Source organism: Roseomonas sp. BN140053 (genome assembly GCF_047690175.1).
In the GTDB taxonomy this organism is placed as follows: domain Bacteria; phylum Pseudomonadota; class Alphaproteobacteria; order Acetobacterales; family Acetobacteraceae; genus Roseomonas.
Genome location: NZ_JBLLEB010000002.1, coordinates 1 through 55,353, shown reverse-complemented (window position 1 = coordinate 55,353; position 55,353 = coordinate 1). Strand labels below are relative to the sequence as shown.

General features: G+C 73.5%; 50 protein-coding genes and 1 rRNA gene (1 of these 51 only partly in view). 10 read left to right on the top strand and 41 right to left on the bottom strand.

Features of this window, described 5'->3' with window-relative positions; all coding sequences use genetic code 11:
• From ACLIBK_RS02400 to ACLIBK_RS02390, 3 genes are all read right to left on the bottom strand, one after another.
• Positions 1–442: the 5' end (the start) of a 2-aminoethylphosphonate--pyruvate transaminase gene (locus ACLIBK_RS02400; protein ID WP_415385616.1), read on the bottom strand. The gene continues 674 nt to the left of window position 1, outside the view; 442 of the gene's 1,116 nt are visible here — the first part of the coding sequence; the start codon lies at positions 440–442; its stop codon lies off the left edge, out of view.
• 199 nt (positions 443–641) lie between these two features.
• A complete protein-coding gene (locus ACLIBK_RS02395) occupies positions 642–1,262 on the bottom strand; it encodes a DUF1194 domain-containing protein (protein ID WP_415385615.1) in 621 nt (206 codons plus the stop codon).
• Positions 1,263–1,300: 38 nt separating this feature from the next.
• Positions 1,301–1,516 carry a DUF1289 domain-containing protein gene (locus tag ACLIBK_RS02390; RefSeq protein ID WP_415385614.1) on the bottom strand — a complete coding sequence of 72 codons (216 nt, stop codon included), beginning with the start codon at positions 1,514–1,516 and terminating at the stop codon, positions 1,301–1,303.
• A gap of 109 nt (positions 1,517–1,625) precedes the next feature.
• Here ACLIBK_RS02390 and ACLIBK_RS02385 point away from each other — a divergent pair, with 109 nt between their 5' ends.
• The gene (locus ACLIBK_RS02385) at positions 1,626–3,326 is read left to right on the top strand and encodes a formate--tetrahydrofolate ligase (protein WP_415385613.1); all 1,701 of its coding nucleotides are present in this window, start codon (positions 1,626–1,628) and stop codon (positions 3,324–3,326) included.
• Positions 3,326–4,522, top strand: coding sequence for a methyltransferase domain-containing protein (locus tag ACLIBK_RS02380; protein ID WP_415385612.1), 1,197 nt, complete (start codon positions 3,326–3,328; stop codon positions 4,520–4,522). Before ACLIBK_RS02385 ends, ACLIBK_RS02380 begins: the two co-directional genes overlap by 1 nt.
• A 49-nt stretch (positions 4,523–4,571) precedes the next feature.
• On the opposite strand, the gene ACLIBK_RS02375 is transcribed toward ACLIBK_RS02380, so the two are convergent.
• The 12 genes from ACLIBK_RS02375 to ACLIBK_RS02320 all read right to left on the bottom strand — a co-directional run bounded on the left by ACLIBK_RS02375 (position 4,572) and on the right by ACLIBK_RS02320 (position 17,997).
• Complete coding sequence (locus ACLIBK_RS02375; protein ID WP_415385611.1) at positions 4,572–5,339, bottom strand: cellulose synthase operon protein YhjQ/BcsQ; 768 nt, start codon at positions 5,337–5,339, stop codon at positions 4,572–4,574.
• Positions 5,336–6,238 carry a GTP-binding protein gene (locus ACLIBK_RS02370; RefSeq protein WP_415385610.1) on the bottom strand — a complete coding sequence of 301 codons (903 nt, stop codon included), beginning with the start codon at positions 6,236–6,238 and terminating at the stop codon, positions 5,336–5,338. The genes ACLIBK_RS02375 and ACLIBK_RS02370 overlap by 4 nt, the downstream gene beginning before the upstream one ends.
• A gap of 42 nt (positions 6,239–6,280) precedes the next feature.
• Positions 6,281–8,350, bottom strand: a complete 2,070-nt coding sequence (gene flhA / locus ACLIBK_RS02365) for a flagellar biosynthesis protein FlhA (protein WP_415385609.1) — start codon at positions 8,348–8,350, stop codon at positions 6,281–6,283.
• Positions 8,351–8,416: 66 nt separating this feature from the next.
• The gene (locus tag ACLIBK_RS02360) at positions 8,417–9,826 is read right to left on the bottom strand and encodes a sigma-54 dependent transcriptional regulator (protein ID WP_415385608.1); all 1,410 of its coding nucleotides are present in this window, start codon (positions 9,824–9,826) and stop codon (positions 8,417–8,419) included.
• A 2-nt stretch (positions 9,827–9,828) separates the two neighbouring features.
• Positions 9,829–10,149, bottom strand: a complete 321-nt coding sequence (gene fliN, locus ACLIBK_RS02355; RefSeq protein WP_415385607.1) for a flagellar motor switch protein FliN — start codon at positions 10,147–10,149, stop codon at positions 9,829–9,831.
• A complete protein-coding gene (locus tag ACLIBK_RS02350; RefSeq protein WP_415385606.1) occupies positions 10,146–10,823 on the bottom strand; it encodes a hypothetical protein in 678 nt (225 codons plus the stop codon). The genes fliN and ACLIBK_RS02350 overlap by 4 nt, the downstream gene beginning before the upstream one ends.
• Complete coding sequence (gene fliG / locus ACLIBK_RS02345) at positions 10,823–11,812, bottom strand: flagellar motor switch protein FliG (protein WP_415385605.1); 990 nt, start codon at positions 11,810–11,812, stop codon at positions 10,823–10,825. The genes ACLIBK_RS02350 and fliG overlap by 1 nt, the downstream gene beginning before the upstream one ends.
• 2 nt (positions 11,813–11,814) lie before the next feature.
• Positions 11,815–13,464, bottom strand: a complete 1,650-nt coding sequence (gene fliF, locus ACLIBK_RS02340; RefSeq protein WP_415385604.1) for a flagellar basal-body MS-ring/collar protein FliF — start codon at positions 13,462–13,464, stop codon at positions 11,815–11,817.
• 263 nt (positions 13,465–13,727) lie between these two features.
• Positions 13,728–14,690, bottom strand: coding sequence for a GDP-mannose 4,6-dehydratase (locus tag ACLIBK_RS02335; protein ID WP_415385603.1), 963 nt, complete (start codon positions 14,688–14,690; stop codon positions 13,728–13,730).
• Positions 14,690–15,670 (bottom strand): GDP-mannose 4,6-dehydratase, encoded by a 981-nt coding sequence (gene gmd / locus ACLIBK_RS02330; RefSeq protein ID WP_415385602.1) that lies wholly within the window; start codon positions 15,668–15,670, stop codon positions 14,690–14,692. The genes ACLIBK_RS02335 and gmd overlap by 1 nt, the downstream gene beginning before the upstream one ends.
• A gap of 39 nt (positions 15,671–15,709) precedes the next feature.
• Positions 15,710–16,897: a glycosyltransferase gene (locus ACLIBK_RS02325; RefSeq protein ID WP_415385601.1), complete on the bottom strand. Its 1,188-nt coding sequence runs from the start codon at positions 16,895–16,897 to the stop codon at positions 15,710–15,712.
• Entirely contained in the window at positions 16,894–17,997 is a 1,104-nt protein-coding gene (locus tag ACLIBK_RS02320) for a glycosyltransferase family 4 protein (RefSeq protein ID WP_415385600.1), read from the bottom strand. Before ACLIBK_RS02320 ends, ACLIBK_RS02325 begins: the two co-directional genes overlap by 4 nt.
• Before the next feature lie 271 nt (positions 17,998–18,268).
• Here ACLIBK_RS02320 and ACLIBK_RS02315 point away from each other — a divergent pair, with 271 nt between their 5' ends.
• On the top strand, positions 18,269–18,616 hold the full coding sequence (locus tag ACLIBK_RS02315; protein ID WP_415385599.1) for an MmcQ/YjbR family DNA-binding protein: 348 nt from the start codon (positions 18,269–18,271) through the stop codon (positions 18,614–18,616).
• A gap of 21 nt (positions 18,617–18,637) precedes the next feature.
• On the opposite strand, the gene ACLIBK_RS02310 is transcribed toward ACLIBK_RS02315, so the two are convergent.
• Together ACLIBK_RS02310 and ACLIBK_RS02305 are read right to left on the bottom strand one after the other, a co-directional pair.
• Positions 18,638–19,057 (bottom strand): PaaI family thioesterase, encoded by a 420-nt coding sequence (locus ACLIBK_RS02310; RefSeq protein ID WP_415385598.1) that lies wholly within the window; start codon positions 19,055–19,057, stop codon positions 18,638–18,640.
• On the bottom strand, positions 19,054–20,460 hold the full coding sequence (locus ACLIBK_RS02305; RefSeq protein ID WP_415385597.1) for an MATE family efflux transporter: 1,407 nt from the start codon (positions 20,458–20,460) through the stop codon (positions 19,054–19,056). The genes ACLIBK_RS02310 and ACLIBK_RS02305 overlap by 4 nt, the downstream gene beginning before the upstream one ends.
• An 83-nt stretch (positions 20,461–20,543) precedes the next feature.
• On the opposite strand from ACLIBK_RS02305, the gene ACLIBK_RS02300 reads away from it, so the two are divergent.
• On the top strand, positions 20,544–21,737 hold the full coding sequence (locus ACLIBK_RS02300; protein ID WP_415385596.1) for an alpha/beta hydrolase: 1,194 nt from the start codon (positions 20,544–20,546) through the stop codon (positions 21,735–21,737).
• Positions 21,738–21,756: 19 nt separating this feature from the next.
• Here ACLIBK_RS02300 and ACLIBK_RS02295 read toward each other — a convergent pair whose 3' ends face one another.
• Positions 21,757–22,263 (bottom strand): cupin domain-containing protein, encoded by a 507-nt coding sequence (locus ACLIBK_RS02295; RefSeq protein ID WP_415385595.1) that lies wholly within the window; start codon positions 22,261–22,263, stop codon positions 21,757–21,759.
• A gap of 90 nt (positions 22,264–22,353) precedes the next feature.
• Between ACLIBK_RS02295 and ACLIBK_RS02290 the strand changes: the two genes are divergently transcribed.
• Both ACLIBK_RS02290 and lhgO read left to right on the top strand, forming a co-directional pair.
• Entirely contained in the window at positions 22,354–23,289 is a 936-nt protein-coding gene (locus tag ACLIBK_RS02290) for a LysR family transcriptional regulator (RefSeq protein ID WP_415385594.1), read from the top strand.
• 65 nt (positions 23,290–23,354) lie between these two features.
• Positions 23,355–24,551: an L-2-hydroxyglutarate oxidase gene (gene lhgO / locus ACLIBK_RS02285; protein WP_415385593.1), complete on the top strand. Its 1,197-nt coding sequence runs from the start codon at positions 23,355–23,357 to the stop codon at positions 24,549–24,551.
• 300 nt (positions 24,552–24,851) lie between these two features.
• Here the strand turns inward: lhgO and ACLIBK_RS02280 are convergent, their stop codons facing one another.
• The 15 genes from ACLIBK_RS02280 to ACLIBK_RS02210 all read right to left on the bottom strand — a co-directional run bounded on the left by ACLIBK_RS02280 (position 24,852) and on the right by ACLIBK_RS02210 (position 42,678).
• Entirely contained in the window at positions 24,852–26,768 is a 1,917-nt protein-coding gene (locus ACLIBK_RS02280) for an AMP-binding protein (protein WP_415385592.1), read from the bottom strand.
• Positions 26,769–27,023: 255 nt separating this feature from the next.
• Positions 27,024–28,769, bottom strand: a complete 1,746-nt coding sequence (locus tag ACLIBK_RS02275; RefSeq protein ID WP_415385591.1) for an MFS transporter — start codon at positions 28,767–28,769, stop codon at positions 27,024–27,026.
• 144 nt (positions 28,770–28,913) lie between these two features.
• Positions 28,914–29,615, bottom strand: coding sequence for a flavin reductase family protein (locus tag ACLIBK_RS02270; RefSeq protein WP_415385590.1), 702 nt, complete (start codon positions 29,613–29,615; stop codon positions 28,914–28,916).
• A gap of 10 nt (positions 29,616–29,625) precedes the next feature.
• Positions 29,626–30,591: a Bug family tripartite tricarboxylate transporter substrate binding protein gene (locus ACLIBK_RS02265; RefSeq protein ID WP_415385589.1), complete on the bottom strand. Its 966-nt coding sequence runs from the start codon at positions 30,589–30,591 to the stop codon at positions 29,626–29,628.
• Positions 30,592–30,605: 14 nt separating this feature from the next.
• The gene (locus tag ACLIBK_RS02260; protein WP_415385588.1) at positions 30,606–31,598 is read right to left on the bottom strand and encodes a Bug family tripartite tricarboxylate transporter substrate binding protein; all 993 of its coding nucleotides are present in this window, start codon (positions 31,596–31,598) and stop codon (positions 30,606–30,608) included.
• Positions 31,599–31,660: 62 nt separating this feature from the next.
• The gene (locus tag ACLIBK_RS02255; RefSeq protein WP_415385587.1) at positions 31,661–32,095 is read right to left on the bottom strand and encodes an aconitase X swivel domain-containing protein; all 435 of its coding nucleotides are present in this window, start codon (positions 32,093–32,095) and stop codon (positions 31,661–31,663) included.
• On the bottom strand, positions 32,092–33,372 hold the full coding sequence (locus ACLIBK_RS02250; protein ID WP_415385586.1) for an aconitase X: 1,281 nt from the start codon (positions 33,370–33,372) through the stop codon (positions 32,092–32,094). The genes ACLIBK_RS02255 and ACLIBK_RS02250 overlap by 4 nt, the downstream gene beginning before the upstream one ends.
• Positions 33,373–33,407: 35 nt before the next feature.
• The gene (locus ACLIBK_RS02245) at positions 33,408–34,739 is read right to left on the bottom strand and encodes an FAD-dependent oxidoreductase (RefSeq protein WP_415385585.1); all 1,332 of its coding nucleotides are present in this window, start codon (positions 34,737–34,739) and stop codon (positions 33,408–33,410) included.
• Between the two features lie 191 nt (positions 34,740–34,930).
• Positions 34,931–35,689, bottom strand: coding sequence for an SDR family NAD(P)-dependent oxidoreductase (locus tag ACLIBK_RS02240; RefSeq protein WP_415385584.1), 759 nt, complete (start codon positions 35,687–35,689; stop codon positions 34,931–34,933).
• Between the two features lie 23 nt (positions 35,690–35,712).
• Positions 35,713–37,398: an acyl-CoA dehydrogenase family protein gene (locus tag ACLIBK_RS02235; protein ID WP_415385583.1), complete on the bottom strand. Its 1,686-nt coding sequence runs from the start codon at positions 37,396–37,398 to the stop codon at positions 35,713–35,715.
• Between the two features lie 175 nt (positions 37,399–37,573).
• Positions 37,574–38,350 carry a crotonase/enoyl-CoA hydratase family protein gene (locus ACLIBK_RS02230; RefSeq protein WP_415385582.1) on the bottom strand — a complete coding sequence of 259 codons (777 nt, stop codon included), beginning with the start codon at positions 38,348–38,350 and terminating at the stop codon, positions 37,574–37,576.
• Between the two features lie 109 nt (positions 38,351–38,459).
• Positions 38,460–38,939, bottom strand: a complete 480-nt coding sequence (locus ACLIBK_RS02225) for a MarR family winged helix-turn-helix transcriptional regulator (RefSeq protein WP_415385581.1) — start codon at positions 38,937–38,939, stop codon at positions 38,460–38,462.
• Positions 38,940–39,094: 155 nt separating this feature from the next.
• Positions 39,095–40,315: an ABC transporter substrate-binding protein gene (locus tag ACLIBK_RS02220; protein WP_415385580.1), complete on the bottom strand. Its 1,221-nt coding sequence runs from the start codon at positions 40,313–40,315 to the stop codon at positions 39,095–39,097.
• A 63-nt stretch (positions 40,316–40,378) separates the two neighbouring features.
• Entirely contained in the window at positions 40,379–40,843 is a 465-nt protein-coding gene (locus ACLIBK_RS02215; RefSeq protein WP_415385579.1) for an acyl-CoA thioesterase, read from the bottom strand.
• Positions 40,840–42,678 carry a feruloyl-CoA synthase gene (locus ACLIBK_RS02210; protein ID WP_415385578.1) on the bottom strand — a complete coding sequence of 613 codons (1,839 nt, stop codon included), beginning with the start codon at positions 42,676–42,678 and terminating at the stop codon, positions 40,840–40,842. Before ACLIBK_RS02210 ends, ACLIBK_RS02215 begins: the two co-directional genes overlap by 4 nt.
• A 223-nt stretch (positions 42,679–42,901) precedes the next feature.
• On the opposite strand from ACLIBK_RS02210, the gene ACLIBK_RS02205 reads away from it, so the two are divergent.
• The gene (locus ACLIBK_RS02205; RefSeq protein WP_415385577.1) at positions 42,902–43,780 is read left to right on the top strand and encodes a TauD/TfdA dioxygenase family protein; all 879 of its coding nucleotides are present in this window, start codon (positions 42,902–42,904) and stop codon (positions 43,778–43,780) included.
• A gap of 113 nt (positions 43,781–43,893) precedes the next feature.
• Positions 43,894–44,412 (top strand): MarR family winged helix-turn-helix transcriptional regulator, encoded by a 519-nt coding sequence (locus ACLIBK_RS02200; RefSeq protein ID WP_415385576.1) that lies wholly within the window; start codon positions 43,894–43,896, stop codon positions 44,410–44,412.
• A 36-nt stretch (positions 44,413–44,448) separates the two neighbouring features.
• Here the strand turns inward: ACLIBK_RS02200 and ACLIBK_RS02195 are convergent, their stop codons facing one another.
• Positions 44,449–45,420 carry a Bug family tripartite tricarboxylate transporter substrate binding protein gene (locus ACLIBK_RS02195; protein ID WP_415385575.1) on the bottom strand — a complete coding sequence of 324 codons (972 nt, stop codon included), beginning with the start codon at positions 45,418–45,420 and terminating at the stop codon, positions 44,449–44,451.
• 198 nt (positions 45,421–45,618) lie between these two features.
• Here ACLIBK_RS02195 and ACLIBK_RS02190 point away from each other — a divergent pair, with 198 nt between their 5' ends.
• On the top strand, positions 45,619–45,996 hold the full coding sequence (locus ACLIBK_RS02190) for a thioredoxin family protein (protein ID WP_415385574.1): 378 nt from the start codon (positions 45,619–45,621) through the stop codon (positions 45,994–45,996).
• A 48-nt stretch (positions 45,997–46,044) separates the two neighbouring features.
• Here ACLIBK_RS02190 and ACLIBK_RS02185 read toward each other — a convergent pair whose 3' ends face one another.
• From ACLIBK_RS02185 to ACLIBK_RS02155, 7 genes are all read right to left on the bottom strand, one after another.
• Positions 46,045–46,569: a hypothetical protein gene (locus tag ACLIBK_RS02185; protein WP_415385573.1), complete on the bottom strand. Its 525-nt coding sequence runs from the start codon at positions 46,567–46,569 to the stop codon at positions 46,045–46,047.
• 84 nt (positions 46,570–46,653) lie between these two features.
• Positions 46,654–47,274, bottom strand: coding sequence for a M23 family metallopeptidase (locus ACLIBK_RS02180; RefSeq protein ID WP_415385572.1), 621 nt, complete (start codon positions 47,272–47,274; stop codon positions 46,654–46,656).
• A gap of 180 nt (positions 47,275–47,454) precedes the next feature.
• Positions 47,455–48,894 carry a SidA/IucD/PvdA family monooxygenase gene (locus ACLIBK_RS02175; RefSeq protein ID WP_415385571.1) on the bottom strand — a complete coding sequence of 480 codons (1,440 nt, stop codon included), beginning with the start codon at positions 48,892–48,894 and terminating at the stop codon, positions 47,455–47,457.
• Positions 48,891–51,293: a xanthine dehydrogenase molybdopterin binding subunit gene (gene xdhB / locus ACLIBK_RS02170; protein ID WP_415385570.1), complete on the bottom strand. Its 2,403-nt coding sequence runs from the start codon at positions 51,291–51,293 to the stop codon at positions 48,891–48,893. The genes ACLIBK_RS02175 and xdhB overlap by 4 nt, the downstream gene beginning before the upstream one ends.
• The gene (locus tag ACLIBK_RS02165) at positions 51,293–52,669 is read right to left on the bottom strand and encodes a xanthine dehydrogenase small subunit (RefSeq protein WP_415385569.1); all 1,377 of its coding nucleotides are present in this window, start codon (positions 52,667–52,669) and stop codon (positions 51,293–51,295) included. The genes xdhB and ACLIBK_RS02165 overlap by 1 nt, the downstream gene beginning before the upstream one ends.
• A 113-nt stretch (positions 52,670–52,782) precedes the next feature.
• Entirely contained in the window at positions 52,783–53,157 is a 375-nt protein-coding gene (locus ACLIBK_RS02160) for a response regulator (RefSeq protein WP_415385568.1), read from the bottom strand.
• 135 nt (positions 53,158–53,292) lie between these two features.
• Complete coding sequence (locus tag ACLIBK_RS02155) at positions 53,293–54,273, bottom strand: tripartite tricarboxylate transporter substrate-binding protein (RefSeq protein ID WP_415385567.1); 981 nt, start codon at positions 54,271–54,273, stop codon at positions 53,293–53,295.
• A gap of 960 nt (positions 54,274–55,233) precedes the next feature.
• Between ACLIBK_RS02155 and ACLIBK_RS02150 the strand changes: the two genes are divergently transcribed.
• Positions 55,234–55,353 (top strand): 16S ribosomal RNA (locus ACLIBK_RS02150); the annotation flags it as partial.

Here is a 55,353-nt window from a genome sequence, read left to right as displayed (position 1 = left end):
CGGCGGGGTCGTTGACGATGCCGCTGCCGGTTTCGCTGTGCACGGCGACGAGGTGCGTGGCGTCCGGGTGCGCCGCCAGGGCTTCGGCCACCTCGGCCGCGGTCGCCGGGCGGGTGTCGGGCACGGGGATGGGGATGGCGATCCGCCCGGCCTCGCGCGCCAGCCGTTCCACCCGGGCGGCATAGGTGCCGTTCATGGGCACCACGAAGCGGCCGCCGGCAGGGATCAGGGAGCGGATCGCGGCTTCCACGATGAAGTGCCCCGCCCCCTGCAGCGGCAGGGTGACGTGTTCCCCGGGCAGGCCGCCGGCCACCGCCCGCACCCGGTCGCGCAGCCGGGCGTATTCCGGCCGGAAATCCTCGTCCCAGGGCGCGATGTCCACGGCGGCGGCGGCGCGCACGCGCGGGTCGGTCTGCACGGGGCCGGGGGTGAGCAGCAGCATACGCGATCCTTCGGGCGGAGCCCCGCAACCTGCCCCTGGCGCGCGGGGCTGGGAAGCGCCGAAGCCGCGCGTCCGGCCCGCGCCGGTCGCGGCGGGTGGCCCGGCCCGCGCCTGCCGCGGCGCGATGCCCGGCCCGTACCGGTCGCGGCGCAAAACTTGGCCCGTGCCGGTACGGGCACCGATGCCGGTCTGGGCCGGGTCAGACGGCGAGGCTGCCCTGGATTTCCCGCGCCAGCTTGCGGGCGATGGCCTCGGCGAAGTCGTTGTAGTCGGCGCAGGACAGGGCGAAGGCGCCGGGGCCGCCGATCACCTCCGCCTCGTAGTGGGCGAGGAGGTCCGGCTCCTCGTTCAGCACGGCCAGGCCGTTGATGGTGACCCCGGCGCCCACACCCAGGTCGCGCACCGGGCCGGACGGGCGGCCGGTGTTGCCGGCGCCGTCGCCCGACACGTCCAGCACCAGCCGCGACGCCTCGGCCGGGAAGCGCCCGAGGATCGCCAGCCCGGCCACCAGTCCTTCCCCCAGGGCGGTGGCGCCGGGCGGCAGCAGCCGGGGGCAGTTGTCCACCGCCTCCGCCAGGGCATTCGCGGCGGCGGCGCCGTTCACCACCTGCCAGTCCACCCCCACTGCCTGGGCGCCGGGGCCGGACCATTGCAGCAGCGCCACCGCCACCGCGCCGCGCGGGCCGGCAGTGGCGGCGGCCAGGATGCCCGGGTCGCGCCAGGCGGCGGCGAGCCCGCCCATCATCAAGCCGAATTCCCCGAAATCCACGGAAGCGGACACGTCCACCGCGAGGCACAGGGCGAGATCGACGGGCTGCATCGGGTTCCCTCGCGGCTGGCAGGCCGGTGTGGCGCGCTTCAGCGCGTCGCGTCGCGCCCGACCCGCAGACCCGCCTGCCGCATCGCCCGCAGCCGCGCGCGCAGGCGGCCCAGGATGCCCGGCCGCGTGTCCGGCCGTCGCTTCCAGTTCCGGCAATCGGCGCGGGAGCGGGCGCAGCCCCGGCACCACCCGGTGGCCGGGTCGAAGCGGCAATACCCCGTGCAGGGGTTCTCGAGGGTCCGGGGTTCCGCCATGCCCGGCCATATGGGGCGGCCCCTGCCCGGGGAAAGCGTCGCCTCGGCTTGCCCGGCGCGGTCGGGCGTCGTAACCGCGGAACACCCCCGGGGAGCGCGCAAACACCGCATGGCCACCGACCTGGAGATCGCGCGCGCCGCCACCCTGCGCCCCATCGCCGACATTGCCGCCCGGGCGGGCATCCCGGAGGCGGCGGTGGAACCCTTCGGCCGGTTCAAGGCCAAGCTGGACCCGGCCCGCATCCCCGGGCGCGGCAGCGACCCCGGGCGCGGCAGCGACCCCGGGCGCGGCGGGAGCGGCGCGCTGGTGCTGGTCACCGGCATCAGCCCCACCGCCGCCGGCGAGGGCAAGACCACCACCACCATCGGCCTGGGCGACGCGCTGAACGCGGGGGGCACGCGGACGATGATCTGCCTGCGCGAGCCCTCGCTGGGGCCGTGCTTCGGCGTAAAGGGCGGCGCGACGGGAGGCGGGCGGGCGCAGGTCGCGCCGATGGAGGAGATCAACCTCCACTTCACCGGCGACTTCCACGCCATCACCAGCGCCAACAACCTGCTCTCCGCCATGGTGGACAACCATCTGCACTGGGGCAACGCGCTGGGGCTGGACCCGCGCCGGGTGAGCTGGCGCCGCGCGGTGGACATGAACGACCGCGTGCTGCGCGACGTGCTGGTGGGGCTGGGCGGCGTCGGCAACGGCATCCCGCGCGAGGACGGCTTCGACATCACCGTGGCCAGCGAGGTGATGGCGATCCTGTGCCTGGCCGAGGACCTCGCCGACCTGCAGGCGCGGCTGGGGCGGATCATCGTCGGCCATCGCCGCGACGGCACGGCGGTCACCGCCGCCGACCTCAAGGCGCACGGCGCCATGGCGGCGCTGCTGCGCGAGGCGATGCTGCCCAACCTCGTACAGACCCTGGAAGGCAGCCCGGCGCTGGTGCATGGCGGGCCCTTCGCCAACATCGCGCATGGCTGCAACTCGGTCGCCGCGACGCGGCTGGGGCTGCGCCTGGCCGATGTGGTGGTGACGGAGGCCGGCTTCGGCGCCGACCTCGGCGGCGAGAAGTTCTGCGACATCAAGTGCCGCCTGGCCGGGCTGTCGCCCGCCGCCTGCGTGGTGGTGGCCACGGTGCGCGCGCTGAAGATGCATGGCGGCGTGGCGCGCGCCGAGCTGGACCGCGAGGACGTGGCCGCGGTGCGGCGCGGCGTCGTGAACCTGCAGCGCCACGTCGAGAACATGCGCCGCTTCGGCCTGCCGGTGGTGGTGGCGCTGAATCGCTTCACCACCGACACCGAGGCCGAGTTCGCCGCCGTGCGCGAGGCCATGGCGCCGCTGGGCACGGAGGTCGTGCTCTGCACCCATTGGGCCGACGGCGCGGCGGGGGCGGCGGAGCTGGCCCGCGCCGTGACCGGGCTGATCGCCGCGGGGGAGGCGCGGTTCGCGCCGATCTACGGCGACGATCTGTCGCTGGAGGAGAAGATCCGCACCGTGGCGCGCAGGATCTACCGCGCCGCGGAGGTGTCCTTTCCGCCTTCCGTCTCGGCCCGGCTGCGGCGCTTCGAGGAAGCGGGGTTCGGCCACGTCCCCGTCTGCATCGCCAAGACGCAGTATTCCTTTTCCGCCGATCCCGCGCTGCTCGGCGCGCCCAGCGGCCACGTGCTGCCGGTGCGGGAGGTGCGGCTTTCCGCCGGCGCCGGCTTCGTGGTGGCGGTGTGCGGCGAGGTGATGACCATGCCCGGCCTGCCGCGCTCGCCCGCCGCCGAGCGCATCGGGCTGGACGCGGAAGGACGGATCGAGGGGCTGTTCTGATGGCCGACGTCCTGGCGCTGCTGCGCGCCGGGGCGGCGCGGCATGCCGCCGGGGCGCTGGAGGAAGCGGCGGCGCTGTACGACCAGGTGCTGGCGCTGGACCCGGCGCAGCCGGACGCGCTGAACCTGTGCGGCGTGCTGGCGCGCCAGCGCGGCGAGGTGGAGGAAGCGGCGCGGCTGACCGGGCAGGCCCTGGCGCTGCGGCCCGAGGCGGCGGTGTTCCTGGCCTCGCACGGCGCCTCGCTGGCCGAGCTGGGCTGCCCGGCGGAGGCGGCGCCGCTGCTGCGGCGCGCCGTGGCGGCACGACCGGCGGACGCGGTGTCGCAGCGCAATCTCGGGCAGGTGTTCTCCACACTCGGCCGGCCGGACCAAGCCCTGCCGCACCTGCGAGCGGCGCTGGACCTCGCCCCCACGGCGGAAGGCTGGCTAGCGCTGGCGCATGCGCTGCGGCAGCTCGGCCAAGCCGGCGACGCGGTGGCGGCAGCTCGGAGGGCGCTGGACGGGGCGGAACCGGCGGTGGCGGCGCAGGCGCGGTTCCTGCTGGCCTCGCTGGGGGAGGAGGCGGTGCCGGAGCGTGCCCCCGCCGGCTACGTGCGCGACCTGTTCGACCGCTATGCCGGGCATTTCGACACGCATCTGGTGGACGTGCTGGGCTACCGCACCCCGGCGCTGCTGGCGGCGCTGGTGGACCGGGCCGGGGTCGTGCCGGAGGGGTCCCTGGAGGTGCTGGACCTCGGCTGCGGCACCGGCCTGTCCGGCCGCGCGCTGCGGCCCTTTGCCCGGCGGCTGGAAGGGGTGGACCTGTCGCCGCGCATGCTGGCGGAAGCGCGCCGCACCGGGCTCTACGAGGCGCTGCACGAGGCGGACCTGCTGGAGTTCCTGCCCGGCCGTCCCGCGGGTTTCGGGCTGGTGGCGGCGGCGGACGTGCTGAACTACCTCGGCGATCTCGCACCGGCCCTGGCCGGTATCGCTGCGGCCCTGCACCCCGGCGGGGTGGCCGCCTTCAGCCTGGAGGTGGGCGGGGTCGCGCCCTTCGAACTCGGCGGCGGGATGCGCTTCAGGCATCACCCCGAACACGTCGCGGGGCTGGTCGAGGCCGCCGGTCTGGTGTCCCTGGCGCGGGAGGAGGCCGTGCTGCGACGGGAACACGAGGCGGAGGTGCCGGGCCTGCTGCTGGTGCTCCGCAAGCCCGGCTAGACCCGCCGCCGCGGCCGCGCGGTGCCCAGGCGCACCGGCACCGGGCGCTTCACCCCAGTAGGCCGCGGCACAGGGTTTCCACATCCTCCGCCGCCGGGGCGTTGGGGTGGCGGGTCAGCAGCGGGGTTTGCCGGCGGATGGCGTCGCGCACCTTGGCGTCGCGCCGGATCACCCCGGCCAGCGGCACTTCGCGTCCCAGGAAGTTGGTGCAGGCCCGCGCCAGCGTGGCGTGGGTGCGGGCGCCCGCCGCGGGGTCGGCGGCCATGTTCACCACCACCCGCGCGTCGCGACCCGGCGCGTCGCGGCCGTGCAGCTTCAGCACGGCATAGGCGTCGGTCAGGCTGGTGGGCTCGTCCGTGGCCACCACCAGCAGCGTGTCGCAGGCCGCGGCCAGGCCGCGCGCGGCGGGGTCCAGCCCGGCACCGATATCCAGCAGCACGTCGTCCCATTCCGCCGTGGCGCCGCGCAGCAGGGCGGTGAGCCGCTCGCTCCAGGCCAGGGCGGCGTGCGCCATGGCGCCGGAACCGGAACGGCCGGGCAGCACGTGGAAGCCGGCCGGGTGGCGCTGCGCCGCCTGCGCCAGGGTTGCCCGCCCCACCAGCACGGCGTCCAGGTCGCAGCTGGCGCTGAGGCCGATCTGCACGTCCACGTTGGCCAGGCCGAGGTCGCCGTCGGCCAGCAGCACGCGGCGCCCGGTGCGGGCCAGGGCATGCGCCAGCGTCACCGCGAACCAGGTCTTGCCGACGCCGCCCTTGCCGGACGCGATGCCGAGCAGCCGCCCGCGCGGCACCGGGGAATGCGAGAGGGCTGCGCTCATGCGGCGACGTCCTGCGAGACGGGAGGGCAGAGCCGCGCGGCCAGCCAGTCCGGGGTCAGGGGGGTGAGGCCGTCCGCGGCGCCGGGGCCGGTGCCGGCCTCGCTCAGCGCCAGCGGCCCGGCCTCGGCCGCCGCCAGCACGGAGCCGAGGCGGCGGGCGGAGTCGAGGCGGGTCGGGATCATGCAGCGCGCGCCCAGGGCGGCGAAGGCGCGGGCCAGCTCCGCCGCCTCGGCCGCGTCCAGCCCGGCGGGCAGCACCAGCACGGGGGCGGCATCGGCGGCGCGCAGCAGCGCCAGCAGCGCTTCCGCCTGCTTGCCGTCGAAGGGGTCGCAGCCCGCGGTGTCCAGCAGCACGGGCTGCCCGGGCTGCCGCCGGTGCAGCGCCCGCGCCACCTGCGCGGGAGAAGCGGCCACGGCCAGGGTCAGCCCCAGCAGCCGGGTGAAGGCCGCCAGCTGTTCCGCCGCCCCGGCGCGGGCGGCATCGGCGGTGACCACCACGGGGGACTTGCCCGCCAGCACCAGCCGGGTGGCCAACTTGGCGCAGGTCAGCGTCTTGCCGGCCCCGGGCGGGCCCACCAGCGCGATGCCGCGCGCCCCCGCATCGGGCAACGGCGCGAAGGGCAGGGCGGCGGCCAGCGCCGGCGCCAGCGGCCCGCGCAGCCGCCCCGCCAGGGCAGGGGGCAGGTTGTGGCGCGCCAGGGCGGCATCGGGCACCGCGAAGGGTGCGGCGAGCGGCTCGGGCGGGATCAGCAGCGGCTCGTCGCCTTCCAGCGCCGCCGTCACCTCCACGCCGGTGGCGGTGCGGCGGTTGGACAGGATCACGGCGTCCGGGCCCAGCTCGATGCGGACCAGCGCCATGGCCTCGGTCATGCCGGAAGCGTGGAAGATGCGGAGCCGCATGCCCGCGACCCTAAGCCCGCACCGCTTGCCGTCCGGTGAAGATCACAGCACGCCCACCGTGCGGATGCGCACGCGGGGGTGGATTTCCGCCTGCGCCAGCACGCAGGTGGAAGGGCGGAAGCGTTCCACGATGGCGCGCACGTGCGCCCGCACGCCGCCGGAACACACCAGCACCGGCGACTCGCCGGCCGCGGCGGCCTTGTCGAAACTGTCGCGCACCCGCTGCATGAATTCCTGCAGACGCGACGGCATCATGGCGAGCTGCCGTTCCTCGCCCGGGCCGATCAGCGCCTCGGCGAAGGCCTGCTCCCACTCGGCCGAGAGCGCGATCATCGGCACGTACCCGCCGGGGCCGCGCGCGGCATCGCTGATCTGCCGCGACAGCCGCGCCCGCACCACGCCCACCATGCCGGGGATCGAGCGCAGGCCGGAGGCCAAGGCTTCCTGCATGCCTTCCAGGATGGTGGGCAGGTCGCGCACGGAAACCCGCTCCGTGAGCAGCGCCTGGAGGACGCGCTGCACGGTGCCGGTGGTGGCCTGGGCGGGGATCAGGTCGGCCACCAGCTTGCCGTGCTCGCGCGGCAGCTCGTCCAGCAGCTTCTGCGTTTCGGCGTGGCTCAGCAGCTCCGCCACGTTCTCGCGCACCAGCTCAGTCAGGTGGGTGGCCAGCACGCCGGCGGCGTCCACCACCGTGCAGCCCAGGGCCAGGGCGTGCTCGCGGTGCATCTCCTCGATCCACAGGGCGGGCAGGCCGAAGGTGGGTTCCTGGCAGGTCTCGCCGGGGATGTTGGGCGTGTTGCCGGAAGGGTCGATCGCCAGGTGCAGCGGCGGCCGCAGCTGGCCGCGCCCGGCCTCGATCTCCTTGACGCGGATCACGTAGTGGTCGGGCGGCAGTTCCAGGTTGTCCTGCAGCCGCACGGAGGGCAGCACGAAGCCCAGTTCCTGCGCCACGGTGCGGCGGAGGTTGCGGATCTGCTCGGTCAGCCGCGGCGCCTCGCCCGCCGCCAGCGGCAGCAGCCCGTAGCCGAGTTCGAGGCGCAGCTGGTCGATGCGCAGGGTTTCCGCCACCGGCGGCTCCGCTGGGGCGGGCGGCGGCGCGGCGGCGATGGCGGCCTGCTGCACCTGATCCTTGCGGCGGAACCAGGCCAGCGCGCCGGCGCCGCCGGCCAGGGCCAGGAAGGGCAGCATCGGCATCCCCGGCAGCAGCGCCAGGCTGGCCGCGGCGCCGGCCACCAGCGCCAGCGGCTTGGCCCCGCCGCCGAGCTGTCCCACCAGTGCCTTGTCGGCTGTGCCTTCCGTGTTGCCCTTGGTGACCACGATGCCCGCGGCCACCGACACCAGCAGCGCCGGGATCTGGCTGACCAGCCCGTCGCCGACGGTGAGGACGGAAAAGGTCGTCACCGCCTCGCCGAAGGGCAGGCCGTGCCGGCCGACGCCGATGGCGATGCCGCCCAGCAGGTTGATCGCGGTGGTGATCAGCCCGGCGATGGCGTCGCCGCGCACGAACTTCGCGGCACCGTCCATGGCGCCGTAGAAGCCGCTCTCGGCTTCCAGATCCTTGCGGCGGATCTTGGCCTCGTTCTCGTCGATGATGCCGGCGCTGAGGTCGGCGTCGATCGCCATCTGCTTGCCGGGCATGGCGTCGAGCGAGAAGCGCGCCGCGACCTCGGCGATGCGGCCGGACCCCTTGGTGACCACCATGAAGTTCACCACCAGCAGGATTGCGAACACGATCATGCCCACCAGCACGTCGCCGCCCATCAGGAAGGACCCGAAGGCGGACACCACGGCGCCGGCGGCGTGATGCCCCTCATGGCCGTGCGTCAGGATGCCGCGGGTGGTGGCGACGTTGAGCGCGAGCCGCAGCAGCGTGGTCAGCAGCAGCAGCGTCGGGAAGGAGGTGAAGTCCAGCGGGCGCTGCAGGAACAGCGCCGTCATCAGCACCAGCACGGACAGTGTGATGGAGATGGCCAGCCCCGCGTCCAGCAGCACCGGCGGCAGCGGCACCACCATCACCGCGATCAGCGCGACGACGCCCAGGGCCAGCCCGACATCGCTGCCCAGCCGCAGCGAGGCCAGCGGCGCCGGCAGGCGTCCGATCAGCGCGTTCATGCGGGATCCCTCATGCCGGAACCTTCACCCAGGGGCTGCCGCGCCGCGCGTCCCATGCGGGCGCGATCAGTCCGCGAAGGCCGGAAAGGCGGCCAGGGGCTGCTGGTTGGGGGCGAGCGGCACTTCCGCCCCGGCCGCGCGGTATTCGTGCAGCTTGTTGCGCAGCGTGCGGATGGAGATGCCCAGGATCTCCGCCGCGCGGGTGCGGTTGCCCAGGCAGTGGCCCAGGGTTTCCAGGATCAGCGCGCGCTCCACCTCCTCCATGCGGCGTCCCACCAGGGCGGCGACGCCACCGCCGGCGGGGCGGGCGGCGGGCGGCGGGGGCGCGCCGTCAGCGGCGCCGGGGCCCGCGACGGCTTCGGCCGGCGCGAACAGGCTGGGGGCGTCCAGCTCGATCGCCTCGGCGCCGATCTCGTCGCCCGCGGCCAGCAGCACGGCGCGGTGCACGGCGTTCTCCAGCTCCCGTACGTTGCCGGGCCAGGCATGCCCCAGCAGCATCGCGCGGGCCTGGGGCGAGAAGTCGCGGCGGTCGAAGCCGTTGGCGTCGGCGTAGCGGCGGGCGTAGTGCTCGGCGATCGGCAGGATGTCGGCCGGGCGCTCGCGCAGCGCCGGGATGCGCAGCGACACCACGCGCAGGCGGAACAGCAGGTCCTCGCGGAAGCGGCCGGCGCGCACCTCGGCGCCGAGGTCGCGGTTGGTGGCGGCCAGGATGCGCACGTCCACCTTGACCGGCGCGGTGCCGCCCAGGCGGTCCACCTCGCGCTCCTGCAGGACGCGCAGGATCTTGGCCTGCAGGCGCACGTCCATCTCGCCGATCTCGTCCAGCAGCAGCGTGCCGCCCTCGGCCTGCTCGAACTTGCCGCGGCGGGAGGCGACGGCGCCGGAAAAGGCGCCCTTCTCGTGGCCGAACAGCTCGGATTCCAGCAGGGTTTCCGGCAGGGCGGCGCAGTTCAGCGCCACGAAGGGGCCGTTCGCGCGGCGGGAATGAGCGTGGATGTGGCGCGCCAGCACCTCCTTGCCGGTGCCGCTCTCGCCGGTGATCAGCACGCTCGCCTCGGCCCGTGCCACCGCCTCGGCGCGGGCCAGCAGCGCGGCCATGGCGGGGTCGCGGTGCACGGGGCCGTCGCCCTCGCCGGCGGCGGCCTGCAGCATGGCCGCGATCAGGTCGGCCTCCGGCGGCAGCGGCAGGAATTCCTTGGCGCCGGCGCGGATGGCGCGCACCGCGGCGGTGGCGTCGCTGGTGCGGCCGCAGGCAATCACCGGGCAGTGGATGCGCTCGGCGTCCAGCCCCTGCACCAGCCAGCCCACGTCGTGCTGCACGTCGCACAGGATCAGGTCGCAGCCCTCGCTGCGCGCCCGGCCCATGGCGGCGGTGACGCCGTCCGCCTGCGCCAGCCGCGCGCCGCGGGCCGCGGCGATGCGTGCCGCCTGGCCCAGCTCGCCTTCCAGGCTGCCCACGATGAGGAGGCGCGGCACGGCTAGAGCCTGTCCGCCTTGACGATCTCGGTCATGGTCACGCCCAGGCGGTTGTCGTCCACCATCACCACCTCGCCGCGCGCGACGAGGCGGTTGTTGACGTAGATGTCCACCGCCTCACCCAGGCGCCGGTCCAGCTCCACCACCGCGCCGCGGCCGAGCTTGAGCAGCTGGCTGACCTGCATGGTGGCGCGGCCCAGCACGGCGCTGACCTGCACGGGAATGTCGTAGACGGCTTCCAGCCCGGCGGCGCTGCTGCCCGTGCCGCTGCCCGGCTTGTCCGACGCGCCGCCGGGCGTGAGGGGTTCGAAGTTGCCGCTCATGGGGAATTCTCCAAAAGGTCGAGGGAAGCGAGGATGTCGTGGATCGCGGCCCGGCGCTGGGCCAGGTCGAGCGCCAGCGCACCGCCGCGCCAGGCGATGCGCGCGTCACCCGGGGCCAGGGCGGGGTCGGGCTGCACGGGCAGGCCGCTGCCGGCCAGCCGTTCTTGCGCCGCGTCCAGCAGGTCGGGCGGCACCAGCACCGTGGCGCCTTCCGGCGCTTCCAGCACCGGGCCGAGCTGTGCCACCAGCTGGTCCAGCAGCTCCGGCGCGGCCCGAGCGGCGGCGCCGGGCAGGGCGGCGTCCAGCATCCGCAGCAGCAGGCGGCCCAGCGAGAGCGCATTCTGCTCGGCGGCCGCCGCGGCCTCCGCCGCCGCCTCGTCGATGCGGTTCAGCGCCTCGGCCAGGATGTCGTTCAGCAGCGCGGCGCTGGAGGCCAGCGCGGCGGCGCGGCCTTCCGCCTCGCCCAGGGCGCGGCCCTCGGCCAGGGCGGCCTCGCGCGCCACGTCGAGCAGCAGGTCCACCTCCTCCGGCGTGGGACCTTCGGGGCGCGGCGGGGCGGCGGCGGCGTCCAGGTCGGGCAGGGCGAGGCCGGACAGCACGGGCCGGGCCATGGCCGCCGGGCGGGCGGCGCCGAGGGTGAAGGCCTGGAAGGGCAGGGGCGCGGGCTGGGGCATCAGCCGACCATCGCCTCCTGCCCGTCGGCCATCTGGATCTGGCCCTGGGCCGCGAGGTCCTTGGCCAGGGTGACGATGGCGGCCTGCGCCTCGTCCACGTCGCGCAGCCGCACGGGGCCGAGGGCGGCGATGTCGTCCTTGAGCATCTTGGAGGCGCGCTCGGACAGGTTCTTGAAGAACATGGTCTTCACGCCCTCGCTGGCGCCCTTGAGCGAGAGCGCCAGCTTGTCCTTCTCCACCGTGCGCAGCAGCATCTGCACGGACGCGCCGTCCAGCCGCTGCAGGTCCTCGAAGGTGAACATCAGCCCGCGGATCTTCTCGGCGCTGTCGCGGTTGCGCTCTTCCAGCGCGGCCATGATGCGGCCCTCGGCGGTGCGGTCGAGGTTGTTGAAGATGTCGGCCATCATCTCGTGCGCGTCGCGGCGGCTGGCGCGGGCGAGGTTGCTCATGAACTCCGCCTTCAGCGTGCGCTCGACGCCTTCCAGCGCTTCCTTCTGCACGGTTTCCATGCGCAGCATCCGCATCACCACTTCCATGGCGAAGCCCTCGGGCAGTAGCGCCAGCACGCGCGCGGCGTGGTCGGGGCGCACCTTGCTCAGCACCACCGCCACGGTCTGCGGGTATTCGTTCTTCAGGTAGTTCGCGAGCACGGCCTCGCTGACATTGCCCAGCTTGTCCCACATGGTGCGGCCGGCGGGACCGCGGATCTCCTCCATGATCTGCGCGACGCGTTCCTTGGGCAGCGTCTTGAGCAGCATGCGCTCCGTGGTTTCGAAGGAGCCGACGAGGTTGCCGGCGCTGGCCATGTTGGCCACGAACTCGCCGCACAACTCCTCGATGGCGCTGGCCTGCACCGTGCCGAGCTGCGACATCGCCGCCGACACGTCGCGGATCTCGTCCTCGTGCATGCGGGAAAACAGCCGCGACGAGGTTTCCTCGCCGATCGCCAGCATCAGGGCCGCGGCCTTCTGGGCACCGTTCAGGGCCATCGTCACTCCTCCGCCGGGGTCAGCCAGCGACGCAGCACGCCCATGGCTTCCTCGGGGTGCTTCTCGATGAGGTCGTTGATGCGGGCGATGGAGGAGGCCCGCATCTGCCCTTCGATCTTGGCGATGCTGATCATCTCCTCGGCCTCGCTGGATTCCAGCAGGCCCGCGGGCTCGGCGGGGCCGGGCAGCGCCGTGCCGCCGGCCCGCCCGGCCAGCGCCGCGGGGCCGCCCTGGCCGGGTGCGGGCAGGGTGCCCGCCGGGGCCAGCTGCAGCGTGGCGCTGAGCTGCCGCGCCAGGGGACGGGCCACCAGCAGCAGCGCCAGCAGCGCCACCAAGGCGAAGATGCCGCTCTCGGTCAGCCGGGCCAGGGTGGCCGGGCCCAGCGGCAGGCCGAAGGCGCCGGCGGGCGCCGCGGCCTCAGCCTCCGCCGCGGCGAAGCGCATCGACACCACCTCGACCTTGTCGCCGCGCCGCTCGTCGGCACCCACGGCGGAGCGCACCAGCGCGCCGAGCCGGGCCAGCTCCTCGGCGGTGCGTTCGCGGAAGCGCGGCGCGGCGCCTTCCTGCGGTTCCCAGATGCCGTCCACCAGCACGGCCACGGAGAGCCGCTTGAGCACCGGCTGGTCCCGCACCGCGGAGCGCACGGTCTTGCCGATCTCGTAGTTGGTGGTTTCCTCGTTGCGGCTTTCCTGGCTGCGCTCGCCGCCGCCCGCGGCCTCGGCGCCCGGCAGCTGGTTGGCCACCGACACGTTGCCGGCCTCGCCGGAACGCGACTGTTCCTGGTTGCTCTGGGTGCTGCGGGCGACCTGGTTCTCGGGGTCGAAGCGCTCCTCGGTGGTCTGGACGCGGTCGGCGTCCATTTCCACCGTGGTTTCCACCCGCACGCGGCCGGGGCCGAGGGTGCGCTCCAGCAGCTCCTCCACCCCACGGGACAGGCGCAGCTCCTGGGCGCGTCGCGCCTCGTCCAGCGTGGCGGCCGCGGTGGGGCCGGTCAGCGCCTGGCCGCCGCGCGCCAGCAGCTCGCCGCGGCTGTCCACCACGGAGATCGCCTGCGGCTTCAGCCCCGGCACCGCCGTGGCCACCAGGTGCAGCACCGCCTGCACGCCCTCGCGGTCCAGCCGCTGGCCGCCCTGCATGGCCAGCACCACGCTGGCCTGTGCTTCCGCGGTGCGGCGCGAGAAGGCTTCGCGCTGCGGCAGCACGAGGTGGACGCGGGCGCTGCGCACGCCGGCCAGCCCCTGGATCGTCCGGGCCAGCTCGCCTTCCATGGCGCGCACCCGGTTCACGTCCTGCTGGAAGGGGGTGGTGGTCAGGCTCTCGCCGCGGTCGAAGATTTCCCAGCCGACATTGCCGCCGGCAGGCAGGCCTTCACGGGCGAGGCTCAGCCGCAGCCGCGGCACCATCTCCTCGGGCACGCTGACCGTGGAGCCGCTGCGCGACAGCTGGAAGGGCACGCGCTGCCGTTCCAGCGACTGCACCACGGCACCGGCGTCGCGCGCGTCGAGGTCGGAATACAGCGGCGCCATGGGCGGGCTGCCGGCGCGAAAGGCCAGGAAGCCCAGGCCACCCAGCAGCAGCAGCGCCACCGCCGCCAGCGCGCCGAGCCGCAGCGGCCCCAGCGCGCGCAGCTGGGCCGTTACCTGCCCGAGCAACGCGATCCCTTTCTTCGGGCGTCCTGCGACCGAGGCATCCCTAGCACTCCGCTCCGGCATTCTGCCGAGGCGGCAAGTTTTGCCGGGTCCGGGTTAAGGAAGCGTTGCTCGCGGCGGTGCGGCCTGGCCGTTCAGGGGCGGGGCCGAGGGGCGGTCCCCGGCCGGGTTTTCGCCGATCCGCGGCGTGCCGGCCTCGGTGGGGCCTGACGGCCGGCCGCGCAGGGCCGCGCCGTTCGGGCGCGGTGTGCGGGGAAGGCGCCGCGTCAGCCCGCGGCGACGCGCCCGCGCCAGTCCTGCAGCACGTCGTCCAGGGTCTGCGCCCAGGGAGTCGAGGGTTCCCAGCCCAGCGCTTCCCGCGCCGCGCGGGCATCGCCGGCGGTGCGTTCCACATCCGTGGGGCGCAGGCGGCCGGCATCCTGCTCCACGCGGGCGGCGATGCCGGCGCGGGCCAGCAGTGCGTCCAGGATGTCGCCCACCCGCTGCGGCCGGCCGGTGGACAGGTTGAACACCGCGCCCGGCGGCAGGGACGGGGCCGCCAGCGCCAGGGCGTAGGCGGCGCACACGTCGCGCACGTCGATGAAGTCGCGCCAGCGGTCCAGGGCGCCGGTGCGCAGCAGCGGTTCCTGCTTGCCGGCCTCGATCAGCGCCACCTGCTTGGCGAAGGCGGGCACCACGAAGCCGTCGGACTGGCCGGGGCCGGTCTGGTTGAAGGGGCGCAGCCGCACGGCGTTGAGGCCGCGCAGGCTCAGCTCGCCGATCGCCAGGTCGGCGGCCGCCTTGGACGCGGCGTAGGGATTGGCCGGGCGGGGCAGCGCGTCCTCGGCCAGCGGGGTGCCGGCCTGGAAGCTCAGCCCGTAGATCTCGGCGGAGGAGACGTGGACGAAGCGGCGGCCGGGAAGGGCGCGCAGCATCGCCTCGCCCAGGGCGAGGCTGCCGTCCAGGTTGACCCGCCAGGTCCCCGCCGGGTCGGCGAAGGACACCGGCACGGAGGCCTGCGCCGCCAGGTGCAGCACCGCGTCGGGGGCGATGCGGCGCAGGCTGTCTTCCAGCCCCGGCGCCAGCAGGTCGAAGGGCACCGTCTCGTCGGCGCCCGCCACGTCGCCGCGGCGGGACGCCGCCACCAGGGTCGCCGCCGGGAAGTGCTGCCGCAGCGCCGGCAGCAGGTGCCGGCCGACGAAGCCGCCGGCGCCGGTGACCAGGATACGCCCGGGGGCGGCGGCCGACATCAGCGCAGCTTCGAGCGGTGCCGGAACAGGTCGGCCTCGACCATCTCCCCGATCATGGCCTCCAGGCTGGTCTCGGCTTCCCAGCCCAGCTTCTGCTTGGCCTTGGTTGGGTCGCCCAGCAGCACGTCCACCTCGGCCGGGCGCAGGAAGGCGGGGTCCACCTTCACGAACTCCTCGTAGTGGAGGCCGACATGGTCGAAGGCCGCCTTGCACATGTCGCGCACCGTGGTGGTGCGGCCGGTGGCCACGACGTAGTCGTCCGGCACCTCCTGCTGCAGCATCAGCCACATCGCCTTGACGTAGTCGCGGGCGTGGCCCCAGTCGCGCTTGGCGTCCAGGTTGCCCATCTTCAGCTCGGTGGCGAGGCCGAGCTTGATGCGCGCCGCGCCGTCCGTGACCTTGCGGGTGACGAACTCGATGCCGCGCAGCGGGCTCTCGTGGTTGAACAGGATGCCCGAGGACGCGTGCAGCCCGAAGGATTCGCGGTAGTTCACCGTCATCCAGTGGGCGTAGAGCTTGGCCACCGCGTAAGGGCTGCGCGGGTAGAAGGGCGTGGTCTCGCTCTGCACGGGCTCCTGGATCAGACCGTACATCTCGCTCGAGGAGGCTTGGTAGAAGCGCGCCTGCGGATGCGCGATGCGCACGGCTTCCAGCATGTTGCCGGCGCCCATGGCCGTCACCGTGCCGGTCAGCAGCGGCTGGTTCCAGGAGGTCTTCACGAAGCTCTGGGCGCCGAGATTGTAGATCTCGTCCGGCTTGATCTCCTGGCAGGCCCGGATGAGCGAGCTCAGGTCAATCAGGTTGCCGTCCACCACCGTGATCTGCCCGGCGATGCCCAGCCAGCGCAGGCGCTCGTCCACCACGTCGGCGGAGGACGAGCGGCGGACGAGGCCGAACACCTCGTAGCCCTTCTCCAGCAGCAGCTGCGACAGGTAGGCCCCGTCCTGTCCCATCACCCCGGTGATCAGCGCTTTCGGCATCAAGGCATCCCGTTTTCGGCAGAAGTTTCGGGGTGCCGTTTACCCGCGCTCGCCGCCCCTGGCCAGCACGGAGGCACCGAGGGCGGCGGGATAATCCGGCGGCGGCAGCCGCTGCGGCGGGGGATGGCGCAGCCCCGGGTCGGCCGCCAGGCGGCGCAGGATGGCGGCGGCGGCGGCGATGTCGGGCTCGGCCCAGCAGGTGTCCGGGTGGTGGTAGGTGCTCTGCGGGTCGCGGGCGGGGACGAGGGTCCAGGGCACGGGGAAGCAGCCGGGCCCGGCCATGAAGTCCGTGTTGCCCGACCAGCCCGTGGCCACGGCGGGCCGGCCGAGCGCCATGGCCTCGGCGATGGCCAGGCCGTAGCCCTCGGCGCGGTGCAGGCTGACCAGGGCATCGCAGTTCCGCATCAGCGCCCAAAGGTCGCGCCGGGGCAGGGCGGCGTCTAGCACGCGGACGTTGCCCTGCGCAGCCGCGGCCCGCGCTACCGCCGCCCAGGCCGGGCCGGCCGCCGCCGTGCCGTGGGTCTTCAGCACCAGCAGGCGGTCCGGATCGTTCCCGAAGGCGGCCGCATGGGCGGCGATGGCGCCGCGGGGGTTCTTGCGCGCCAGCGAGGAGGTGGCGTCGAAGATCGCCAGGGACACGAAGGCGTCCGCCGGCAGGCCGAAGGCGTCGCGGCCCAGCGGCGAGGGATCCGGGGCCGGCGGCGGGTGCGGCACCACCGTGACCGGCGGCCCGCCGGGGCGGGTGAAGGCCGCGGCGCAGAAGCGGCTGGGCGCCCAGATGCGGTGGCAGTGGCGGAAGCCGCGGTCCCAGTCGGCGGGCAGGGCGGGCAGCTCCCAGGCCCAGTAGGCGATGATCCGCTTGTGCCGCAGGGCACGCCGCCCCAGCACCAGCAGCGCCCAGGGCAGCATCGGGCCGTTGACGTGCAGCACCACCGTGCCCGGCCCCGGCGGCAGGGCGGGCGGTGGCCCGGCCGGCCCCTGGCGCAGCGGGCCGGTGAGGTCGACGGAACCGGGCTGCAGGCCCTGCTCGCGCATCGCGTCCAGCATGCGGCGGGCGCCGGCGCCCAGCCCGGTGGGGGCGCCGAGGAAGCCGGCCACGTGCAGGGAACCCTCGCCCGCAGGTTCCGGCCGATCCGGGCGCGGCGCCAGCAGCGCGGTGCCGCCGAACAGCGCGTCCCGACGCAGCCGGCGGGGGATGCGCTGCCAGATCCGGTGCAGCAGGCTCATGCCGCGCCGAGTCCCAGGCCGCGCAGCTTCTCCACCAGCGTGGCGGCCTGCGCGTCCCAGTCCGCCAGCCGCAGCCCTTCCGCCCGCGCCGCTTCCGACAGGGCGGCGCGGCGGGCGGGGTCGAGAACCGCCGCCATGGCCTGCGCCAGGGCTTCGGGCGTGGCGGCCTCGGCCAGCAGCCCGGCCTGCCCGGCGCGCAGCTGTTCCGCCAGGGCGCCCACGGGGGTGGCCACCACCGGCACGCCCAGCGCCAGGGCCAGGGGCAGCACGCCGGACTGGCTGGCCTCGCGGTAGGGCAGCACCACGGCCCAGGCGGCGGACAGCAGCGCGGGCATGCCGGCATCGGGCACCCAGCGCTGTTCCACCGTCACGCCCGGCAGCTCCGCCAGGCCGGGCGCGCAGCTTTCCGCGTCGCCCTCGCCCACCACGCGCAGGGTGGCGGCGGGGTGCCGCTGGCGCAGCAGGCGAAAGGCGTCGCGCAGCAGGTCCAGCCCCTTGTAGGCCCGCAGCCGCCCGAAAAAGAGGAACTGCCCGGGCACCGGCGCCGCGGCGGGGCCGTTCCCGGCGGCCGGCAAGTGCGCCCCGAGCGGCATCCGCAGCACCGGCAGGTCGGGCCGGATCGCTGCGACCGCCGCCGCCACGGGGGCGGAAAAGGCCAGGGCGGCGCGGGCGGCGCGCAGTTCCGTGCGCAGGCGCCAGTTCCACAGCAGCGCGGGATCGCCGGGATGCGGCGCGGCGTCGTGGATGGCGGCCACGAAGGGGACGCCGGCGGCAGGCAGGGCAGGGGCCACGAGCGGCGTCCAGACGTGGTTCATGGCCGAGAGCACCAGGTCGGCGCGCATCGCCCGCGCCTGGGCCAGCAGCCGCGCCCGCAGCGCCGGCATCCGCAGCGGCCCGAGCAGGGCGCCGGGCAGGCCCTTGAAGGTCGGCACCACGTCCAGCGCGGCGTCGATCTCGCGAAAGGCGTCCAGGGATTCCAGCCGGTCGGCCAGCGACAGCCCGAGGGCCACGTCGGGCCGCCGCGCCAGGGCGCGCGCGAGGCACAGCGCGTACTGCGCGCCGCCGCCACGCCGGCCCCAGTACCACAGCAGAACACGCATCCCCGGCGCCTACCACCCGGCGGGGGGCGGGGCAAACCGGCGGGGGCGTGGCGTCCGGCTTGCGTCATGAGCGGCCGCCGGCCCGGCGCCCCCGGCATGGTCTCAGACCGCACGTCCCGGCCCGCACGAACCGTCCGGCATAGTCGCGCCGGCACGGTCGCGGTCGCGCGGTTACGGCGGCGCGGTCCCGTCGGCAGGGGCCGCACCGGCAGGGCCGCACCGGCACGGGCCGGCTGGCCTGGTTGCTCGGGACCCGCCTAGGCTGCCGGGCATGGCGAGTTCCATCACCCGCAAGCTGCGTGCGATCTGCCTGGCCCTGCCAGAGGCGGCCGAAAAAGAAACCTGGGGCAGGCCGACCTTCCGGGTGCGCGACCGCATCTTCGCCATGGAACGGCACGACGACGGCCGCCCGGCGGCGTGGTGCAAGGCGCCGCCCGGCAGTCAGGCGGTGCTGGTGGGCGCCGATCCCGACCGCTTCTTCGCGCCGCCCTATGTCGGCCCCAAGGGCTGGATCGGCATCCACCTGGACGCGCAACCGGACTGGGAGGAGGTGGCCGGGCTGCTGCGCCGGTCCTTTCGGCTGGTGGCGCCGAAGCGGCTGGCCGCCCTGGCCGGCTGAACCCCGCGGCGCCGGCCCGTTTCAGCCCAGCACGGCGCAGGTCAGGCGCGACACGCAGGCCAGCTTGCCGTCCTCGCGGCGGATCTCGGTCTGCCAGACCTGGGTGGAGCGGCCGAGATGCAGCGGCCGGCATTCCGCCGTCACGCTCTGGCCTTGCGGCACGGCGGCGCAGTGGTTGGCGTTGATCTCCAGCCCCACGGGGCGCTGGTGCTCCTCCAGGGTGAGGAGGCAGGCGGTGCTGCCGACCGTTTCCGCCAGCACCACGGAAGCGCCGCCGTGCAGCATGCGCCAGGGCTGCACGTGCCGCTCGTCCACCGGCATGGCGGCGCGCAGGAAGTCCGGCCCGACCTCCAGCACGCGGATGCCGAGCAGCCCGGGCAGGCAGCCCTCCATGCGGGACTGGATCTCCTCCACCGAGACCGGGCGCTTCCAGATGCTCATGCCACTCTCCCTGCCGGCAGGGCGGCCGGCGCGAAACCCTTCGACAGGCGTGCCCAGCGCCAGGTCAGCAGCACCGACACCAGCGCGATCCCCGCCGCCAGCCCGGCCCAGACGCCCAGCGGGCCCCCGTTCAGCGGCCCCGACAGCAGCCAGGCCGCCGGCAGCCCCAGCACCCAGTAGCCGCAGGCGGCCAGCCACATCGGCACCCGCGTGTCCTTCAACCCGCGCAGCGCGCCGCCGGCCGCGGTCTGCACCCCGTCCGCCAGCTGAAAGGCGCCGGCCACCGCCAGCAGCGTCGCCGCGAGCGCCATCGTGTCCGCCGCGCCCGGCGCGCGCGGGTCCAGGAACACCGCGACTACGGCGGCGGGAAACAGCACCAGCGCGGCGGCGCAAACCAGGGCGAAGCTCGCGGCCAGGGCGATCGCCGTCCAGCCCGAGCGCTGCGCCGCGGCGGGCTGGCCGGCGCCCGCCGCCAGCCCCACCCGCGCCGTGGCCGCCTGGCCGATGCCCAGCGGCACCATGAAAGTCGCGCTGGCGACCTGCAGCGCCACGGCATGCGCCGCCACCGCCCCGGTGCCGAAGCGCCCCATCAGCAGCCCCACCGCGCTGAACATCCCGATCTCCAGCACCATGGTGCCGGCGATCGGCAGGCCGAGCCGCAGCATCTCCCACAGGCGGGGCACATCCGGGCGCCACAGCCGGCCGAACACGCGGTAGCGGCGGAAGCGCGGGTGCCAGGCGCAGACCAGCCCCAGCCCTACCAGCATGAACAGGTCCGACACCGCCGCCGCGACCCCCGCGCCCACGGCACCCAGGGCGGGGGCGCCGTATTCGCCGAAGATCAGCAGCCAGCCCAGCGCGGCGTTCAGCGCCACCGCGCCCAGCACCACCAGCAGCGCCGGGCGCGGCCGTTCCAGCGCCGACAGGAAGGAGCGCAGCACCAGGAAGCCGAAGAAGCACGGCATGCCCCAGACCATGGCGCGCAGGTAGCTCTGCGCCAGCGCCGCCAGGGCGGGGTCCTGGCCCAGCGCCACCAGCACCGGCCCGGCGTGCCAGCACAGCAGTGCCGGCGGGATGCAGGCCAGCAGCGCCAGGTGCAGCGCGGCGCGCAGGGAACGGCGCATCCGCCGGATCACGCCGCGCCCGCCGGCGCCGCGTTCCTGCGCCAGCACCGCGGCCGCGGCGAAGGCCACGCCGAAGCCCGGCGCCAGTGCCGCCCACCACAGCGCCGAACCCAGCGTCACGGCGGCCAGGGCTTCGGTGGACAGGCGGCCGAGCAGGGCGGTGTCGGTCACCGTCAGCGCGATCTGCGACAGGTTGGTCAGCGCGATGGGCCAGGCCAGCACGAGAGTCGCGCGGGCCTCGGCGGTCCAGGCGCGCGCGCCGGAAGGAAAGGGCTGCATGGCCGGCGCGGTGTAGCCGGGCTAGGCTGGGCCGGCCAGGAGGAGGCACCGCGCCCATGCCCGCACAGGACCGTTCGCCATCCATGCCCGAAGCCGGCCCGGGGGCCGCGGCCGGCGGTTGCGCCGCACCGGAGGCCGCCGCGGGGCCGCCGCTGGGCAGGGCGGCGCTGCCGGCCGCGCTCGGGGCCGGGCCGCGCGAGGCGGGGCCGCACGGCGTGGGGCAGCGCGGGCTGGGGCGGCGCGGGCTGCTGGCGGCGGGGGCAGTGCTGCCGCTCGCGGTGCCGGCGCTGCGGCCCGGCGCGGCGCAGGCGCAGCCGGCCGGCGTGGTGCTGGAGGAGTTCCTGGTGCCCGGCGGCGACAACGGGGTGCAACTCTATCTCCGCAACAAGCGGCCCGAGGCCGGGCTGCCCAGCGGGCCCGGCCGCACCGTGCTCTTCGTCCACGGCGCCACCTATCCGGCCAGCACCACCTTCGACCTGCCGCTCGCGGGGGTGTCCTGGATGGACTACATGGCCGGGCGCGGCTTCGACGTGTGGAGCGTGGACCTGCGCGGCTACGGCCGGTCCACCCGCGACCCTGCCATGTCCCGCCCGCCCGAGGGCGGCGCGCCGCTGACCACGCCGGACCAGGCGGTATCCGACCTCGCTGCCGCGGCGCGCTTCATTCGCGAGCGGCGCGGCTTGAACAAGCTGGCGCATATCGGCTGGTCCTGGGGCACCACGCTCGCCGCCCGCTTCGCCGCCGAGAACCCGACGCTGGTCGAGAAGCTGGTGCTCTACGCCCCCGTCTGGACCATGCCGCCCGCGCCGGCCGACGCGCCGCCGCTGGGCGCCTATCGCAGCGTCACCCGCGCCCAGGCGCGCGAGCAATGGCTGAGCGGCGTGCCCGACAACAAGCGCGCCGGGCTGATCCCGCCCGGCTGGTTCGAGCACTGGGCCGACACCACCTTCGCCACCGATCCCGACGGCAGCCGGCAGGTGCCGGGCGTCCTCCGCGCGCCCAACGGCGTGATGCAGGATTTCCGCGAGAACTGGGGCCGCGACAAGCCGGGCTACGATCCCGCCAGGCTGTCCATGCCGGTGCTGCTGACGGTGGCGGAATGGGACCGCCTCACTCCGCCCGACCGTGCCTTCGCCCTGTTCCCGCTGATCACCACCAGCCCCGGCAAGCGGCTGGTGGTGCTGGGGGAGGGCACCCACACCATCATGCTGGAGCGCAACCGCGGCACGCTGTTCCAGACGGTGCAGGTCTTCCTGGAGGAGCCGGTCGCCGGCTGAACGCCCCGCCCGCGGCGTGTCAGCCGCGCGGCGGGATCGGGTTGGGCCCGAGCAGTTCCAGGTCGTAGTCGCGCGCCAGGGCGGCGAGCGCCGGCATGTCGCGCGGCGCCTGCAGCCCGGCCGCGGCCACGGCGAAGAAGAAGCGCTCGAAGCCGCCGGGCAGGCAGGTGACGGTGATGCGCGCCTCCGTGTCGCCGGTGTTGCGGTAGGCGTGGACGGAGCCGCGCGGCAGCCAGGCCACCGCGCCGGGGCCGACCTCCCGCAGCGTTCCGTCGCACCACAGGGAGACGCGACCCTCGATCACCTGGATCACCTCGTCCTCGCGGCCGTGCCGGTGCAGCGGCGTGCCGCCGTCGGGGGGCACCACCACCTCGGCGACGGAGGTGCTGCCGCCCGTGGCCTCGGCGGGAACCTTGAGGATGTGGCGCGTGCCCAGCGCCGCGCAGCCTTCGCCCTCACCGCGCGGGCTGAGGATCGCCCCGCCCGCGCCCCGCGTTTCCGCCGCCCCGTGAACTGTGTCGAGCATCGTGTTTCGTCCTTTCCCGTGCGCTCCCTGGCGCCCCGCCGATATGTTCTGGGAGCGGACAGGACGCCAATTCCCGTGCGACATGCGGGCATGAGCCGGATTCATCTGTCGGAGTCGAACCTGCGCCTGCTGCTGGTGCTGGACGCCGTGCTGGCGGAAGGCAGCGTTACCCGCGCCGCCGGCCGGCTGGGGCTGACGCAGCCCGCCGTCAGCCACGCGCTGCGGCGCTTGCGCGAGCTCTACGGCGACCCGCTGCTGGTGCGCGGCCGCGCCGGGCTGCTGCCGACGCCGCTGGCGGAAAGCATGATCCCGCGCATCCGGCTCGGCCTGACGGAGCTGGAGCGCGTGCTGGCGCGCGACCTCGACTTCGATCCCGCCACCAGCCGGCGTGCCTTTTCCGTGGCCACGGTGGACCACCCCGTGATCACCGCCCTGCCGGCGCTGTTGGCGCGGCTGCGGGCGGAAGCGCCGGGGGTGGATATCCGCGTGCGCGGCATCACGCCGGGGCTGGCCCAGGCGCTGGAAAGCGGCCGGCTGGACACGGTGCTGGCGGGCGGCGAGGTAGAGGAGCAGCTGGCGCTGGACCGCGGGTTGCAGCGCAGCCGCATCGTCAGCGAGCCCTTCCTGTGCATCGCCCGCGCCGGCCATCCCGCGATCGGCGAAGTGCTGGACCTCGACACCTTCCTGGCGCTGCCGCAGGTGCTGGTCAGCACCGGCGGGCGCGACAGCGGCATGGTGGATGCCGTGCTGGCCGGACGCGGACTGCAACGGCGCGTGCTGGCCACGGTGCCGAATTTCGCCGGGGCGCCGCACCTGGTGGCGGCGAGCGACCTCCTCGCCACCGTGCCGCGCGCCATCGCCGAGTACGGCGCGACGCTGCTGGGGCTGCGCGTGCTGCCGCCGCCATTGCCCCTGCCGCGCGGCGACGCCTACCTGTGGTGGCACGAGCGGGTGCAGAAGGACCCCGGCCATGCGTGGTGGCGCCGCCTGCTGCTGGACGCTTTCGCGCCCTATCGCCGGGACTGAGGCGCGAGCCTGGTTGCCGGGCCGGCGCCGATGGGGAAGGCTGCGGCGCGGGGGTGCGGGCACGGATGATCCACGATTACTGCGTCGTCGGCGGCGGCATCGTCGGCCTCGCCACGGCCATGGTGCTGCTGCGGCGGCAGCCCGGCGCCAGCCTGGTGCTGCTGGAAAAGGAAGCGCGGCTGGGGCAGCACCAGACCGGGCACAACAGCGGCGTGATCCATGCCGGCATCTACTACGCGCCCGGCAGCCTGAAGGCGGAGCTGTGCCGGCGCGGCGCCGCGGCGACCAAGGAGTTCTGCACCGAGCACAACATCCCCTTCGAGACCTGCGGCAAGCTGATCGTCGCCACCAATGCGGCGGAGCTGGCGCGGATGGATGCGCTGTTTGAGCGCTCGATCCGCAACGCCGTGCCGGTGGAGCGCATCGATGCGGCGGAGTTGCGCCGGCGCGAGCCGAACGTCGCCGGGGTCGGGGCGCTGTGGAGCCCCTCCACCGGCATCGTGGACTACGCGCGCGTGTGCGACGCGATGGGCGAGGTGATCCGCGCCGCGGGCGGCGAGGTGGTGCTGGGCGCCGCGGTGACGGCGATCCGCGAGGGCGTCGCGGAGGTCACGGTGTCCGCCGGCGAGCGGCGCTGGAGCGCGCGGCGGCTGGTGGTCTGCGGCGGGCTGCAATCGGACCGGCTGGCGACCCTGGCGGGGCTGCGCATCGAGCACCGCATCGTGCCGTTCCGCGGCGAATACTACCGCCTGCCGCCGAGCCGCAACGACGTGGTGCGCTCGCTGATCTATCCCGTGCCCGACCCGGAACTGCCTTTCCTGGGCGTGCACCTGACGCGGATGATCGACGGCGGCGTGACGGTGGGGCCCAACGCCGTGCTGGGCTTCGCGCGCGAGGGCTACCGCAAGGGGTCGATCAGCGCGCGCGACGTGGTGGACTACGCGCGCTTCGGGGGCTTCTGGCGTACGGTGCTGCGGCATCGCCGTTCCGCGATGGGCGAACTGCGGGACTCCTTCTGGAAGCCAGGCTACCTCGCGCAGTGCCGGAAATACTGTCCCAGCCTGACACTGGCGGACCTGCTGCCGCAGGAAGCGGGCATCCGCGCCCAGGCGGTGCTGCGCGACGGCACGCTGGTGCAGGACTTCCTGTTCGGCGAGACGGATCGGATGCTGCACGTGTTCAACGCGCCGTCGCCGGCCGCGACCTCGGCCATCCCGATCGGCGAGATGATCGCCGACAAATGCGGGCGGGTGGGGAACTGACAGCGAGGGTTCGCCTTACTTCCTTACAACCTTACTTCCTTACCGGAGAGGCTGGTCGGGAGCGGCGGACACGGCACGGGTACCGAAATTTATATCAATTATCCTAGACACTTAGGATCGTGAAAGCAAGCCCGGCGCGCCCGCCCGGGCGGCGCGGAGTGGCACAACGGCGCCGAAATGGCACGAAGGCCGGGAATGTGACAGATCCGGCGTTTCCTGCCATGCGGCGGCGGGGCGGGTGCCGCGCGGGTCTTCGCGGCTGCTGGGTGTGCCGGTGGGGTGCCGGCGGGGCTCCCGGGTTCAACCGGTTCCGGCGTGCAGCACCGCCGCGATCTCCTCCAGCGTTTGCGGGTCGTCGATGGTGGGCGGCACGGGGTAGTCCTCGCCGTCGGCGATGCGGCGCAGCGTGGCGCGCAGGATCTTGCCGGAGCGGGTCTTCGGCAGCCGGTTCACCACCCGCGCTTCGCGAAAGGCGGCCACCGGGCCGATGCGCTCGCGCACCAGGGCGACGAGTTCGGCGGCCAGGGTCGCCTCATCGGGGGTGGCGCCGGATTTCAGCACCACCAGCCCCAGCGGCACCTGGCCCTTCACCGGGTCGTGCCGGCCCACCACGGCGCATTCCGCCACCGCGGGGTGGGAGGCGAGCACTTCCTCCATGGCGCCGGTCGAGAGGCGGTGGCCGGCGGTGTTGATGATGTCGTCGGTGCGGCCCATCACCCAGACAAGGCCCGAGGCGTCCACGCGGCCGGCATCGCCGGTCTCGTAGTATCCGGGGAAGCGGGACAGGTAGGCGGCGCGGAAGCGCGGCTCGTCCTGCCACAGGGTGGGGGCGCAGCCCGGCGGCAGGGGCAGGCGGATCGCCAGGGCGCCGTTGCCGCCGGGCGGGAGTTCGGTGCCGGTCTCGTCCAGCGCCACGACCGCGTAGCCCGGGGAGGGCTTGCCGCCGGAGCCGGGCGGCTGCGGGAACAGGCCGGCTTCGCGGAAATTGGCGGTGATGGGCCAGCCGGTTTCCGTTTGCCACCAGTGGTCCACCACGGGGCGGCCGAGCAGTTCCGCGGCCCAGCTGGCTGTGTCGGGGTCGCAGCGCTCGCCGGCCAGGAACAGGGCGCGCAGGGCGGACAGGTCGTGCCCGGCCAGCAGGCGGCCCCCCGGGTCCTCCTTCTTGATGGCGCGCAGGGCGGTGGGGGCGGTGAACATGACGTGGACGCCGTGCTGGGCGCAGGTGCGCCAGAAGGTGCCGGCATCGGGCGTGCCCACCGGCTTGCCCTCGAACAGCACGGAGGTGCAGCCGGCCAGCAGCGGCGCGTAGACGATGTAGGAGTGTCCCACGACCCAGCCGACATCGGAGGCGGTGAACATCACCTCGCCGGCACGCAGCCCGTAGATCAGCGACATCGAGCGATGCAGCGCCACGGCGTGGCCGCCGTTGTCGCGCACCACCCCCTTGGGCTTCCCGGTCGTGCCCGAGGTGTAGAGGATGTAGAGCGGGTCGGTGGCGGCCACGGAAACGCAGGGATGCGGCGCGGCGGCGGCTTCGGCGGCCAGCCAATCCTCGTCGCGGCCGGGCAGCAGCGTGGCGGCGAGCTGCGGGCGCTGCAGGATCAGGCAGGCCTCGGGCTGGTGCGGCGACTGCGCCAGGGCGGCGTCCAGCAGCGGCTTGTAGGGCACCACGCGCCCGCCCTCGATGCCGCAGGACGCGGCCAGGATCAGCCGCGGTTGCGCATCGGCGATGCGGGCGGCGAGCTCGGGGGCGGCGAAGCCGCCGAACACCACGGAATGCACGGCGCCGAGCCGGGCGCAGGCCAGCATCGCCACCGCGGCATCCGGCACCATCGGCAGGTAGATCACCACGCGGTCGCCGGCGCGCAGGCCGCGCGCGGCCAGGGCGCCGGCCAGGCGTTCCACGCGGTGCAGCAGCTGGGCGTAGGTGAGGGTGGCGACGGTGCCGGTGACGGGGCTGTCGTGGATGATGGCCGGCTGGGCGCCGCGGCCGGCGGCGACGTGGCGGTCCAGGGCATTGCCGCAGGTGTTCAGGCGGCCGTCGGGGAACCAGCGGCCGTAAGGGCCGCTGTCGGGGTCGAAGGCGCGGGTCGGGGGCTGGTCCCAGTCGATGCCGGCGGCGGCGCGCAGCCACCAGCCGTGCGGGTCGCGCTGCCAGTCGGCGTAGAGGTCGTCGTAGCGGCTGCTGCTGCCGGCGGCGGGCGCGTCCTCGGGCATGGGTGTTCCTCCGGGATTTTTGCCGGGCAGCCTCGGTCGCTGGGCGGGCGGATGCAAGCGGTGCGTGGCCGGTGTAGCGCTCGGCCGAACGGGCGGGGGCCAAGGTGGCGCGCGGCAGGAGGAGAGGCGCGGTGGAGACAGGGGCGGCGGGGCCGGGCCTGGGCCGCCTCGCCCGAAACGCGAACGGGGGACCCGGAGGTCCCCCGCGCGGCATGGGCCGGGAACGGCGCCGGGGCGCCGTTCCCGGAAGCGTGGTCAGGCGCGCCGGACCGGTGCGCCGTCGGGAGTGCCTTCTTCGAAAATGTCGCGCTTGTTGGTTTCGGGGATGAACAGCATGCCGATCACCACCGTCGCGAGGGCCACCACGATGGGGTACCAGAGGCCGTAGTAGATATCCCCGGTCTGGGCGACCATCGCCAGCGAGGTCGCCGGCAGCAGCCCGCCGAACCAGCCGTTGCCGATGTGGTAGGGCAGCGACATGGAGGTGTAGCGGATCCGCGTCGGGAACAGCTCCACCAGCGCCGCGGCGATGGGGCCGTAGACCATGGTGACGTAGATCACCAGGATCGTCAGCACCAGGATCAGCACCGCCGGCTGCTCGCGGAACACGTCGAAAGGCCCGGACATCCGCACCACGGTGGGGTTGGACGCCGCCGGATAGCCGGCGGTGGTCAGCGCCGCCGTCAGCTCGCGGTTGAAGCGGGCGGTTTCCGCCGTGCGCTCGGCCGGGCTGCGGCCTTCCAGCACAGGAGCGGCCACGGACGTTCCGGCCACCCGCACGGAAGCGGCGGTGCCGGCCGGAACGGCCTCGGTGGAGTAGATGGCGCCGGCACGGGCCAGCGCCGCCTTGGCGACGTCGCAGGCGGTGGTGAACTGCGCCGTGCCGACGGGGTTGAACTGGAAGGAACAGGTGGCGGGATCGGTCACCACCTGCACGGGGATGGTCTGGTGCGCGCGGTTCAGCGCCGGGTTGGCTTCCGCCGTCAGCAGCTTGAACAGCGGGAAGTAGGTCAGCGCCGCCAGCAGGCAGCCGCCCAGGATGATCGGCTTGCGGCCGATCTTGTCCGACAGCCAGCCGAAGAACACGAAGCCGCCCGAGCCCAGCAGCAGCGCCCAGGCGATCAGCAGGTTGGTGGTGGGACCGTCCACCTTCAGGATCGAGCCCAGGAAGAACAGCGCGTAGAACTGGCCGGTGTACCAGACCACCGCCTGGCCCATGGTCAGGCCCAGCAGCGCCAGGATCGCCCACTTGGCGTTGCGCCACTGGCCGAAGGCTTCCGACAGCGGCGCCTTGGACCCCGTGCCTTCCTCTTTCATCTTCCGGAAGGCCGGGCTCTCGTTCAGGGTGGAGCGGATCCACACCGAGATGCCGAGCAGGATCACCGAGACCAGGAAGGGGATGCGCCAGCCCCAGGCGGCGAAGGCTTCCTCACCGGTGGCGGTGCGCACGCCCAGGATCACCAGCAGCGACAGGAACAACCCGGCCGTGGCGGTGACCTGGATAAAGGAGGTGTAGAAGCCGCGGCGCCCGTTGGGTGCGTGCTCGGCCACGTAGGTGGCGGCACCGCCGTATTCCCCGCCCAGCGCCAGGCCTTGGAGGCAGCGCAGCACCACCAGCAGGATCGGCGCCAGGATGCCGATGCTGTCGGAGCCCGGCAGCAGGCCGACGATGAAGGTGGAGGCGCCCATGATCACGATGGTGACCAGAAAGGTGTACTTGCGGCCCACGAGGTCGCCGATGCGGCCGAACACCAGGGCACCGAAGGGGCGCACCAGGAAGCCCGCGGCAAAGGTCAGCAGCGCGAAGATGTTGCGCGTGCCCTCCGGGTACTGGGAAAAGAACTGCGCCCCGATCAGCCCGGCGAGCGAGCCGTAGAGGTAGAAGTCGTACCATTCGAACACGGTGCCCAGCGAGGAGCCCAGGATGACCTTGCGCTCCTCGCGCGTCATCGGCCGGTTGGCCTCCCGCGTTCCCGGTGGCGCGGCTGTGGCGGTGCTCATGCTTTTCCTGTTCCCGTTTCCCGTCCCGGCTTGCCGGGTGCGTTTCGCGATTCTGGGCGGCTCGCGACGCGGCCGCCTTGCGTGGCAGCCTGCCCGGTGCCGGGCCGGGACGGAAGCGGGATTCGCGCGATTCGGTGAGGCGGCTCAGCCCCGCTGCACCGCGCGGTGTCCGGTGCCGAGAAGGGCGTTGGCTTTTTCCGGAGAGCCTTCGAGGCCCGCGCCGCCGGCGCCGCTGTTGGGGCTGGGCATGGTGAAGCTGTGATCCACGGAGGTGTAGTCGTGGTAGCCCAGCCGCGCGAGCGGGCGCAGCCGGGGGATGTCGAGCTTGCCGTCGGCGGTCAGCGCGGCGTCGTCGATGTGCACGGCGATCACCCGGCCGAACACCACGTCCACCGTGCCCATCACGCCGCCGCCGGGCAGGCGCACGGTCTGCATGTATTCGCACTCGAACTGCACCGGGGATTCCGCCACGCGGGGCGGGCGGATCAGGCGCGAGGGGGCCTTGGTCAGCCCGGCTTCCGCGAATTCGTCCACGCCGGGCGGGTATTCGCCGGAGGAGATGTTGACCGCCTCGCGCAGCGCGAAGGTGGCCATGTTCCACACGAAGCTGCCCTCGCGCTCGGCGTTCACCGTGCTGTCCTTGCGCGTGCCCGAGGAGGTCTGGTTGGCGGAGAACATCACGATCGGCGGGTCGAAGGTGACGTTCTGGAACTGGCTGTAGGGCGCGAGGTTGGCCACGCCGTTCGCGTCCAGCGTGGAGATCCAGCCGATCGGGCGCGGCACCACGCAGGACTTGAAGGGGTTGAAAGGCAGGCCGTGCGGCGTGCGGCCGGGCTCGTAGAACATGCGGGCGTCCTCAGTTCTGCACGGCGCCGATGTCGCGCAGTACCGGAGCCCATTGGCGGGTTTCGGCGGCGATGCGGGCGGTGAAGGCGGCGGGGGTTTCGCTCATCGGCTCGGCGCCCAGTTCCTGGATGCGCAGGCGGAGGGTGGTCAGCGCCGCCGACGTTTCGGCATGGAGGCGGTTCACCACCGCCTCCGGCGTGCGGGCAGGGGCGACTAGGCCGAACCAGGTCAGCACCTCGAAATCGGGCAGGCCGGATTCGCTGAAGGTGGGGAAGTCCGGCGCGCTGGCCAGCCTTTCGCGCGAGGTGACGCCGAGGCATTTCAGCTTGCCGTCGCGCACCAGCGGCAGCGCCGTGTTGACCGAGCCGAAGGTCATGCTGACGCGCCCGGCCATCACGTCCGGCACCAGCGAGGTGCTGTAGGGCACGGAGATGATGTCCACGCCCGCGCGCTTCTTCATCAACTCACCGGCGATGTGGGTGGAGTTGCCGATGCCGGTGTGGCTGAAGCTCAGCTCGCCCGGCTTGGCGCGGGCCAGGGCCAGGAGTTCCTGCAGCGTGTTGGCGGGCAGGCCGGGGTAGACCATCAGCGCCGTGGGCGTGGAGGCGACGGGGGTGATGGGCGCCAGGTCGCGCGCCACGTTGAAGGGCAGGTTGGGTGTGGAGGTGGGCGAGAGCGTCAGCGGGCCGTTGCTGGTCAGGCCGATCGTGTAGCCGTCGGGCGCCGCCTTGGCGACGCGGTCGGTGCCGATGTTGCCGGCCGCACCGGCGGCGTTCTCCACCACCACCGGGCGGCCGAGGCTGGCGCTGAGCGGCTGCGCCAGCAGGCGGCCCAGCACGTCGGGGATCAGCCCGGCCGGGTAGGCCACGAACATGCGGATCGGGCGGTCGGGCCAGCCCTGCGCCCGCGCGGCGCGGCCGGGGAGGGCGAGGGAGGCGGCGCCGAGGCCGGCGGCGGCGAGGGTCCTGCGGTGCATCGGGGGCGTTCTCCTCAGGCGGGGGTGCGGCCGACGCGCTCCGCGGTGGCGCGCCAGGCTTCGTCCTCGCGGGCCAGAAGGGCGCGGAACTCGTCGGGTTCCATGATCTTGGGGGTGACGCCGAAGCGGCTGAAGCTTTCCGCCGTTTCCGGCGCGCGCAGGGCACGGTCCAGCGTCGACGCCAGCCATTCCTGCGCCGCGGGCGGCGTGCCGGCCGCCACGGCGAAGGAGGTCCAGAGCGTGGTGGTCAGGGCGGGATAGCCGGCCTCGGCCAGGGTGGGCACGTCGGGCATCTGCGGTAGCCGTTCGGGCGAGGCGACGGCGAGCGCGCGGATCGTGCCGCCGGCCATCATCGGCTGGGCGTTGAGCAGCGTCTCGAAGGTCATGTGCACGCGGCCGGCGATCATGTCCGAGGTCATGCCGGAGGCGAGCTGGTAGGGCACCATCAGCATCCGCACGCCGGTCAGCTCGCCCAGGCGCTCGCCCATCAGGTGGGGCAGGGAGCCGGTGCCGGTGTGGGCGTAGGTGGCGGCGTCGGGCTGGCGGCGGGAGAACTCCACCAGTTCGGCGATGTTCTTCGCGGGCAGGGCGGTGGAGCTGACCAGCACCAGCGGGCTTTCCGCCACCGTGCCGATGGGCGCGAAGGCGCTGCGCGGGTCGTAGCTCAGGTTCGGGTAGAGGTAGCGGTGCAGCAGCAGCGTGCCGAGGGTGGCGAAGATCACCGTGTAGCCGTCGGCCGGCGAGCGCACGACGTGTTCGGAGGCCAGCGTGCCGGCGGCGCCGGGGCGGTTGTCGGCCACGAAGGGTTGCGGAGAAAAACGGCCCATGGACTCGATCGCCATGCGCGCCAGCCCATTGATGGAGCCGCCGGCGCCGTAGGGGATCACCACGCGGATCGGGCGCGCGGGAAAGGCGTCCGCGGCGCCGGCGGCGTGCGGGCGTAGCGCGGCGGCGGGCAGGGCGGTGCCCAGGAGGGCCGCGAGGTCGCGGCGCGCGATGACGGGCATGGACGGTTTCCTCGTGGTTTTTGTGGTTCGGGAAGCGACCGCGCCCGGCCGCGAGGGGGTGTTCAGCGGCGGCGGGTGATCTCCACCGTGCCGGCGTCGCCGTCCACGCGCACCCAGTCGCCGGTCTGGATGACGTCCACCGGGTCCTGGTCGCATTCCGTGACGCAGGGCACGCGCGTCACCACCGCGCCCAGCGCCATCTTGGTGTTGACGGCGGTGAACACCATCGCGATCGGGTTGGAGCCGAAGGTGCGGGTGAGGTGGAAATACTGCGACCAGCCGGAGGAGCCCTTGGCGCCGGGAAACACCAGCACCTTGCCCTTGAAGCTCTGGCCGCAGAGCTCGTGCCGGCGCTCGATGATAGTGCCAGTCTTGGGGTCCACGCCGCCCCAGCCGGAGATGGTGTCGCGGGTGACGAGGGCCTCGCCCTCCGCGATGCCGGGCACGGCGCCGCGGCCGCGCAGGAGGATGGTGGTGTCGAGGGTTTCGGCGCTCACGGCAGATCTCCTTCCCAGCGGCCGGTGATGCCGGCGCGGACGCAATCATCCACCGCGCCGAACCAGCACTGCACGCCGGTCAGCGGTGGCAGATAGTGCGCCTGCTTGGCGCTGTCGGTGCAGGCGACCTTGGTGCCCTTGGGCATCAGGCGCGAGATGGCCGGGCAGGTGTCGCTGAGCACGTGGGCGCCGGCGGCCAGGATGGGTTCCAGCAGCCCCTCGGCCTGGGCTTCCTCGCGCAGGGCGCGCGGGGTGAAGACCCACATGGCGGTGCCGGCGTTGAGGCGCTTGCCGTCCAGCAGCCGGGCGCAGGTGCGGAGCTGTTCCATCGAGTTGTGCGGGCAGCCCAGCATCACGAAATCCACCTCGCGCGTGCTGGTCGAGGCGTTGAGGTTCTCGTAGGCGCGGCGGCGTTCGGCGGCGCCGTAGCGCAACGTTTCGCGCGGGGCGCGGCCGCCGAAGGCGGCTTCCAGCGTGGGGGCTTCGGGGGTCACGCCGGGGACGTGGTACATCTCGATGCCGCCCGAGGAGGCGCCGGCCGCGCCGAAATGCTTCAGCATGATCATGCTGGGTGCCCGGCCGATGCCGCGCAGCACGGCGATCTGCTCGCCCACCGCGTCGCCGACGTGGTAGCCCAGCAGCCCCCATTCCAGCATGTCCTCGACGGGCACCTCGACGTCAACGAGATGCGTGCCGAGGCGGTTCTCCGGGAGGTGGTAGCCCCAGTAGGGGATGCGGCGGGTGATGCTGGCAGCCCCCGTGCTCTCGCGCCCCTCGGTGTTGGTGCGGGCGCCGAAGAGCGAGTTGCACAGCACCACGGCGGAGGATTCCATCCAGGCGCAGTGCTCGCCCAGCTTGGGCACGTTGCCGACCTGGTAGGGCGCGCAGGTCGCCATGATGCTGACGCCGCGCGCCTTGAAGAAGGCTTCCGACTGCTTCTGCAGTTCCACGTTGTCGGGGGCGAGGCGGTTCAGCTCGGGGTGGTAGGGGTCCATGCCCTGGATCAGCTGGCAGGTCGGCGCGGCCGCCTGCGGCATCTCCACCACCTCGTCGCTGTCGAGGTTGTATTCGGAGAAGACGGCGTCGAAGCCCTTGTTGACGGCCACCTCCCGCACCCCGGCGGTGGTGACGTTGAAGGTGGAGGCGACGTTGTTGACCTCCACCAGACGCTCGGCGCCCAGGGCGCGGCCGTAGCGCATCAGCAGGTCCATGGCGCGCTGCTTGGCGGGGCCCTGCGCCCCGTCCAGCATCGCCTTCTCGTCGTCGGTGAGTCGCATCGCGTGTTGCTCCCGCCTTCTCAGCCGCCCGCTTCTCAGCCGTACGGCCGGTCGCGGCGTTCCAGGTTGTCGCGCACCCGCTCGCGCAGCGCGGCCGGGTCGATCTGGTGCACGCTGCCGCTGCCGGCGAGGTCCAGCGCGTGCACCGCGGCCTGCCCCATCGCCATGCAGGGGCCCATCACCCGCACGGAGGACAGGGCGGCGTTGTCGGCGTCGATGCAGCGGCCGGCTGCCACCACGTTGTCACCCTCGGCCGGCGTGAGGCTGCCGAAGGGGATGTAGTGCATGTGGTCGGGGCCGAAGGGCTGCCAGACGTGCTCGTCGCCGCTGTTATGCAGCTCGATCGGCCAGGCGGTACGGGCGATCGCGTCGGGGAAGCGCGTGCCGGCCACCACGTCCTGCGAGGTCAGCTGCTGGCGGCCCTTGATCCAGCGGGTCTGGCGGATGCCGGGAAAGCCGTAGGAGCGGATGCGCGACTTGCCGAAGGCTTCGGGGAATTCCGTCTGGGCGAAGCGCACGGCGCGGTCCGCCTGGTCGCGGCCTTCCAGCGCCTTGGCGGAGGCAGCGAAGGGTTCCAGCGGGGTTTCGACATGGGTCATGTTCATCGCCGCGATCCCCCGCCCGGGGATCACGAAGGCCAGCCCTTCGCGGCGGAGGAGGCCGTACTTCTCGCCGACCTCGCGCATGCGGGCGGGGATCGCCTCGCGCGAGGGGAGGTGGGCTTCGTCGATGTTTTCCAGCACCACCATCTGCGTGCCGTAGACCGGGCCGTCCGCGGGTTCCTGGCACTCAAAGCCGGCCTGCCAGGCGAGGGCCGCGTCGCCGGTGGCGTCCACGAAGCCCTGCGCCTCGACCTCCACGTCGCCGTAGCGGGTGGCGAGCTTGAGCAGCGTGACGCGGCGGTTCTCCACGACGACCTCGCGCAGCACGGCGCCGAGCAGCACGGTGATGCCGGCCTCGCGCACCGCGTTCTCCATCCAGCGGCCCAGCGCGACCTCGTCGTAGATGACGATGTTGTTGTGCGGCGAGCGGCGGAAATAGGCGGCCCCCGTCTCGCCGAGGTCACGCAGCATGTCGCCCACCATGCCGTAGGTCAGCTGGTAGGGCTCGGAGCCGTTGGAGAAGAGGCCGCAGAAGGTGCCGACGATGGAGTTCACGGCTTGCCCGCCCAGCACGGGCTGCCCGTCCACCAGCAGCACGTCGCGGCCCAGGCGCGCGGCTTCCAGCGCGGCGGAAATGCCGGCGGCGCCGGAGCCGACGACGCAGATATCGGCGCGGTGACGGCTGGGCGGGGCATTGGGGGCGCGGCGGACGCTGCGCGTGGCGGTGGACACCTTGGTGGTGACGGTGGGGACGGGGGTGTCCATGGAGCGTGTTCTCCCGATCGCTGTGGAGCGCGCCCGCGGGGGGCGGCTCGCTGGGCCCGGCGCGGGGCCGGTGTGGTCCTGGGGCGGAGTTTAGCGCGGTTTCCCGGCGGCGGCGTCAGTCTTGCGCCGGGGCGCCGCGCGGCCGGGTCGGATCGGCCGCGACCCGCCGGTTCCGGCCGCCGGGGTGTCGGTCATTGCGGCGGCAGGCGCAGTCCGCCGTCGATGCGGATGGTTTCGCCGTTCATCAGCGTATTGGCGCAGAGCGACAGCACCAGCGCGCCGAACTCGTCCGGGCGGCCGAGGCGCTTGGGAAACAGCGGCAACTGCGTGAGGGAGGCGCGGGCTTCCTCCGTCAGCGTGTCCATCAGCGGCGTGTGGATCAGCCCCGGCGCCAGGCACAGCACGCGGATGCCGGAGCGGGCGAGGTCGCGCGCCGCGGGCAGGGTCAGCGCGGCGACGCCGCCCTTGCTGGCGGCATAGGCGCATTGGCCGCCCTGGCCCTCGAAAGCTGCGACGGAGGCGGTGTTGATGATCAGGCCGCGTTCGTTGTCGGCCAGTGGCTCGGTTCCGGCCATGCGGGCGGCGGCGAGCCGCAGGGTGTTGAAGGTGCCCACGAGGTTCACGCCCACCACCTTGGAGAACAGTTCCAGGTCGTGAGGGCCGTTGCGGCCGAGCACCCGGGCAGCGGGAGCAATGCCGGCGCAGCTCACCGCCAGCCGCAGCGGGCCGAGCGCGGAGGCGGCGTCCACCGCGGCCTGCACGTCCTCGGGGCGGGTGACGTCGCCGGGGATGGCGGTGCCGCCGATGCGGGCGGCGACGGACTGCGCTGCTTCGGCGTTGCGGTCCATCACCACCACGCGGGCGCCGGCCCGGGCCAGGGCTTCCGCCGTGGCGGCGCCGAGGCCGGAACCGCCTCCGGTGACCAGCGCCGAGATGCCGTTGACGTCCATGCTGCTGCTCCTGCTGGGCTGGTTCAGGCGCCGGTCGGCGCGGGCGAGGCGGCGGGGGCCGCGAGTTCGGGAAAGGCGGCGGCAAAGCCGGCATCGAGGTCGTCGCGCCGGCAACGCGCGGCCAGGAAGGCTGCGCGTTCCGCCGCTTCCGCCGCGTGGAAATCGGCCAGGGCGGCGTAGCGCGGGGCCAGTGGCCCGGCCTGTTGCCCGGCGCGGCGCAGCAGCCCGTCGGCGCAGGCCAGGCCCAGCAGGTGCAGGAAGGGCACCGCCGCGGCTTCCCGGGCGCGGGGGGAGGCGGCCAGCAAGGCCTCGGCGGTGTCCAGCACGGTGCCCGCCAGTTCCGCCGAGGGCGCGAAGTGGTGGAGGAGGTCGCGAAGCGTGGCGCCGCCCTCGGCGGGGACGCGGCGCAGCAGCAGGTCTAGGCCCTGGATCGCCGTGGTGCCCTCGTAGATCGCGAAGACCCGGGCGTCGCGCCACATCCGCTCCGCCGGCCATTCCCGGACATAGCCGGCGCCACCCAGGACCTGGATGGCGGCGTCGGCGTTGCGGGTGGCGGCCTCGGCGCTGAGGGTTTTGGCCAGCGGCAGCAGCAGGGCGGCGCGGGCCGCGGCGGCGGCGTCGCCGGCATCGCCGGCATCCACCCAGGCGGCGGCCTGGAGGGAGATGAGGCGCACCGCCTCGGCACGGGCGCGCATGCTGAGCAGCAGGCGGCGGATTTCGGCATGGTTGGTGATCGGGACCGGCGGGGCGCCCGCGGGGCCGCCCTGGGTGCGCTCGGCGGCGTAGAGTTCCGCGAGGTCGGCGGCGGCCTGGGCCACGGCGGCGCCCTGGGCGGCCACGCCCAGCCGCATGGCGACGATCATGGCGAAGAGCGTCGGCAAACCGCGCCCGGCCGGGCCGATGGGGGTGGCTTCCGCGCCCTCGAACAGCAGCGAGCAGGTGGGGGAGCCGTGCAGGCCCAGCTTTTCCTCCAGGCGGAGGATGGACACGCCGTTGCGGCTTCCGTCCTCCGTGCTGTCGGGCACCAGGAACAGGGACAGGCCGCGCGTGCCGCCTTCCGCGCCGCGCGGGCGGGCCAGCACGAAATGGCCGATGCGGTCCGCGAGGTCGTGGTCGGCAAAGGAGATCCAGCACTTCTCGCCGTACAGGCGCCAGGTGCCGCCCGCGTCCTGCTCCGCGCGGGTGCGGATGCGGCCGACATCGGAACCCGCCTGGGGTTCGGAGATGCAGATGGTGGCGGTCCAGCGCCCCGCCGCCAGCTGCGGCAGCCAGGCGTCGCGGATGGCAGGGTCGCCGTGCTGCGCCAGCAGGCGCGACGCGCAGCGGGCGTTGATCGCCAGCATGCCGAAGGCGGGGGAGGCGGCGTCGCAGAGCTCCTGCACCGCGGCGGCCAGGGCCATGGGCAGCCCGCCGCCGCCCGCGGCCTCCGCCACGGTCAGCCCGGCCCAGCCAGCCTCGGCGAAGGCGCGCCAGGCGTCGCGGTGGCCGGGGGCGGTGCGGACGCGGCCGCTTTCCAGCCGGCAGCCGGGGCGGTCCAGCAGGGTGGCCACGGGGGCGATGTGGCGGGCGGCGAAGCGGGCGGCCTCGTCCAGGATGGCGGCGGTGGTGTCCGCGTCGGGGCGGTGCTGCGCGCCGTCGATCACGCAGTTCAGCAGGATCGCCAGGGTGGCGGCGGGGTCCGGGCGGGCCGGGGTGCCGGGTTCTGCCATGGCTGAGCGCTCCTCCCCGAGTTCGATGCGGCGGTTGGTTCCGCGCTTGCCTTGCGGCCGGGAATGGATGGGTCCCGGCCGATTGGTTCGGTACCACGGCGCGATCGGCGGGTGCCGTGGTGGTGTTGCATGGTGGCCCGGGCGCTCGCGCGTTTCGCGGCGGCGCCGGCTTGGGTCAGCTGCCCGCCGTGCCCAGCCGTGCCGCGCGCTTTTCCACGAAGTCGGCCAGGCGCTGTGCCGCTTCCGGCCCGGTCTGCGCCAGGGCGGCCATCATGCTTTCCACGAAGAGGCCGTCATCTTCCGACATGTCCTGGATGCGCGGCAGGGCCTGCAGCACGCCCAGCACTGTCAGCGGCGCCATGGCGGCGACCTTGGTGGCCAGCTCGCCCGCCTTGTCCAGGCGTTCGTTCTCGGCCACCAGGTACTGCACCAGGCCGGCGCGCTCGGCGGCGGCGGCGTCCAGGACGCGGCCGGTCAGCATCATGTCCGCCATCCGCGAGGCGCCCAGCAGCCGCGCCACATGCACGGACGCACCGCCGCCGACGTAGATGCCGCGCTGGCCTTCGGGCAGGGCGAAAAAGGCGGAAGGCTCGGCCACGCGGATGTGGCAGGCGGCCGCGAGTTCCAGACCGCCGCCCACGGTGGGGCCGTGCAGCGCGGCGATGAAGGGGACGCGGCCGCGGCGGATGGCGGAAAAGGCGGCGTGCCAGGCGCGGGAATGGGTGAACACGCCCTCGGGGTCGCGCGCCTGGTGCTCGGCCAGGTCGAGCCCGGCGCAGAAGCAGGGGCCGTGGCCGTGGATCACCGCGGCGCGGGCCTCGCCCTGGGCGCGGGCGGCGGCGGCGTGCAGGGCTTCCAGCAGGGCGTCGTTGATGGCGTTGCGCTTTTCCGGCCGGTTCAGGCCGATCCAGGCGATGCGGTCGCGCAACTCGAAGGTGACCAGGCCGTCCACGATGTTCCCGCGCTCCCGTACCCGAATTCTTATTGCTCATAACCATACGCCCCGGGGCGTCCGGCGCAAGCGCCGCTTTCGCTGGGGTGGGCGGGGCGCGCGAAGGCCGTCACGGAGCCAGCAGCGTGCGCAGCGTGGCCAGCAGCGCGTCCTGCTGTCCGGGGCCGAGGCCGGCGCAGAACTCCGCCTCCATGGCTTCCACCTGCGGCCGCACCCGCGCCAGCAGCGCCGCCCCGGCGGGGGTCAGGAACAGCCCGTTGGCGCGGCGGTTGCTGGCGTCGGTGCGGCGTTCCACCAGTCCGTCCGCGGCCATGGCGGTGATCAGCACCGCGAGGTTGGGCTGCTTAATCTGCAGTGCCCCGGCCACCGCCACCTGCCGCGTGCCGGGATGCGTGCCCACCAGGGCCAGCACGGAATAGCGCGCCGGGGTCAGGCCGGTGCTGCCGAAGCGGCGGTGGAACTCCTCGAAAATCCGCTGCTGCGCCAGGCGCAGCAGGAAGCCGACATGGCGGGCCAGCGGGCCGTCGGTGAGATCGCCGGGATCGGCACCCGCCGGCGGGGCGAGTTCCAGGGTGTGGGACGGCTGCATCAACCGGCCCCCTGGCGAGGGTGGCGGGGCGGGGAAGGCCGCCACGCGGTCGGTGCCGCGCGGCCGTGCCGTCCCGCCGCGCACCGGGGCGCGGCGGGGGTGGGCCGTGCGGCCGGCGGGGGAGGCAGTCCTGCGTGCACCCGGCGACGCGGTGTTCAGCGGACCAGGGAACAGCTGCCGGCGTTGAGCGGGCGGTAGGCCTGCTCGGGCGGCACGGTGGAGACCTGCTTGAAGTAGTCCCATTCGCCGCGCGATTCCTGCGGGCCCTTGGTTTCCATGATGTAGAGCGGGTGCACCTTGCGGCCATCGGCGCGGATGGTGCCGCGGCCGAAGAGCGGGTCGTCCGTGGGCAGCGCCTTCATCGCGGACACCACGGCGCGGCCGTCGCCCGGGTCGGCGCCGCCGGCCACGGCCTTGAGGTAGTGCAGCGTGGCCGCGTAGCAGCCGGCCTGCATGTCGTTTGGCATGATGCGGCGCGGGTGGCGGGCCTGGAAGCGGCGGCTGAACTCGCGCGAGCTGTCGTCGTGGTCCCAGTAGAAGGGCGTGGCCGCCAGCAGCCCCTGGGCGTCGCGCAGGCCCAGGCCCTGGATGACGTTGATGTTCACCACCGGCCCGACGATCTTCATGCGCCGGTTCAGCCCGAACTCCGCCGCCTGCTTGATGGAGGTGGTGTTGTCGCCGCCGGCATTGCACAGGCCCAGCACGTCCGCGTCGCGGCCCGCGCGCACCAGGAAGGAGGAATAGTCGCTGTTGCCCAGCGGGTGGCGCACGACGCCGGCGATGGTGCCGCCCGAGGCCAGCACGGCTTCCGTGACGTTCTTCTCCAGGTCGTAGCCGAAGGCGTAGTCGGCCACGAGCAGGAACCAGCGCTTGCTGCCGGCTTCCGTCACCGCGCGGCCCAGGCTCTGCCCCACCGACCAGGTGTCGTAGGTCCAGTGCACGGTATTGGGGGAACAGCGCACGCCCGTCAGGTCGGAGGTGCCGGCGCCGGAGCCGATGAAGACCTTGTTGCGCTCGCGGCAGAGTTCGGCCACGGCCAGGGCGATGGCGGAGTTGGGGACGTCGATGATCATGTCGACGTTCTCGGTGTCCAGCCAGCGGCGGGCGAGGTTGGCGCCGATGTCGGGCTTGTTCTGGTGGTCGCCGAAGATCACCTCGGCGCGCTGGCCGGTGGCGGCCACGGCGTCGGCCACGGCGAGCTCCGTGCCGATCACCGAGCCCTGGCCCTGGTAGTCGGCGTACACGCCGGACATGTCGTTCAGCACGGCGATCTTGACCGGCCGCCCGGCGGCGCGGGCACGTTGGCCGGCGGTGCCGCCCAGGGCGGCGAGGGCGGCGGTGCCGGCCAGCAGGCCGCGGCGTCGCATCTCGAACATCTCTTCTCTCCCCATGCGGCTCATCCGGCCGCTGCTTGAATACGGTGTGGCGTCGTCGGGTGTTCAGCCGGCTTCCGCGAAGCGGGCGATCACCTCCTCCGGGATCGGCTGCGCCTTGATTCGCGCGGGATCGTCGGGATGGCGGCCGACCCAGACGCGGGTCTCGAAGCCTTCCACCGCCAGCACGTCGCCCTCGTGCAGCAGCCGGTGCTCCACCTCGAAGGAGGAGCGGTGCACGGCGGTGATGCGGCTGTCGATGCGGACGGGGTCGCCGAAGGTGGAAGGCCGGTGGAACTTCGCCCGCGTGTCCACCATGGGAATGCCGACCATGGCGTAGTGCCGCAGCATCGCCGATTTGCGCATCCCCGTGGCGCGCTGCAGCAGCAGGCCGGTGGAAGTGTCGAACATCTGGAAGTAGCGCGGATAGAACACGATGCCGGCGGCGTCGCAGTCGCCCCACTCGATCACCAGCTCGCGGCTGTTGCGCAGGGTGGGCGTGAGGCTGCGGGCCACGGCGGCATCGCTCATCGCAGGTGCTTCTCCACGCTGGCGATGTGCGGCTCGGGCTGGGCGGCGTAGAGCGCTTCCACCAGCGCGGCGCGGTGCTTGAGCACGGCGCGCTGGTTGATGGAGCCCTTGTCCGTCACCTCGCCGGCATCGAGCGACAGCGTGTCGGTGAGAACCATCGCGCGCACCACGCGGGTGGAGCTGCCGCTGGTGTGCGGCAGGAGGTCGCGCAGCTTGCCGGCGAGGCATTCCAGCAGCCGCGGGTGCCGGCCGAGGTCGCCCTCCGCGTCGCTGCCGCAGATCTCGCGCAGCGCGCCGAGGTCGGGGATCACGATGGCGGACAGGAAGTCGCGGTCGTGGCCGGCCACCACCACGTCGCGCGCGATCGGCGCCAGGCCCTCGATCAGCTTGGCGCGCAGCGGGCCGACGCTGACCCAGGTGCCGCTGTTGAGCTTGAAGTCCTCGGCGATGCGGCCGTCGAAGCGGTAGCCCTTCTGCGGCTCGGATTCGTCCAGCAAACACAGCGCGTCGCCCATGCGGTACCAGCCTTCCTCGTCGAAGCTGTCCGCGGTGGCCACCGGCGCGCGCCAATAGCCGGGGGTGACGTTGGGGCCGCGCACGCGGGCTTCCAGCTTGCCGTCCACCGGCACCAGCTTGAGTTCCACCCCCGGCACCGGCAGGCCGACGATGCCGGAGCCCACGGCGTCGTGCCGGCAGCACAGGGCGAAGGGCGCCGTCTCGGTGGAACCGAGGCCGGTCATCATCGGGACGATGTGGCCCACCGTGTCCAGCGCGAGGGCGTCCAGCGCGTCCCAGGTGTGCTGCGCCAGGCCGGCGGCGGCGAAGAACAGCATCTTCAGCTTGCCGAAGAAGCGCTGCCGCAGCTCCGGCTCCCGCTGCAGGAAGGGGATCAGCTCCTCGTAGCCCTTGGGGACGTTGAAGTAGGCGGTAGGGGAGATTTCGCGCAGGTTGCGCACGCTCTCGGCGATGCCGGCATGCGTCGGCTTGCCGTCGTCGATCCACAGCGTGCCGCCGTTGTAGAGCACGAGGCCGATGTTGTGGTTGCCGCCGAAGGTGTGGTTCCACGGCAGCCAGTCCACGATGACCGGCGGCTCCTCCTCCAGAAAGGGGAAGCTTTCCTGCAGCATGCGCTGGTTGGAGCAGAGCATGCGCTGCGTGTTGATCACGCCCTTGGGCAGGCCGGTGGAGCCGGAGGTGAAGAGGATCTTGGCCACCGTGTCCGGGCCCACGGCCGCCGCCGCGCGCTCCACGGCCGCGGTGGGCGCGGTGTTCAGCAGCTCGGCGAAGCGGGTGGTGGCGAGGCCCGGGGCCGGGGTGGTGGTGGCGAGCTCCGTGCCCTCCGGCACCGCCTCACGCAGGGCGCGGGCGTAGCGCTCGCCCTCGGCGGCGAAGACCAGCCCGGGCGTCAGCAGGCCCAGGACGTGGCGCAGCTTGCCGAAATCCGTGGCCACCAGGGAGTAGGCGTTGCTGACCGGCGCGTAGGGCACGCCCACATGCATCGCGGCCAGCCCGAGCACGGCGTGTTCCAGATCGTTGCCGGACAGGATGGCCAGCGGGCGTTCGGGCGACAATCCGCGGTCCAGCAGCGCCTGGCCGAGGGCACGGACCTGATCTAGCGTTTGCGCGTAGGTGATCGTGCGCCAGGCGCTGGTCGCGTCGCGCTGGCCCATGAACACCGCGTCCGGCGTTTCGCGGGCCCAGTGTTCCAGCCGTTCCGTCAGGCGCGTGGCGTAGGGGCCGAGCGGCCGGACCGGGATCACCAGCGTGCTGCCGTCCGGGCGATGCTCGAACCGGACCTCGGACGCGCCCAGGCGCGGCTGCGCTGCGTGGCTCATGCTGCGAACCTTTCCTCCGACCTGCCCGTGTCACCGGGGCGGCGGCCGTCTGCGCGGCCAACCCTTATTCATCATAAGTAGAAGGCGGCGCTGCTGGCTAGTGCCTCGCGCAGTTGCGGGACGGGCCGCGGCGGCGCAGACGGTGCTTGACGGAACAATGGTTGATGCCGCAACTATGGGCCGCGCGGCGGAAGCGGCCGCGGCAGGTTCAGGGAGAAACACCATGGCGCTCGAACTGCGGCAGCTCACCCCCCATTTCGCGGCGGAAGCCACCGGCGTGGCGCTGAACCGGCCGCTGGACGCGGACACGGTGCGCGCGATCGACGCCGCGATGGACCGCTACGGCGTGCTGGTGTTCCGCAACCAGCCGCTGACGCAGGACGAGCAGATGGCGCTGGGCCGCGCCTTCGGGCCGCTCGACATGGGCTTCAAGCGCGTCAAGAAGGGTGGGCCGGAGCGGCTGCAATATGCCGAGCTGGCCGACATCTCCAATGTCGGCGCGGACGGCAAGCCGGTGGCGCGCGACAGTCGCAAGGTGGTGGGCAACATCGCCAACCAGCTCTGGCACAGCGACAGTTCCTTCCAGAACCCGCCGGCGCGGTATTCCATGCTGTCCGCGGTGACGCTGCCCTCCTGGGGCGGGGACACGGAATACTGCGACCTGCGCGTCGCTTATGACGGGCTGACGGCGCGCGAGAAGGCGGAGTTCGCCGACATGCAGGTGGAGCACTACGCGCTGCATTCGCGCTTCCTGCTGGGCGATACGGATTACGACGAGGTGCAGCGCAACGCCCTGCCGCCGGTGACCTGGCCGCTGGTGCGGACGCATCCTTCGGGCCGCAAGCTGCTGTTCATCGGCGTGCATGCGCGCGGCATTCCCGGCATGAGCGTGGCCGAGGGGCGGGCGCTGCTGATGGACCTGCTGGAACACGCGACGCGGCCGGAATACGTGTACCGGCACGCGTGGCAGGTCGGCGACCTCGTGATCTGGGACAACCGCGCCACGCTGCATCGCGGCCGCCGCTACGACCTGAGCGAGCCGCGCGAGCTGCGCCGCGTCACCACCGAGGACGTCGCCCCGGCGCTGGAGAGCGCGGCCTGAAGCCCGGCCTCGCCCGCACCGCACCGCGCCGCCGGGGCGGTGCTGCCGCGGCGCGGGCGGCGGGGGACGCCCCGGCCGCGGCGGGTGCGGCGGCGACGCCCGAGGCACCGCGGGTGCCCGGGGCACCCGCGGTGCCCGAGGCGATCGACTTCGAGCGCTATCTGCCCACGGTGCTGTCGCAGTTGGTGTCGCGGCTGCGGGTGTCGTCCGACGCGTTCTTTCGCGACGCGCTGGGCGTGACGCAGATGCAGTGGCGCATCCTGGCGGCGCTGGCGGCGGAAGGGCCGCTCAGTGCCTATCGCATCTGCACCGGCACCGGGCTGGACAAGGCCGCCGTCAGCCGCGCCGTGGCGGGGCTGGCCGATCTCGGGCTGGTGGCGGTGAGCGAGGTGGCGGGCGACGCGCGCCGCCGCACCGCCATCGCGCTGACACCCGCCGGCGCGGCGCTGGAAGCGCGGGCGCGGGACGCGCTGCTGGCGCGGCACGCCCGGCTAGTGGCGGAGCTGGCGGAGGCGGAGATCGAGGCGCTGCTGGGCGCCCTGGCGCGGCTGGACGGGGGGCTGGCCGCGCTGGACCGCGACGAGGCACCCGGCCACCCGACATTCCGCCCGACGCGCCGGCTGCAGCGCTAGCCGCCGCCGGCGTTTCCGCGGCGGCGGCGCGGCGCGCTACATCGCCGTGATGTTGCGGTCCTTCACCACCTGCTTCCAGCGGGTGATCTCGCTTTCCACCAGGGCCCTGAACTCGGCCGGGGAGGAGCCCACCGGCTCCACGCCCAGCTCGGCCAGCTTGGCGGCGTTTTCCGGCGCCAGCACGGTGGCGCGGATGTCGGCGGCGATCTGGTCCACCAGGGCCTTGGGCGTCGCGGCGGGGGCGGCCAGGCCGATCACGGAATAGGCGGAAAAGCCCGGGTAGTCCTTGGCGATGATCGGGACCTGCGGCGCGCCGGGGATGGGCTCGCCGCTGGCGCCGGCGATCACCTTCAGCCGTCCGGCCTCCACGTGCGGCCGCAGCGCGTGCCAGGTGTCCAGGATCAGCGGCACGCGGCCCTGCATGGCATCCGTCAGCGCCGGGGCGCCGCCCTGATAGGGCACGTGCGTCAGCTGCGCGCCGGACACGCCGGCCAGCATCTCCATGATCATGTGCATCACGGTGCCGATGCCGGGGGTGGCGAAGGACAGGCCTTCCGGCCGCTGCTTGCTGAGCGCCACCATCGCCGCGAGGTCACTCGCCGGCAGTGAGGGCGTGGCGCAGATCACCACGTGCGCGCGGGCGACCTGCGACACGGCGGCGAAGTCGCGCAGCGTGTCGTAGGGCAGGTCGTTGCGGATCGCCGGGTTGATGGTGTGGGCGCTGATCACGAAGCCCAGCGTGTGGCCGTCCGGCGTCGCGCGCGCAACGACCTGGCTGCCGACGATGGTGCCGGCGCCGCCGCGGTTCTCGATCACCACGGGCTGGCGCCAGCGGGCGCCCAGGCGCTCGCACACCACGCGGGCCACGATGTCGGTGGAGCCGCCGGGGGGAAAGGGCACGATCACGCGCACGGGGTGGTCGGGGAATTCCGCCGCGCGGGCGGCGGGAAGGGCGAAGGGCAGCGCCAGGGCGCCGGCGGCGCCGAGCATCAGGTCGCGTTTGCGCATGGTTCGGGGTGTCCTCCGCTGCGTCCGGCCCTGGTGCGGTTGCCCCGCCCCGGCCGGCGTCGTGGCGTTCCCCCTAGCCTGGGCAGGGGGAAGGAAGAAGCCCCTTTCTGGCCGCGTGGCCGGCATGAGCGGCGCGGCGCTTGCCCCGGCAGCGGCGCGGCGGCACCACGGCGCTTTCCGCGCAGGAGCGCTGTTCGCTTGGCCGAGACCCGCCACCCCGAATTCTTCCAACACTTTCCCATGCGGGCCGTGCTCGACGCGGAACTGGACGCGGTGCTGGCCGAGCCCGGGGCGGAGCGGCTGTCAGTGCTGTTCCTGTGGGGCCGGGACTGCCCGAACTGCGACCTGGCCAAGGCGGCGATGCTGATCCGGCCGGAGCGCTTCCGCTGGCCCGCGGTGCGCTGGCTGCACGACAACGTCTACGGCGACCCGGAGATGGCCACGCGCTTCGGGCTGCACGGGATCCCGGTGTTCCTGGTGTTCCGCGACGGCCGCCTGCGCGGGCGGATCACGGGCTGGCCGGGGGCGGAGGCCTTCGTGGCGGCGCTCGGCAAGCAGATCGCCGAGGCCGGCTGACGCGCATCCGCCGCGCGCGAGGGTGGCGCGGCGGGGGCGGCCGGCGCGTCAGGGGAAGAACAGGTCGGTCAGGGCGCAGGTGTTGACCTGGCGGCGCTCGGACGCCTGGCCGTTGCTGTAGACCACGCGCAGGTCGTTGACGCACTGGCCGACCGGCAGGCGCAGGATCACCTGCCGGCCGGGCGGCAGCACGTCCTGCCCCAGCCGGTCCTGGCCCCAGCTGCTGTCCTGCGAGGAGGACACGTAGACCTCCTGGATGGTGGTGCCGCCGCGGTTGGACAGGCGGAAGGACGGGTCGGTCGTGGCCGCGGCGGCGGCGGGGACGCCCTTGCCGGACGCACCGCCGCCGGCGCCGGGCTGGGCACCGGCCGAGGGTGCCGCGGGGCCGCCGGGGCGGGTGGCCATGTGCCGCTGCAGCATGTGCTCGTTCATGGTGTCCACCAGGCCGCGGCCGGGGTTGTTGAAGGTCTGGCTGCCGCCGGGCAGCCAGTACTGCTGCGCCAGCGCCGGGACGGCAGGCAGGGCGGCGGCGGCCAGGAGGGCCGGCAGCAGGCGACGGATCGGGAAAGGCACGGCGGTTCGGTTCCGGTGGGGCTGCGGCGCGGGGCGCCGGGACGGGGAGAGCGATGGGACGGCCCGGCAAAGGGCCGCCGCGGGTCACATCGCGGGCAGGGCGGTGGGCAGCGGGATGGGGGCGCCCACCAGCGACAGCAGCGTGCGCGGCGTGGTGGTCTGCCCCGCCCGCATCAGGGCCAGGTCCAGGTGCGGCGTCGGGTCCAGCAGGTCGGCGCGGCGCTTGAAGGCCGGGAGCTGCGGCGCCGACAGCTTGCCGCTGCCCCAGCCGCCGTAGAGCTCGAAATGGATCATGTCGCTCTTGAGGCCGCGCAGCCCCACGAGGTGGCCGACCTTGGCGATCTGCTGCCCGGCGGAAACCCGGGAGCCGACCTTCAGCCCCTTGGGCAGACCGTAGGGCGACACCTCGCCGTAGCGGATGATGAAACCGCCGTGGTCGACCTCCAGCGCGTGGGTCTGGTGGTAGAAGTTCTCGTAGCGGAGGATGACGCCATCGGCGCAGGCGTAGATCGGCGTGCCGGCCGGGGCGTAGAGGTCGCAGCCCGCGTGCTTGCGGTTGCCGTGGTCGCGGTCGGCGCCGAAGCGGCGCATGCCCTCGTGGTAGGACCACTTCGGCTGAAAGGCGAGGGGGAAGATCAGCCGCGGGATGGCGATCAGCGCCTTGTGGCTTTCCATCGACTTCGACAGAACTTTGTGACCGGACACGACGACACGGGCTCCTCGTTTTGAGGGCGGCTCGTTACGATCCTTCCACGTTTCGCACAAGGTGATTCGGGGGCATGGTCGGCATGCGTCCGGGCGGTGCTTTCCGCGGGTGCGGCGGGTCGGCGCGCGGCCGGGCGGCACGGCCCGGCGCGCCGGTTGCGGCCGGGCCGCCGGGGTGGGCTATTCCGCCGCTTCCGGCATTTCCTGCGGAATGTCGCGGGTCAGTTCCGGCTCGGCATAGCTCAGCAGGTCGTGCAGGTGGAGTTCCGCGTCGTCGAGCCAGAGGGCGCGGCAGATGCCGTCCACCAGCCGCGGCACGCCGTACTTCATGCCGCTGATGGAAGCACCCGACAGCCCCATGGAAGGGGCGGCGCCGTAGCCCATGAAGTGGATGTGGCGCAGGGCCGGCGCGGTGCCCGGCACCTTCTCGCGAAAGGCGAAGCCGCCCGTGAGGTAGGGGCAGGCGCCGAGGGGCGGGAAGTCGAGGCCGGGTGGCGGCGCGTAGGCGTCGCGCCAGAGCAGGATGTGCGGCGCCAGCGCCGCGAGTTCCGGCCGCAGCGACAGGTCGAAGGCGGTGCCGGTGCCGATAACGACGTGGTCGGCGCGGTGCGAACCGCGCGGGGTGTCCAGCACGACCTCGCCGCCGTCCAGGCGCGCCCCGGTCACGGGGCTGCCCATGTGCAGGGCGAAGCGCGGGTCGGTGGCGACGCGGTCCCAGCTTTCCTGCGGCGGCGGCTGGTTGAGGTCGAAGATGTGCCGCATGAAGCGCCACTTCAGCGCGTCCGGCATGGCGTGGAACTGGCCGAGGAAGCCGGCCTGCTCCATCCAGCGGAAGGGATTCACCCGCGGCATCAGGCGGCGGCGCACCAGCATGGTGGCGTGGGTGGCGCCGGCTTCCAGCGCGGTGGCGAGGTTGTCGAAGGCGCTGGCGCCGGCGCCCACCACCAAGATGCGCTTTCCCTTCAACGCGGCGAAGTCAACGTGGCCGGAGGTGTGCGACACGCGGTCCGGGGGCAGCGCGTCGAAGGGCACGGGGATCGACCAGGCGCCGGTGCCGTCCATGCCGGTGGCCAGCACCAGCTTGCGGGCGCGGATCACCGCCTCACCGGCCGACGTGCGGAAGTGCAGATGCAGCAGGTCGGTGGCGGGGTCGTGGCCGATGGCTTCCAGGGCGTGCTCGTGCCGCACCGGCAGGTCCAGGACCTGCGCGTACCAATCGAGGTAGCGCTGCCAGTCCTCGCGGCCGATCTTGCCCAGCGCGGCCCAGGCCTCGGCGCCGTCGCGCGCCTCGAAGAAGGCGCGGGGCGTCAGGGCGGGCACGCCGAGGTCGGGGCCGCTGACGTGCTTGGGCGTGCGCAGCGTGCGCATGCGGGCGAAGGTGGTCCAGACGCCGGTCTGCCCGGGCGGGGCGCGGTCGAAGATCGCCACCCGGCGCACCTTTTCCCGCAGCAGGCCGAAGGCGGTGGCCAGGCCGGTCTGCCCGGCGCCCAGCACGGCGACGTCCAGCACCGCTTCGCCGTCCGCGGCAGCGGGATGCGGCGGTACCCAGGGGTGGCGGGGGTAGTCGAGCAGTTCCAGCTGCTGGCGGACGGTGGCTTCCAGGTGCTGCAGGCCGGTCATGCCGGGGTCTCCTCGCCGCGGCCGTGTTCCGGCTCAGGCACGGCGTCGCGCCCCGGTGCGCCGGCCGCGTCGCGCCCTGGCGCGCCGGCCACGTCGCGTCGGGACGCGTCGCGCAGCGCCAGCAGCACGCGTTCCGGCGTGGCGGGCAGGTCCAGGGCTTCGGTGCCGGTGGCGTCCTTGAGGGCGTTCCACACCGCTGTGGCCAGCATCAGCGGCGGCTCGCCCACCGCTTTGGAGCGGAACACCGTGTTGGCGCGCGCCGGGGCATCGGCCAGCAGCTTGACCTGGAAGTCGGGCGGCACGTCGCGGGAGCCGGGGATCTTATAGGTGGACGGGCCGAGGGTGCGGAGCCGGCCCTGCGGGTCCCAGAACAGTTCCTCGCAGGTCAGCCAGCCCAGGCCCTGCACGAAGGCGCCCTCGATCTGGCCGAGGTCCACCACCGGGTTCAGCGAGCGGCCGCAATCCTGCACGAGATAGGCGGCGGTGCAGCGGTGCTCGCCGGTCAGCGTGTCCACCTCCACCTCGGCCACGGAGGCGCCGTAGGAGAAGTAGAAGAAGGGCTCGCCGCGCATCGCCGCCGGGTCCCAGTGGATGCCGGGGGTGCGATAGAAGCCGGTGGCGGAAAGCGAGACGCGCTTGAGGTGGCACAGCGTCGCCAGCTCGCCGAAGCCCAGCGCGTGGTTGCCGGCGCGGGCCTGGCCGTCCTCCAGCACCACCTCGGACGGGTCGACGCCCCATTCGGCGGCGGCGGTGGCGACCATGCGGTCGCGGATCGCCGTGGCCGCGATCTGCGCCGCCATGCCGTTGAGGTCGGTGCCGGTGGAGGCCGCGGTGGGGGAGGTGTTGGGGACCTCGCCGGTGGAGGTCGCGGTGATGCGGATGCGCGACAGCGGCACGCCGAACACGTCGGCCACGATCTGCGCCACCTTAATGAACAGGCCCTGGCCCATCTCCGTGCCGCCGTGGTTCAGGCGGATGGAGCCGTCGGCGTAGACGTGCACGAGGGCGCCGGCCTGGTTCATGTGCATCACGCCGAAGGAGATGCCGAAGGCCAGCACGAAGGAGCCGAGGCCGCGGCGCTTAAACGGGTGCGTGCGGTTGAAATGGTCGATGGCAACGCGGCGGCGGTCCCATTCGCTGCCCTCGCGCGCTTCGGCCCAGACGCGGCGGATCAGGTCGCCCTCGATCTCCTGGCCATAGGGGGTGTGGGAGCCGTTGGGGCCGCCGGCGAAGTTGCGCTCCCGCACCGCTTCGGGCGTCCGCCCCGTGGCGCGGGCGACGTGGCGGACGACGTCCTCCATCAGCAGCACGCCTTGCGGGCCACCGAAGCCGCGAAAGGCGGTGTTGCTGACGGTGTTGGTCTTGGCCACGCGGCCGTCGATGCGAACGTCGGCGACGTCCAGCACGTTCAGCGCGTGGGTGACGGCGCGGAAGATCACCCCCGTGGACAGGTCCAGCACGTGGCCGCCATCGGCCGCCAGCAGGGCGTCCAGGGCCAGGATGCGGCCCGTGTCGTCGAAGCCGGCGGTCCAGCGGAACAGGAAGGGATGGCGCTTGCCGGTGGCGGCCATGTCGGCCTTGCGGGCGAGGCGCAGCTTCACCGGGCGGCCGGTGAGCTGCGCGCCCAGCGCGGCGGCGGCGCCGACCCAGGACGCGTTGCTCTCCTTGCCGCCGAAGCCGCCGCCCATGCGGCGCACCTGCACGGTGATGCGGTTGAAGTCGCAGCCCAGGACGCGGGCCGCGATGTGCTGCACCTCGGTCGGGTGCTGGGTGGAGGAATGGACGGAAATGTCGCCGTCCTCGCCGGGCACGGCCAGGGCGATCTGGCCTTCCAGGTAGAAGTGTTCCTGGCCGCCGCAGCGGAAGGTGCCGAACACCCGGTGCGGCGCGGTGGCCAGGACCGCGGCGGGGTTGCCGCGCTCCAGCACCATCGGTGGCAGGAGCAGCGCGTCGCGGCTCAGGGCCTCCTCCACCGACAGCACGGGCGGCAGCGGTTCCACCGCGGCGCGCACCGCCTTGGCGGCGGCGACCGCGGCGTCGCGGGTGGTGGCGACCACCATGCCGATCGCCTGGCCCCAGTGTTCCACCGTTTCCTCGGCGAAGAGGTATTCGCCGGCGCGGTGCGAGGGGGACACGTCGTTGCGGCCGGGGATGTCGCGCGGGCCGATCACCGCCACCACGCCGGGCATGGCGCGGGCGGTGTCGGTGTCGAGCGAGAGCAGGCGGCCGTGTGCGGCGTCGGACAGCACCAGCGCGGCGTGCAGCGTGCCGGGCGGCTCCGGCAGGTCGTCGGCGAAGCGCGCCTGGCCGGTGCAATGGGCCAGGGCGCTGTCCTGCGCCAGCGAGAGGCCGGATACCGGGCCGGCCGGCGGGCGGGAAGCGGGGGAAAGGCTGTCCATCACGCGGCCTCCGCGGGGGAAAAGCGCCACCACAGGCGGCGCAGCAGGTTGCCGGCGCCGAGGCGGCGGTACTCGGCGCTGGCGCGCAGGTCGGACAGGGGGGCGATCTCGGCTTCCAGGGCCGCGGCGGCGGCGTCGAAGCTGTGCTGCGCGAAGGGGGCGCCGCGCAGCGCCGCTTCGGCGCCGGGCGCGCGGGCGGCGGTGGCGGCGAGGCCGCCATGGGCCACCCGCGCCTCGGCGATGCGGCCGCCGTCCAGGTGCAGCAGCACGGACAGGCCCACCGCGGTGATGTCCTGGTCGTAGCGGCGGGACAGCTTCTCGCAGGCGAGGAGGGCGCCGGCGGGCGGGCGGGGGAGGAAGACGTCGCGGATCACCTCGGCCGTGCGCAGGGCGTTGCGGCGGTAGCCCAGCAGGAAGTCCTGCACCGGCATCTCCCGCTCGCCCGCCGGGCCGGCGAGGCGCAGCGTGGCGCCGAGCGCCAGCAGCGGCGGCAGGGCGTCGCCGATCGGCGAGGCGGTGCCGAGATTGCCGCCCAGCGTGCCCATGCCGCGGATCTGGCGCGAGCCGAGGCGGCGCAGCAGCTCGGCCAGCGGCCCGTAGCCGGGTTCGGCGGCGCAAAGGGCCAGCAGCTGGCGGTAGGACACGGCGGCGCCGACGCGCAGGCCCCCCGGTTCTGCCTCGATCGCCTGCAGTTCCGGCACGTCCAGCAGGCAGATCACCTCGGCGGGCTGCTCGCGATGCTCCGACACGCGCAGCCCGAGGTCGGTGCCGCCGGCCAGCAGCCAGGCCTCCGGGTGGGCGGCGCGGGTCGCCACCAGCTCGGCCAGCGTGGCGGGGTGGTGGAAGACCTGGCCGGGCGCGTCCAGCCGCGCGGCGGCGGGCAAGGCAGGGGCGGCCGCGGGTGCCGCGGGTTCGGCGGGGATGCGCGCGAAGGCGTCCAGGATGGGGCGATAGCCGGTGCAGCGGCACAGGTTGCCGGCCAGGGCCTCGTGCGGGTCGCCGCCCTCGCGGGCATGGGCCCAGGCGGTCATGACGATGCCGGGGGTGCAGAAGCCGCACTGCGTGGCGTGGCATTCGGCCATGGCGGTCTGCACGGGATGCGGCGCGCCGTCCGGGCCGCGCAGCCCTTCCACCGTGCGCACGGCGCGGCCGTGCAACTGGCCGAGCATGAGGAGGCAGCTGTTGACCGGCACGCGGGAGCCGTCCGCGGCCTCGATCACCACGGTGCAGGCGCCGCAATCGCCCTCGGCGCAGCCTTCCTTGGTGCCGGTGAGGGCCGCGCCGCGCAGCCAGTCCAGCAGGGTGGTGGTGGGGGAGGTGCCCGGCGGCAGGTGCCGCGGTTCCCCGTTCAGGTGAAAGGCGATGGTGGCCGACATGGGCCGCAGCCTAGCAGGCGGCGTGCCGCGGCGCGCGGCCTATCCCGGGCAGTCCCGTTGGGGTGGCCCGGGGCGGGTGGTCCGCGCGGCCGGTGCCGCGCGGGCCGGCAGGGTCAGTTGCCGAGTCGGCCGAGGGCGGCGGTCAGTTCCTCGGGCGCATAGGGCTTGGCCAGCACGGGCACGCCGGAATAGCGCGCGGGCACGCCGGCCTGGCCGTAGCCGGAGGCCACCACGAAGGGCACGCCGAGCTTGGTCAGTACGTCCGCCAGGGGTTCGGAGGTTTCACCGGCGAGGTTGAGGTCCAGGACGGCCACGTCGGGCACCTCCTTTTCCACCAGCGCCAGGGCGGCAGCCACGGTGGCGACCGGCCCGAGCACGCGGGCGCCGGCATCGAGGAGCGTGTCCTCCACCAGCATCGCGACCAGGGTCTCGTCCTCCACCACCAGGACGAGACGTCCTTCCAGCTTGCTCATGCGATCGCCCCGCAACACCACCTGTTTCCCCGCGCGGACAGGCCGGCCGCAGGCACCGCCTGCGCGGAGAGGACGCTCTCTACACTGGATCGGCGCGCGCTGGAACGCGCGGCTTCGCGCTTTCGCGTGTCTTCCGGCCGGGCGGCCTCCTCAGTCGGCATACTGCCCGGCGGCCTGGATGATCGGGCGCCACTTGGTGATATCGGCCTGCCAGAACTCGCGATGGGCGGCCGGGGTGGCGCGGTCCTGGCTGACCGGGGCGGTGCCGAGCTCGGCGAAGCGGGCCACCAGCCGCTCGTCGCGCAGGGCGACCTGCAGGGCGCGGGACAGTCGGTCGTTGATCGCGGCAGGGGTGCCGCGGGGGGTGTAGATGCCGTGCCAGACGGACACCTCGAAGCCCGGCAGCCCGGCCTCGGCGGCGGTGGGCAGGTCGGGCAGGGCGGCCAGGCGGGTGGGCGTGGTGACGGCCAGGGCCCGGATGGAGCCGGCGCGGATCTGCTCGGTGGTGTTGGTGGTCTGGTCGCACATGATGTCCACCGTGCCGCCGATCAGGTCGGTCATGGCCGGGCCGGTGCCGCGATAGGGGACGGTGGTGACCTGCTGCTGCACCGCCGTTTGCAGCAGCAGCCCACACAGGTGGCTGGCCGCGCCGATGCCGGCATTGGCGAGGTTCAGCCCCTCCTTCTGCGAGCGCATCAGGGCGACGAGTTCCGACAGGTTGCGGGCCGCGAGGCCGTTCTTGACGGTGATGGTCATGGGCACTTCCGTGACCAGCCCCACCGTTTCGAAGCCGTTGACCGCGTCGTAGCTCAGCCGGCGATAGAGCGCCGGGGTGGTGCCCATGCCGATGTGGTGCATCAGGATGGTGTAGCCATCCGGCCGGGCCAGGGCGACGCGCGCCGCGCCCAGGGTGCCGCCGGCGCCGCCTACATTCTCGATCACGATAGTCTGGCCGAGGTCGCGGCCCATCACCTCCGCGGTGAGGCGCGCCACCGTGTCGGTGGGGCCGCCGGCCGCGAAAGGCACGATCATGCTGATGGGGCGGCTGGGGTACTGCGCCTGCGCCAGGGCGGGCAGGGGGCCGGCAACCGCGAGGGCGGCGGCCAGCGTGGCGAGGCGGCGTCGGAACATGGTTCTCTCCCGGAGGCTTTGTTGGCGGCATCAGGTCGGGTCTTGGCCCGGGCCGTCAAGCGGCTGACGGCGCCAGCGGCGGTTCAGGAGCGCCATTCCGGAGAACGAGAAGGAGGTAGGAGGCTACAGGAAGGCGACGGCGGGTTCGGGGAGGCAAGCGTCCCGCCGGGGGGCAATGGCTGAAGGATGTTGGGGAGAACAGCCTACCAGGGCGCGCCGGGCGAGGCTCCAGGACGTGTACCGATGGCGGAGTCGCCTGGACCCAAGCAGATTCGGAATGCAAGAGCTCGAAGTATGCGCCACTTGCATGACAGCTTCATGGCAGAACGGCGAAAAAGGGCTAGCCAAGTGGCGGAGCAGGGGACTATATCCGCCTCACCGCAGGGTGCCACGAGTTGTGGTGGCCCTGGACCCGGACCCCCTGACAGGGTGCTGGTTTCAAGTGTTTCGGACGGCCCGCCTTCATATAGGCTGGGATGTCCGGAGTGGAACCGGTGCCGAGTTGGCGTGGTTTGGCGAAGAGCGGTGTGATCCTTGAAATCTGAATAGGGGTTTTACTGGAGTTTGGCGCTTGGGAGCGTCCTGGCTCTGGCGGCTGGACGGCGCGTGCTGAGAGGCGTGCGGGGGTTTGGCGGCTGGTGTTGTGGGCAGTTCCGGGGCGTTGGTTTGGCTATGAGGAACTGGGACGGCCCATGCGGGTGCTGCGGGAGCGGCGCTGATGTGGGAAGGATGCGCGGCTGGCGCGGGCGAGGCGGCTGGAAGGCTGTTTGGTTTGTGCTGAGTTGTGTGTTCGTTCGGGGGCTCGGGAGAGTGTCCGGGGGTGCTGGTGGCATGGTGGGCTGACGTGCTGGGGCGGGTTGGTTTCCTGGTGCTGAACGAGAGTGAGAGAGATGTTTGATTGGAGTGGTCTCTGAGTTTCTGCTGCTGTGCGGTTTCGATCGCGTGGTGGCGGGGACGGATGAACTTGAGAGTTTGATCCTGGCTCAGAGCGAACGCTGGCGGCATGCTTAACACATGCAAGTCGCACGGGCGGTTTTCGGATCGTCAGTGGCGGACGGGTGAGTAACGCGTAGGAACATG

Bases quoted from the DNA above. Each gene is read 5' to 3' on its own strand.
- ACLIBK_RS02395 (WP_415385615.1), bottom strand. From the start codon at position 1,262: ATGCAGCCCGTCGATCTCGCCCTGTGCCTCGCGGTGGACGTGTCCGCT.
- ACLIBK_RS02390 (WP_415385614.1), bottom strand. From the start codon at position 1,516: ATGGCGGAACCCCGGACCCTCGAGAACCCCTGCACGGGGTATTGCCGC.
- ACLIBK_RS02385 (WP_415385613.1), top strand. From the start codon at position 1,626: ATGGCCACCGACCTGGAGATCGCGCGCGCCGCCACCCTGCGCCCCATC.
- ACLIBK_RS02380 (WP_415385612.1), top strand. From the start codon at position 3,326: ATGGCCGACGTCCTGGCGCTGCTGCGCGCCGGGGCGGCGCGGCATGCC.
- ACLIBK_RS02375 (WP_415385611.1), bottom strand. From the start codon at position 5,339: ATGAGCGCAGCCCTCTCGCATTCCCCGGTGCCGCGCGGGCGGCTGCTC.
- ACLIBK_RS02370 (WP_415385610.1), bottom strand. From the start codon at position 6,238: ATGCGGCTCCGCATCTTCCACGCTTCCGGCATGACCGAGGCCATGGCG.
- flhA (WP_415385609.1), bottom strand. From the start codon at position 8,350: ATGAACGCGCTGATCGGACGCCTGCCGGCGCCGCTGGCCTCGCTGCGG.
- fliN (WP_415385607.1), bottom strand. From the start codon at position 10,149: ATGAGCGGCAACTTCGAACCCCTCACGCCCGGCGGCGCGTCGGACAAG.
- ACLIBK_RS02350 (WP_415385606.1), bottom strand. From the start codon at position 10,823: ATGCCCCAGCCCGCGCCCCTGCCCTTCCAGGCCTTCACCCTCGGCGCC.
- fliG (WP_415385605.1), bottom strand. From the start codon at position 11,812: ATGGCCCTGAACGGTGCCCAGAAGGCCGCGGCCCTGATGCTGGCGATC.
- ACLIBK_RS02335 (WP_415385603.1), bottom strand. From the start codon at position 14,690: ATGTCGGCCGCCGCCCCCGGGCGTATCCTGGTCACCGGCGCCGGCGGC.
- gmd (WP_415385602.1), bottom strand. From the start codon at position 15,670: ATGCCGAAAGCGCTGATCACCGGGGTGATGGGACAGGACGGGGCCTAC.
- ACLIBK_RS02325 (WP_415385601.1), bottom strand. From the start codon at position 16,897: ATGAGCCTGCTGCACCGGATCTGGCAGCGCATCCCCCGCCGGCTGCGT.
- ACLIBK_RS02320 (WP_415385600.1), bottom strand. From the start codon at position 17,997: ATGCGTGTTCTGCTGTGGTACTGGGGCCGGCGTGGCGGCGGCGCGCAG.
- ACLIBK_RS02315 (WP_415385599.1), top strand. From the start codon at position 18,269: ATGGCGAGTTCCATCACCCGCAAGCTGCGTGCGATCTGCCTGGCCCTG.
- ACLIBK_RS02310 (WP_415385598.1), bottom strand. From the start codon at position 19,057: ATGAGCATCTGGAAGCGCCCGGTCTCGGTGGAGGAGATCCAGTCCCGC.
- ACLIBK_RS02305 (WP_415385597.1), bottom strand. From the start codon at position 20,460: ATGCAGCCCTTTCCTTCCGGCGCGCGCGCCTGGACCGCCGAGGCCCGC.
- ACLIBK_RS02300 (WP_415385596.1), top strand. From the start codon at position 20,544: ATGCCCGAAGCCGGCCCGGGGGCCGCGGCCGGCGGTTGCGCCGCACCG.
- ACLIBK_RS02295 (WP_415385595.1), bottom strand. From the start codon at position 22,263: ATGCTCGACACAGTTCACGGGGCGGCGGAAACGCGGGGCGCGGGCGGG.
- ACLIBK_RS02290 (WP_415385594.1), top strand. From the start codon at position 22,354: ATGAGCCGGATTCATCTGTCGGAGTCGAACCTGCGCCTGCTGCTGGTG.
- lhgO (WP_415385593.1), top strand. From the start codon at position 23,355: ATGATCCACGATTACTGCGTCGTCGGCGGCGGCATCGTCGGCCTCGCC.
- ACLIBK_RS02280 (WP_415385592.1), bottom strand. From the start codon at position 26,768: ATGCCCGAGGACGCGCCCGCCGCCGGCAGCAGCAGCCGCTACGACGAC.
- ACLIBK_RS02275 (WP_415385591.1), bottom strand. From the start codon at position 28,769: ATGAGCACCGCCACAGCCGCGCCACCGGGAACGCGGGAGGCCAACCGG.
- ACLIBK_RS02270 (WP_415385590.1), bottom strand. From the start codon at position 29,615: ATGTTCTACGAGCCCGGCCGCACGCCGCACGGCCTGCCTTTCAACCCC.
- ACLIBK_RS02265 (WP_415385589.1), bottom strand. From the start codon at position 30,591: ATGCACCGCAGGACCCTCGCCGCCGCCGGCCTCGGCGCCGCCTCCCTC.
- ACLIBK_RS02260 (WP_415385588.1), bottom strand. From the start codon at position 31,598: ATGCCCGTCATCGCGCGCCGCGACCTCGCGGCCCTCCTGGGCACCGCC.
- ACLIBK_RS02250 (WP_415385586.1), bottom strand. From the start codon at position 33,372: ATGCGACTCACCGACGACGAGAAGGCGATGCTGGACGGGGCGCAGGGC.
- ACLIBK_RS02245 (WP_415385585.1), bottom strand. From the start codon at position 34,739: ATGGACACCCCCGTCCCCACCGTCACCACCAAGGTGTCCACCGCCACG.
- ACLIBK_RS02240 (WP_415385584.1), bottom strand. From the start codon at position 35,689: ATGGACGTCAACGGCATCTCGGCGCTGGTCACCGGAGGCGGTTCCGGC.
- ACLIBK_RS02235 (WP_415385583.1), bottom strand. From the start codon at position 37,398: ATGGCAGAACCCGGCACCCCGGCCCGCCCGGACCCCGCCGCCACCCTG.
- ACLIBK_RS02225 (WP_415385581.1), bottom strand. From the start codon at position 38,939: ATGCAGCCGTCCCACACCCTGGAACTCGCCCCGCCGGCGGGTGCCGAT.
- ACLIBK_RS02220 (WP_415385580.1), bottom strand. From the start codon at position 40,315: ATGTTCGAGATGCGACGCCGCGGCCTGCTGGCCGGCACCGCCGCCCTC.
- ACLIBK_RS02215 (WP_415385579.1), bottom strand. From the start codon at position 40,843: ATGAGCGATGCCGCCGTGGCCCGCAGCCTCACGCCCACCCTGCGCAAC.
- ACLIBK_RS02210 (WP_415385578.1), bottom strand. From the start codon at position 42,678: ATGAGCCACGCAGCGCAGCCGCGCCTGGGCGCGTCCGAGGTCCGGTTC.
- ACLIBK_RS02205 (WP_415385577.1), top strand. From the start codon at position 42,902: ATGGCGCTCGAACTGCGGCAGCTCACCCCCCATTTCGCGGCGGAAGCC.
- ACLIBK_RS02195 (WP_415385575.1), bottom strand. From the start codon at position 45,420: ATGCGCAAACGCGACCTGATGCTCGGCGCCGCCGGCGCCCTGGCGCTG.
- ACLIBK_RS02175 (WP_415385571.1), bottom strand. From the start codon at position 48,894: ATGACCGGCCTGCAGCACCTGGAAGCCACCGTCCGCCAGCAGCTGGAA.
- xdhB (WP_415385570.1), bottom strand. From the start codon at position 51,293: ATGGACAGCCTTTCCCCCGCTTCCCGCCCGCCGGCCGGCCCGGTATCC.
- ACLIBK_RS02165 (WP_415385569.1), bottom strand. From the start codon at position 52,669: ATGTCGGCCACCATCGCCTTTCACCTGAACGGGGAACCGCGGCACCTG.
- ACLIBK_RS02155 (WP_415385567.1), bottom strand. From the start codon at position 54,273: ATGTTCCGACGCCGCCTCGCCACGCTGGCCGCCGCCCTCGCGGTTGCC.